Source organism: Bythopirellula polymerisocia (genome assembly GCF_007860015.1).
Taxonomy (GTDB): domain Bacteria; phylum Planctomycetota; class Planctomycetia; order Pirellulales; family Lacipirellulaceae; genus Bythopirellula; species Bythopirellula polymerisocia.
On the sequence record NZ_SJPS01000001.1, the window covers coordinates 173,014 to 230,684 of the forward strand.

Consider the following 57,671-nt stretch of genomic DNA (forward strand, 5'->3'; position numbering starts at 1 on the left):
GCTGTTGGCCGACGATGGCGAGAAGCGGCTCCTGTTTACTGGGGACTTCAAGTTGGGATCCTCAGCAACTTGCGAAGAGGCCGAGTTACCGAAGGCTGACATCCTGGTAATGGAGAGCACGTTTGGCAAGCCGAAGTATCGGCTGCCGCCGCGGGATCAGACTGTAACAGAGTTGGTCGCTCTAGTCCGCGAGATTTTGGAGTCTGGCATGACACCGGTGATCCATGCCTATGCCTTGGGTAAGGCCCAAGAGGTGACGAAGCTGTTGACTCTGAACGGGATCAAAGTGCAGCAGCATCCGACGACGTTTGCCGTGAGCCAAGTGTATCGCCAGTGTGGCATCGATCTGGGGGACGTAACGGAATACAAGGGACGGGTTCGAGCGAATCATGCTGTGGTGACCTTGCCAAGAGGGATGAAGAATTTCCGCATAGCGGGGATCAAGCATCCGGTAAGTATTGCCGTGACAGGATGGGCCGTTGATTCAGGGGCCAAGTATCGTTATCGCGTTGATCATGCGTTGCCCTTGTCGGACCACGCTGATTTCGAACAGTTACTGGAAACAGCTAGGTGCGTGGGAGCGGCCGAAATTTACTGCACGCACGGCTCGGCAGAGTTCGTAGGACATCTGAGTGCAGCGGGGTTTAATGCCCTGCCGGTAACAGGGAGTTATCAAATGCGGATGTTTTGACGTCCCATCGCAATGCCACAAGCGGCCGGTGGTAAGGTTTGCGGGTTGAAGGGGGTGCTAGCGGGAGGAGTGGTCGGGATGTGCGGGCTGTAACGATGGGTGCCTCAGCCATCGGCCCGGTGGTAGCGGTTTTGCTGATTTACCTGCGCTGTGCTAGCCGAATCTCTCTCAGCAGGCCGCGCGCAAGGATTGCGTCGTAGGGTCTTTCCACGAAAGTTCATCCAGGGAAGGTTGAACCTATGCAATTCGGATATCGTTCACAGCTTCGTTGCCATGCATGGCAGGGCTCGCTGGTCATCATGTTTCTGTGGATGACTTGCGCGCTGCTGACGGGATGTGGACAGCAGGAAAATATTCTTAAATTGCTACGCGAGCGAAGCAAGCATTCGTGTGAGCATCGAGCGGACCCGTCCGAAGAAGTGATTCAGCCGATACAGGCTGGAGCTGACACAATCGAATGGGGATTCACGACAGACACTCAGCTCAATCGCTTGCCGATTGTCTGTAGTGGCGAAACTCCGTTTGTGGGTTTGCCAGATCATGTCGAGTACACGGTTGCTCCACAGGAGATGCTTGGCATCTTGTTGACACCACTTGTTATAGAGGAAGCCAACTCTGATATTTCACCTCTTGTCGAAGTTGAAGAAGAAGCAGAAGCACCTCCCGAAATCGCTGTTTGCGAGAGCCATGAGATTGTCGCTCCGGTTCAGGACGACTTCTCGCCCGAGGAACGTCGTCTGTTGGATGTGATTGCGCGGGACACATTGGCAGTTTCGACCGGAGTGCAAACGGATGTGCGCTTGGATCAGCAGTCCCGCGAGAAGATTGGGGCGGCCTATGCCCTGGCCCAACGAGGGGCATCGTATGCTGCGAGGCAGGAACTGATCGAAGTACTGCGAATGATATCGCAGGCGAAAGATAATCGTGACGGGACACGGACTCGCAGCGAAAGTTTGGCCGCAGGGTTAAGGGCCTTGGAAGAAGCGGAGGATTTTGTTCCTCGTGGGACTCAGCTCGAGGCCGAAATGGCATTAGAAGTGATCTGTGCCTCGCATCGCACGCCACTAGCTAAAGAGGCAGACTTTGCGGTTGTATTGCCCTCGCAAATGATGGACCGCTACAACCGTTATGCACAAATCAAGTTGGCATTGGCGGTTGCAGGTGAGCCCGCCGGATCCATGGCACTTTACACACTTGGCAAGCTTAACAGTCAGTTGGCGGAGGTCGAGCCAGAGCAGCATCGAATGGCCAAACGACGGGCCGTGGCGTTTCAACAGGCGGCCTTGCTGGCTCACAACCAGAACTACTTGGCCGCCCACGAGCTAGGGGTTTTGCTGGCCGAGACAGGACATCTACCCGAGGCTCGGCAATTGCTAGATCAAGTAGCCCGTCGCGAACCTAATGCGGTCGTGTTTCGCAATCTGGCTCGAGTGCATGATGAGTTGGGACAACCGGGTTTTGCGCATCACTGTCTTGTTCAAGCCGATTTGCTGGTCAAACAGGGGCGAGGCCCCTCAGGACAGGTCGCGTGGGTTTCACCTCAACAATTCAGTCAGTCTGCTCCAATAATCAGAGAAGCACCGCAGATGGCGGCTCGCCCTGCTGCTCCCATAGCCCGTTATTAATTGCCAAGCTAGGAATTCTACCCGAAATTTCCGCCATGAAAGCTTACTCACCCTTCAATGCCTTCATTTTGCTGACGACAATTGCCGTCGCGATCGGGCTGGACCCGATGTGCCACGCTCAGGTCTCTCCATGCAATGCCCAGTGCGTTGATCCGGCAGCACCTTTTCCCATTTGGGGAGTCGATAGCACCGCCGGTTGTGGCTGTGGCGAAGTGGATTGGAAGGCACGTGGCTACATTAATTGGCAAGCATATGCCCAAGGAGAGTACGTGGGACATGCTCGCACACCCCATGTACCCGAATATCGTATTCGCGTTGACGATCAGATTGCATTCGTGTTTCGTCTCACTCGCGAAGAGACTTCTAATCCGTATGAACTCGAAGTAGGTGACCGGATTCGCGTGGAATCCTTGACTGCCGATAGCGGCGGTGGCACGGCCGACGCAGAAGGGGGGAGTTCCGGAGATCGTATTTCCAGAGAACTGGTAATTCAACCTGATGGCACGATCAGTCTTCCATTGCTAGGGCAAGTGCGGGCGGCGCGGATGACCGTAGATGGTCTGAGACAATATCTGGAGCAGCGCTACCAGAAATACTATAAGGTGCCTGCAATTACCGTGACGCCCATTGAAGTGAATACGCGGCTAAATGACTTGATCGAATCGGTCGACGCACGCTTTGGCGCTGGTGGCTTGCGACTCACATTGACAGTGACTCCTGCCGGAAAACTCTATATGCCGGGTCTCGGTGTGATTTATGCTCAAGGTCTCACGCTCGAGGAGTTGAGGAATGAAATTGATGCCCGCTACGACGCAGCAATTCCCGGTGTGGATGTAACACCAGTCTTACAGCAAAGGGCTCCCCGTTACTGTTACGTGTTGGGAGAAGTCCCCCGCCCGGGGCAGTTTGAGTTAAAAGGTCCCACAACTCTGATGGGTGCAATTGCTATGGCAGGAGGCTGGAATACCGGCGCGAACCTGCGGCAAGTCGTAGTTTTCCGCCGAGGGGATGATTGGCGACTGATGGCCACGATGCTCGATATCAAGGGAGCCTTGTACGCTCGCCGTCCAGGTCCTGCCGATGAGATTTGGCTCAACGATAGTGATATCATCGTGTTGCCAAAGACCTGCATTCAAGCGACAGATGACGTGATCAATCAGTACTTCACACGAGGACTCTATAGTCTGTTCCCCCAATTCGCGTTCGGGCAGTTTGGTTTCAATAACTTTCGAGAGCTCGACGTTCAGTGAGGAAGTAAAGGCCAGAGAATTGAGGGCTAGCTTATTCGGCTTCCTTCAATTCGCTATCCAACCAGGTGAGGTAATCTTGGCTTGCCTCGACGATTGGCAGAGCAATGATTTTTGGGCACTCATAAGAGTGCAGCTCTTGGATTGCGGCTGCGACGTTGCTGAAGAGTGAACTGCGCGTTTTGAACAGGCAGTGCCATTCTGTGCCCTCTTCTACTTGGTCCTTCCAGTGGTAAATGCTATTCACGGGACCGATAATATGGGCACATGCGACCAAGCGACGATTTACTAGCTCGCGCGCAATCTGCAGGGCTTCTTCCTGGGAGGAAGTTGTCGTGTCGATTTGAATGAACGGAGTCATGCCCGCATCATACCACAGCCTTGGCCGAATAGAACTGACGAGCGATCTCAGTGACGTGGAATGGGAGCCACTTACTGCGGGTGTAGGTTCCATGGCCGGCCAGATGGTAGGGCGTGTACCAATGAGAATCGTGGTAATCGACCAAAAGCGTTGTGCCCTCATCAGGAATACGATGTCCGCGTGACCACCGCTGGAGTCGCCACTCGGGTTGCAGGTCGTGCTCCAAAACTTTCTTGAGTCGCAAGTCGGCCAGTAGAGTTCGCACTGCCAAGGGGTTTGGCATCAGGTTGGTCCCTGCGATTCCTAGTTGATGGATGTAGTCGCCGTCGGTAGCCTTCAAGAATCGCGGCAAGTGCAGGGGGTGCCGTGTCTTGTGCGCAGGGACCTCGGCCTTTGGACGATGGTTAACAAAATGCAAGAGATTGTTGTAGCCGGCACCGTGCCAACCATAGCGAATCGGTGTGCCAAAGGTAGCGATATCGAGGGCTAAGTTTCTGAGCGGATGATCCGCGTCTTCAAGCACCTGCTCAGCGTGAACCCAAGTAGGCATGTCCGTCGACTTGCCCCACCACGGAGTAAAGAATATGCGCGCCGCTTCGAAGAATTTCTGGCGAGCCTCACGGTCGGCGGCAAGCAGACTCGTTAATAGGGCCAACACATTGCCGCCGTGGCTGTGTCCCCAGAGCATCACTCGGGCTTGATTAGGTGAAATTAATGTCGCATCCGACAAGCTTTCCGCAAGGCTGGCCAAATTGCAGATCAGACCCACGGCACCATCTGCACGAGCAATATGGTTATTCTGGCCAGACCATTGAAACAGCCGCACGGGGCTCTCGCGGCCAGCGCCCACGGCAATTCCCTGCTGGAACGTTGCAGCAAATTGAGAAGTGTAATTGCCGGTCTCACCAGCCACGCAGTTGACCATCCCTCTGGTGGCCTGTCGCACGCGTTCACTGAGCCAGGGTGAACAGCGTCGCAATTCGGTTAGCAGCCCCAGCACGTCATTTCCAATGAATGTGCCATGAACTAAATACGTCGCGGCCAGATTCACATTTGTCAGAGCTGCGCAAGACGCAGCCAGTCGCTCGGTATAGTCTGCCGACGAAGGGTCGACCTCCTCGGGCTCTGGCACAAGTTGGTAAGGCGCCACAGGGAGCGTCGATCGATAAGGTTGATGCCGGAAATGAATTTCTTGTCGCATAGCTGTTCGAATTGCGGACTAAGTGGAAAACAAAGCAATCGATCTAATTAGCCACGGACGAGCTCAGATGAAACTAGGAAAACCTTAGGCTCGGAAGTCAATCTATGCTTAATCCGTGAAAATCCGTGGCCAAATCCTACCACACTATCAATAATTAATAGCCCCGGCTCGAAGTTCTAGCAGGGATTGATTTTTGTCGGCTTGGGGTACAATGAAGTATTCTGCTTTGCTGATGCCTCACTCAGATTTCTTGACAGTTCTATGATCTTTCTTCTTTCAGCCAGGCAGATTTCTGGATTGGTTCTCGGCTGTTCATTGGCTGGAATGGCTCTGTGGGTCGCTGCGGATTGGTACGTCGCTTACCCAATGAAGGCGAGGCCTATGTATGTCGGGCAGGCTTCCTGCATCCGCTGCCATCAGGATCAACAGCGAAGCTGGCAAGGCTCGGACCACGATCGAGCGATGGAAGTCGCCAGCGAGGAATCGGTGCTCGGCGATTTTAACGATTCCGAGTTTACTCGCCACGGCATCACAACGCGATTTTTCCGCCGAGATGGCAAGTACATGGTAAACACCGAGGGCCATGACGGCGAGATGCATGACTTTGAAATCAAGTACACCTTCGGAGTGAGCCCGCTTCAGCAGTACATGGTCGAATTCCCCGACGGGCGGTTACAAGTGCTCACCATCTCTTGGGATACGCGCAAGAACGAGTGGTTCATGGTCACCCCGCCAGACGTTCCGCACGAACGTATCCTGCCGGGCGATCCGTTACATTGGACCGGGATGGCGCAAAACTGGAATACCATGTGTGCGGAATGCCATTCGACGAATCTAGAGAAAAAATTTGATCTGGCCACAAACACGTACCACACCACCTACACAGATATCGATGTGGGTTGCGAAACGTGCCATGGACCGGGAAGTATGCACGTTGAAATGGCCGAGGGTCATTCCCTGTTTTGGGATCGCCATCATGGTTATGGACTAGAGGACCTCAAAGGGGCCACTGCATCAGCTCAGGTGGAAACTTGCGCTCCCTGCCATTCGCGGCGTTCGCCATTGCACGTCAATCTGCATGATGGCGAAACATTCCTCGATCACTATGACCCTTCGCTAATTGAGCCAGGACTCTATTACCCCGACGGACAGATCCTGGATGAAGTTTATGTCTATGGTTCGTTTCTGCAAAGCAAGATGTACTCCAAGGGGGTCCGCTGCACGGATTGCCACAATCCCCACACTCTCAAGCTGAAGTATGAGGGGAATCGACTTTGTGCCCAATGCCATCAACCGGGAAAGTACGACACCCCCAACCATCACCACCATACCGACACGGCAGCGACCCAGTGCGTCACGTGCCATATGCCCACGAATACCTACATGGTAGTCGACGACCGCCATGATCATAGTCTGCGGATCCCTCGACCCGATTTAAGTGACGAGCTGGGAACACCCAATGCGTGTACCCAGTGTCATACGCGTCCTGAGGAAACCAACGCCTGGGCGGCACAGGCGATTCGCTACTGGTATGGTGACAAGCGACCTGACGATCCGCATTATGGTCCTACTTTATTAGCGGCGCAACTAGGCAGGCCCGAGGGGGTCGATCTCATTCGAGACTTGCTGCGTGATAAACCACCGCGACCTGATATCATTCGCGCTACGGCCGTTCAACTGCTCGGCCAGTACGGTACGCAAGAATCGGACACACTCTGCCGGGAACATCTGGACGATGAGAGCCCCTTGGTCCGAGCGGCAGCGACGGAGGCCTTGTCCGATGCATCACTGACAACTTTTGTCCTGGAGGTAGCTGGCCAGTTGAATGATCCGATCCGCTTGGTGCGATTTGTTGCTGCCCGGCGCCTAGTCGGGGCCGCCGCCCAGTTGCTGAATCCGAAATACAAGGCCGCTCTCGACAAAGCGATCGTGGAGTATCGCGCGGGACAGGATTTGGTTCTCGATCGGGCAGCATCGCACTTGAACCTGGCGGGTCTTAACTTTGCTTTGGGCGAGGAATTAACGGCCAGGGAAGAACTCGCCACGGCCATTCGCTTGGAACCATATCTTACTGGCCCGCGTGACCAGTTGGCGGAATTGCTCCAGCGTGCCGGAGGAGACCCTGCCGAGGTGCAACGACTCCGTGAAGAGGAGGTCGAGAATCTCACTCGAGATTCCAAACTCTTGCCAAGAAATGCACCTATTCATTACCGTCGGGGAATGCTGTTATATCTGCTGGATCGTAAACAGGAAGCCCGCGAGGCTTTTGAATCAGCTTGTGAGTTGAGACCCGATTCCTATGATTACTGGCTCGCCTTGGCTCTGCTGTGCGAAAGCCAAGGGTCTTGGAAGTGTGCCTACGAAGCCCTAGAAAAGATGCACGAACTGCGACCTGAGGACCCAGCGGCTGGAAGTATCATGCAACGCATCCAGCAAACTCGAGCTGCGGAGAAAGAAAAGTCAGAGGAATGATCGTAAGCTGGAATTCTTCGAGCGAGTTCCGGCCGACATGTTCCGTTTAACAGGAAGAATTACTAATGCGACTATTGACTATACTACTGCTAGTTTTTTTGACCAACCTGGGTAGCGTCATGGGTATTGAGAAACTGCGGTTGTTAATAGTTGATGGACAGAACAATCACCAATGGGAAGTGACGACTCCCATTCTCAAAAAAATCTACGCAGACAGCGGTCGCTTTGAAGTGGATGTGGCAACGTCTCCCCCAGCGGGGCACGACATGAGTAGCTTTCAACCAAAGTTTTCCGACTACGACGTGGTAGTCAGCAATTACAATGGCGAACCCTGGTCGGAGGCGACCGAGCAGGCGTTTCAAGCCTATGTCTATGGTGGAGGGGGCTTCGTCTCCGTCCATGCTGCTGACAACGCGTTCCCAGATTGGCCCGAGTACAACGAAATCGTTGGGTTAGGAGGTTGGGGTGGACGAAATGAAAAATCAGGGCCCTATGTCTACTTGATGGCTGGCGAATTGAAGCGCGACGTATCTGCAGGTCGAGGGGGTAACCATGGCAAACAGCATGAGTTTCAAGTAAAAACTTTGCAGAAAGAACATCCCATCATGAAAGGGATTCCAACAGTTTGGCTGCACACGCAGGATGAGCTCTACGAACAACTTCGTGGACCGGCGAACAATCTAGAGGTTCTCGCCACGGCGTATGCCGATCCCAAGTATGGCGGGACGGGGCGTGACGAGCCCATGCTGATGACAATCACCTATGGGGATGGCCGCGTGTTTCATACAGTGCTGGGTCATGCCGACTACTCTATGAATTGCGTCGGCTTTCAGGCAACCTTGCTACGCGGCACAGAGTGGGCGGCGACGGGAGAGGTTACTCTTGCCGTGCCAGAGAAATTCCCGACAGCGGAAAAGACGGAAGCTGTGGAGTGAACGGTGCGTTAGTGGAGTGCGCATAAAGAAACCCCGGGAGCGCTGTCCCGGGGCGTTTTTCGTTTCATGCTTTTAAGGCTATTTCTCTTAGCCGCGGACTTTGACGTCGCCGCGACGTGTGACCACGACCTTAACCTCGTGACCACAGCAGGGCCAGCAGTAGGTGCCGATCTGACGACCCAAGAGTCCGCTTCTCCAGCAGACGGTCGGAGCCTCGGTGCAGCAACCTGGCACGCAAACGCAAACCGTCGTCGAGCAGCAACTGCAAGGTGGATTGACACACAAAGTGGTCTGAATGGGTGCCGGTGGGCAACAACATGGATTACCCGCTTGGGCATTCTCGCTGGAAACCGCCAGCGAGCCAGCGGCCAACAGAGCCACTGCAAGTATGGAATGGAAACGCAACATGACTGAAATCTCCCCTCTGGAACAATCGGGCAAACGCAGGCACCGAGCCAGAACTGGATACCTGAAACTACCTATAATTCTAGGTGCAGGATTTCAGTTCGCAACTGGGGGTCTGGGGGAAAAGCAAAAAACAGGAGGAATGAGGCGAAAATACTTCATTATTGACCCGTAAGCGTTTTTTTTCGGGATTTCGTCGAACAGACGCATAAAACCTGAGGTCGAACGCGTCTAGGTAATAGAGCCATGATCAACAAAAAGGAGCTGAATCGCTGTGCAAGATCGCAATGGTGAGCTGGAAGATCTTTATAGCAAGTGTCGACAGCAGTTGTTTACCTGTGCGTTGGTGATCACAGGTTCGCCTGCGCGCGCCGAAGACGCCATCCATGAAGCATTTTGCCGTGTCATATCGAGTGAGACCGAGCCGCAGAACTTGAAAGCCTATGTGTTTAAGTCGGTACGCAACGCTTCGTTAGATCAAATGCGGCGCCTTGCAGCGGAGCCTGTAGCGTATCCAGAAATGATTTTTGATGTGCGACCGAATCCGGCGCATGCTGCCGAAGAGGCGGATTTTCAACAGAGCATCGTCGAATTGATGAAACACCTGAACACGGACGAGCAGGAAACTATCGTACAACATCTTTATGGGGAGCTTTCATTCCAAGAAATCGCCACGATTCGCGGCGCACCGATAGGTACCATTGCGAGCTGGTATCGACGTGGAATGGAAAAGCTTCGCCGGAGCTTGGAGGTTATTCATGGACCAGTTTGAAAAACGTATGAGATCACTACGCTTGCGCAAGCCGTCCTTGGAGTTCGGTGAGCCGGAAACGCTGAGAAGAATCGAGAATTTGTTTTTTCCTGCGAGTTACCGAGATGATAGAGGAACTGAGATTATCCAAGTACTCTTGCGATCTAAAGTGGCTGCTGTGCTAAGTCTTGTGTCCGCATTGCTGGCGATCTTGGTATTAGCCTTGCCTCTTACAAGCGGTTCGCCAGCCTTTGCACAGGTGCTGGAGAAACTTCGCTCGGCAAAAACTATGGCCTTTACGCTCGTCACTCGACAGGGGAGCAATGGAAAAATTCTAAGCAAAGGCAGAGTCTACTGCATGGCGCCAGGAAAAGTCCGAATTGATTACGATACCATCAAAGAGCAAAGCAGCTATATGGTCTTTGATCAAGCAATTGGCAATCTCTTGCTTGTGGACGAAACTCGCAAGACCGCCCAGTTGATTCCAGTTCAGCAGTCCGACAACAAGCAACGAAAAACTCGGGACCCAGCAATTCAAATGATCAAGGACATGCAGGCACTGACTGATCAGGCAACTAAACTGCTTGGCTATACAAAGATGAATGGTGAGAAGGCAATAATCGTCGCCATTGAGGAAAAAAACAAGCGAACGAAGATCTGGGCTAATGATCGAACTGCTGAGCCTCTCAAAATCGAAGTACTGGAGAAGTCTGAAGCCGGTAAACTTTCGACACAAGTCCTGACCGACATTCAATTGGACATTCAACTAGAAGAAGAAATTTTTAGAGTGGTGCCACCGGTGGGATACGCCGTTGAAGAATCTGAATCCGCTCCCTTAGAGACGACTCGCGCGCATCAGGTTGCTGGTTTTCTCCGGATATATACGAAGTACATGAACGGCGAACTACCCCCCGTGCTTGCAGAAGCAGGTCCCAAGCTTTCGAAGCATCTACAAGCCACCAAGAGCCAGAATCCTCCCATCACCGAGATGATGAAACTAGCATTCTACGGTGCAGGCGTCCATGCGGTCGGTCGAGGTCAACCGGGACGAGACTGGCAATACTTCCCGGAAGCCACGATTGGGGATCCTGAAGTCATGATCTTCTGGTACTTAGATCAGAAGAGCGGTAACTACTGGGCCATCTACGGTGACTTGCGAGTAGAAAAGGTAAATCAGAACCAATTGCCATAGCCGCAGTAGGCCAAGCCATTCGGCTTTTAAGAGAAATCCAAAAGCGGGTGAGGGGAATCGAACCCCCGCCTAAAGCTTGGGAAGCTTTCATTCTACCATTGAACTACACCCGCGCGTCAAACTTCATTTTATCGTGGCGTTGGCAATTCGCAACGGAGGCTTCCTCAACCCGCTCGAAAAAGTGCCTAGTCGAGCCACCAAGCTGTGCCGACCGACGCGGCGGGCATGGCGTCAGGTACCTGAATCTGTTGGTACATCCGCTCCTGAGCTGCTGGGAGTGCCATTCACGCTCGCCGTTCTTGCTCTTTCAACTTCTGGAAAGCGTGTACTCGAATTAGGCGTGACCAGTCTGCGTCTGGCGGTGGCAGATGCTGGCAGTAATTGCTTTGTGTCGCGCTAAGTGGACTGGCATGTCGCTTTCAGTTTTTTCGGGTGATTTTCTTGTCGTTTTCTTGTGTCGTTCTCTAGAAAGTTTACTTCCGTGATTGATTAAACAGCGGACGCTATCACAAAAGGAGGACTAAGCAAATTGGGGGAGCGAAAAAAGCCCCATGGCCATTGGCTTCCAGCCGGTGGCGATGGGGTGAGAGAAAGGAGGGTGATGTTAGGCCCTCGTCCCAAGAGGGTAGAGCGGCCAGGCTTCCAAGGTCAAGCAGGGGTATAATGAAGTGGCTACCGCACTCTGAGACCGTTGCGGTGAAAGGTTTTCATCTTGAAAGGAACGAAATGCATACAGGTTTAGAGAAGTTTGTATTGGCTTATGTCAAAGACCGACCCGAGTTCGTCGAAGCGGTGGTCGAGCGCGTGGTCGCAGAGCATGTTGAGCGGCTTTTGGAGGAGCGACGGGAATTTATCGAAACGGGTATTAGCAAGCGAATGCTCAAGTCCCTGCAGGGTGTCGCCACGCAAGAATACTTGAACCTTTTCGTGGCGAGCCAGGATAAGGGCCGCAGCCTCAAGCCGCTTTCAGACGTGGCACGCGATGAAGCCCGTAAGCGAGTCACCGAAATGATGCGGTTGTGGCACGAAGAACTTGTGGGCATGCACCGGGATCTGAAGCAACTCCGGGAAATCGTTCAGAGCGACGACGCGGACTGGTGGAAGCGAAAGGAAAAGGATTAAAAGCCTCCCAGGCATCGCTACTGCTCTAGGGTGCAACCTGCCGAGAAAGCAAACTCAATGGCCATTTGCTCAGTAGAATGCTGAAAGGAGTCGTACCGCTCGATGAAGTCAAAGATATCGCCTCGAAAGCAGCACCACGGGCAGGCAAGCTACTCTTCGACCGGGTCAATGCGGAGGGCAGGTTCATCATCCCATGCCTAGCAGCCACACCACCCCAGGAGAAAGGAGCCCACTTCTCGATATGGTGTGTATTCGCCGACAGCCCACAGGAAGCTCATCGCGGCTCGGACTGCTTCTTTGTAAAGCAATTCATGAGACGGTGTCGGACTGAGGTTTGGTAAGATCAACAACTCCGTGATGAAACGAAACAGCACTCAGGCTTCTAAAGCTTATCGACGATTCCACACTCTCCTCTCTCTGCTACTGTTTTTGAATAGCTAGGGCCGAGTAGGTAGCGGCGCGGGAAAGGCTTGCTGGATAAGTCTTAAGAAAAAGTGCTCCCCGTTGGAATCGAACCAACAACCTACTGATTAAGAGTCAGTTGCTCTGCCAATTGAGCTAGGGGAGCCGATGGCAAGCACGGCATTGTACTGGATGGCATGGACCCGCATCTACCCCTCGATTTCTCGGGGGATTTTGTTATCCCTGGGCATTGCCGGTCTTCTTGATTCCGCTCACGCCGTGGCACCGCTCAGTATACCGTCGCATCGCAAATGCCTAGTCAAAAGTTGCACCCTGGGAGGCTGTTGAGTGACTAGATCACCGGTTTCGGTTAGCTTTAGAATGAAAAAATATGCATCAGCACCGTTGGCATGAAAAAATGGCGGTAAGACAAAAACTAGTAATAGTCCCATAGATCGATATTCATGAAGCCCCTATTCGCTTCAAGATCACTTTTCCTGCAGAATCATAGTAGCAATACCCATGGCCAATTCATCAGACAAACAGTTTTCCATTGGCGTCGACTACGGCACGAACAGTGTGCGGGCATTAGTGGTGGATATCAGTACCGGAGCAGAGATCGCGACCGCGGTGTTTGACTATCCCAGCGGTGAAGCGGGGATCTTGCTGGACTCCAAAGACCCCAACCTCGCCCGGCAGAACCCGGCGGACTACATCGAGGGTTTTTATCATTCGGTGGCCAGTGCCGTTCGCGACGCTGCAAAGACCGAGGGATTCACACCCGAGCGGGTCGTCGGCATCGGCGTTGATACGACAGGTTCCACGCCGATTCCTGTCAACAAGGAGGGAGTAGCCCTGGGGACGCTCCCCGATTTCAAGGACACACTGGCGGCTCATGCCTGGCTCTGGAAAGATCATACGTCTCATGCTGAGGCACAGGAGATCACCCGCGCTGCATCTGAAGGGGGACTTCCCTATCTGGCCAAGTGTGGCGGGACGTATTCTTCGGAATGGTATTGGTCCAAAATACTCCACTGCCTACGCACCGCACCGGAAGTGGCCAAGGCTACTTACTCCTGGGTAGAACTTGCCGATTTCGTGCCCGCGTTTGTCACAGGTAATACCAATCCCGATTCATTGGAGCGAGGTATTTGCTCCGCAGGTCACAAGGCAATGTATCACACCGATTGGGGAGGGCTGCCGAGTGTTGAGTTTCTTGATTCACTTGAACCAGGCCTATCGCGGTTTCGGTACTCTACTCCCGCGGTGGCATCCAATCATCAGGCGGGGAAGCTCACAGCAGAGGTTGCCGAGAAGGTGGGCTTGAAACCGGGAATCCCCGTGGCAGTCGGCGCGTTTGATGCCCACATGGGTGCCGTCGGCGCCGGTTGCGGTAAAGGAACACTCGTAAAAATCATGGGGACCAGCACCTGCGATTGCATGCCTGCCCCCATGACCGAAAAGCTGCCGGACGTTCCAGGACTTTGTGGCATTGTACCCGAGTCGATCATGCCCGGCATGTACGGCCTGGAAGCAGGCCAGTCGGCCGTGGGCGATATATTTAATTGGTTTGTCAAGCAACTGACCCCAGCCAAGTACGGTACGGAAGCTGAAGCCCATTTCAAGCTCACCGAGGAAGCGGCTCAGCTTAAGCCGGGTGAGTCGGGATTGGTGGCACTCGATTGGAATAACGGTAACCGTACGATTCTGGTTGATCCGCTGCTAACTGGTGTCTTAGTCGGTCAAACCTTGCATTCGACTGCTGCAGAGGTTTATCGCGCGTTGGTCGAAGCGACCGCCTTTGGAGCGCTGACGATTATCAACCGCATGGAGGAATACGGAGTCCAAGTCGAGGATGTCATCAATTGCGGTGGCATCGCCGAAAAGAACCCCATGGTGATGCAGATCTACGCCGACGTCTGTAATCGGCCGATGAAGATTAGCCGGTCTGCTCAGACCTGTGCATTGGGTGCGGCGATTTTCGGGGCAGTTGCGGCGGGAGCCTACCCGAGTGTCGAGGCGGCTCAAGCAAAAATGACCGGTGTGAAAGAGACCGTCTACCAACCAATCGCCGAGAATGTGGCCGTGTATCAGAAACTCTTTAAGATCTACAGTACTTTGCACGATGCTTTTGGCACCGCAGACTACTCCGGTTCGCTGTTCCACGTGATGAAGGACCTGCTTGAAATTCGCCAACGAGCACGAGGTGCAGCTGATGCTTGAAGATCTCAAAGAACAAGTCTGCCAGGCCAATCTCGATTTAGTAAAACATGGTCTCGTGACGCTCACTTGGGGAAACGCCAGTGGCATCAGTGAGGATCGCCAGCATGTGGTCATCAAGGCCAGCGGAGTTGCTTACGATGATATGCAACCTAGACACATGGTGGTCGTCGATCTCGACGGCAATGTTGTCGAAGGCCAATTGCGACCCTCGAGTGATACGCCGACCCATGTGTTGTTGTATAGCAACTTCAAAACCATCGGCGGCATTACGCATACTCATAGCCGCTTTGCGACCGTGTTTGCTCAGGCGCGGTTAGAGATTCCTTGTCTCGGCACGACCCATGCCGACCATTTTTATGGTGCGATTCCCGTCACGCGACCGCTCAGCGAGGAAGAAGTCACTGAGGCCTATGAAGTCAATACGGGACAGGTGATCGTCGAGCGGTTCGCAGAGTTGGCCCCGGTCGCAATGCCGGCGGTATTGGTGGCGGGACACGCCCCGTTTGCGTGGGGGCCCACGGTCGCCAAGTCGGTAGAGAATGCGGTCGCACTCGAAGCTGTCGCCGAAATGGCCCTGGGAGTCAGACAACTCGTAGCCGAGCCCATCCCTTTGGAATCGTACGTCTTAGACAAACATTTCTTACGCAAGCATGGGCCTGACGCCTACTACGGCCAGACACCCGAAAAATAAATGGATATGAATGAAGAGCAAGAAATGGTACGCGGACAAACGCGGATTAGTCGGATTATCGCAGATTCATCATCGATTTCTATCCGTGCAAATCCGCCGAATCTTTTTTCATCTGCGTTCTCTTTCCGGATGCTCTAATTTCAATTCGAATGCTCGCTTGACACACGAAGATATAACTTGCCAGGAACATAAATGATCGATCTCAAGAAATATGAAGTGTGGTTCGTCACCGGCAGCCAGCACCTCTATGGCGCAGATACCCTCCGCGAGGTGTATGAGCATGCCCAACAGGTCGCCCAATTCTTGGCGGAATCGTCCGAGGTGCCAGTTCGAGTGGTCTGCAAGCCGGTGCTCACGACTCCGGATGCAATTCTAGAAATCTGCCAGGCAGCCAATAGCGAACCGAACTGCATTGGTCTGATAACCTGGATGCACACCTTCTCCCCAGCGAAGATGTGGATTGCGGGGCTCAGTGTACTCCGCAAGCCCTTTCTGCATCTCCATACCCAGTTCAATCGTGAGATCCCTTGGTCGACGATCGACATGGATTTCATGAATACGAACCAGTCTGCCCACGGGGGACGTGAGTTCGGATTTATTTGCAGCCGGATGCGGCTGGCCCGCAAAGTGGTTGTGGGGCATTGGCAGGAAGAGCGGGTACAGCGTGAAATTGGTATCTGGACCCGGGTCGCGGCAGCCCGTGCCGACGCCCATTCAGCCAAGTTTGCTCGGATCGGAGACAACATGCGTGAAGTCGCCGTCACCGACGGAGACAAGGTTGCTGCCCAATTGCAACTCGGCTACTCCGTCAACGGCTATGGAGTGGGGGACGTGGTCAAGCATGTCGACGAAGTTGCCGAAAGTTATGTTGATCAGCTGTGCCGTGAATACGACGAGACCTACGAGATGTCAGCCGAACTGCGTGGCGAACGCCGCGAATCACTTCGTGATGCGGCTCGGATTGAACTAGGCCTGCGGGCGTTCCTCACGGAAGGCGATTTCGTGGGTTTCACTGATACCTTTGAAAACCTACACGGCCTCAAGCAACTTCCTGGGTTGCCGGTGCAGCGGTTAATGAACGACGGCTACGGATTCGGAGCCGAAGGGGATTGGAAGGCCGCCGCCATGACTCGCGCCGCCAAGGTGATGGCCGCGGGACTCAAGGGTGGCACCTCGTTTATGGAGGACTATACCTACCATCTTACGGGAGACGATGCGACCTGCCTGGGATCCCACATGCTGGAGATTTGCCCCTCGATTGCCCAGGGAAAACCCTCCTGCGAGATTCACCCCCTCGGGATCGGCGGCAAAGAGGATCCCGTGCGATTGGTGTTCGATACCCCTCCGGGACCTGCGGTGAATGCGACCCTGGTGGATATGGGGAATCGTTTTCGCATGGTCATAAACGAGGTGGAAGTGATTACCCCCCTACAGAAGCTAGAAAAACTGCCGGTAGCACGAGCTTTGTGGAAGCCGCTGCCGGATTTGAATGTTGCCGCTGCCGCGTGGATTCTGGCCGGTGGTTCGCACCACCCTACCTTCAGCCAAGCGCTCACCACCCAGCATTTTGAAGATTTCGCCGAAATGAACGGTGTCGAACTGCTCGTAATCGATGCGGAGACCCGAATTCGAGATTTCAAGAATTCGATTCGATGCAATGATGCATCTGGAGCCTATTCCTAGTATGTTACTGATGATTCGTCACGCGACTTTGGGTTAATTCAAAGACCGTTCAATCGGAAAGCGAGAACTATGGAACTGTTAGATTGGGTCGTTATCGCCTGTTATTTCTTGTTGCTGCTAGGTATTACCTGGTGGGTCGTTTTGAAGAACAAGGATACATCGGCGGATTATTTTCTAGCAGGCCACAGTCTTGGGTGGTTCATCGTGGGGGCATCGATCTTCGCATCAAATATCGGCTCAGAACACTTGGTAGGCCTTGCCGGTTCGGGTGCATCGGATGGCGTGGCGATGGCTCACTATGAACTTCATGCTTGGTGTCTCTTGGTTTTGGGGTGGATAATGGTGCCGTTTTATACCCGCTCCGGGGTCTTTACGATGCCGGAGTTCTTGGAACGACGCTATTCGCCAGCATCACGATATGTATTGTCAATCATCTCCCTCGTTGCCTATGTCGTGACAAAGATCGCCGTCGGAATCTTTGCTGGTGGCATCGTGTTTTCAGTCTTGCTGCCTGAAATGAAATTTGCAGGACTCGACAGCTTTTGGATCGGCTCGATTTTGGTGCTGTTAATCACCGGAATTTACACAACGATTGGCGGATTTCGTGCCGTCGCGTACACCGAAGCCGTTCAAACTGTGATATTGATCGTTGGATCGGCAATGGTAACTTACTACGGCCTCGAAGCGATCGGCGGCTGGAACGAACTGCGTGATACGATCGGCAGCGACAGATTCAATCTTTGGAAGCCACTCGTACCCGAGGGAATTGAGAGCACTTGGGCTCCAGTGGAAGTATTTAATGAGAGTGGTGAAATCGTAAAAAAGGCGTGGTACTTTGATTTCGCCGGCCACTACCCTTGGCTTGGAATGCTGTTTTGTGCTCCGATCATAGGTCTCTGGTACTGGTGTACCGACCAATATATCGTGCAACGTGCGCTCGGTGCTCCTAATGAAACAGAGGCGCGTCGCGGCAGTATCTTTGCCGGATGTTTGAAGCTCTTGCCGGTTTTCATTTTCATCGTGCCTGGCATGATCTGCTGGGGACTTATCGTAAAATCGAATGACGCTGTTGCGCTTGAAAATAATCAAGTTCTAGCGTCTATGGATTTTAGCGAGATGCTCATGGACTCTGACGGGGGCAAGCCCAAGATTGCAGAGAGCGGCAAAGCCTTTCCTATGATGGTCAAGAATGTCTTGCCTACCGGAGTGCGAGGCATCGTCGTGGCCGGTTTGCTGTCTGCTTTGATGAGTTCTTTGGCTGGCGTGTTCAACGCCTGTTCGACTCTCTTTACGATGGACCTCTACAGCAAGTATCGTCCCGGAGCTTCAGAATCGCAATTGGTAAAGATTGGCAGAAACGCCACCGGGGTGATGGTGCTGATTGGTTTGGCTTGGATCCCAGTGATCAAAGGCTCTCGAGGCCTGTACGACTACTTGCAATCGGTACAAGGTTACCTTGCACCACCGATTTTCGTGGTGTTCTTCTTGGGCATATTTTGGAAACGACTTAACGCCAAGGGATGCCTTGCGGCTTTGCTGATTGGTTTTGCAATGGGCATGTTTCGACTGGGAGTAGATACACCTATCAAGTTTAATCCAGAATTTGCTTATACCGAGGGGTCGTTTCTTTGGATTGTCAACAAGATCTACTTTCAGTATTTCAGTCTGTTGATCTTCCTGGTTAGTTCACTCGTCATGGTCGTGGTCAGCTATTTGACGAGCGAGCCGGATTATAACAAGATTGGCGGCTTGACTTTTGGCACGATCACAGATGAACAGAGAGAACAGACTCGCAACAGCTGGCATTCAATCGACATGGCAATGTCAATTGGACTACTAATTGCCATACTCGTGGCCTATACCTACTTCCGCGGATAGCAAGACGAGAATTCATCGATGTCGAATTGGTTGCCAGGGAGGTAGATGTTGCCCCAGCGACGATCAAGCCAATTTGGGACGTCCCGTCGTCTCAATTCATGAATGGCCACCTAGCCTCTAACCACTAACCTCTATCCCTCAATCAATCCGCGACATGCGGCGGTAAAACTCGTCCTCGAGGGCAGCGAAGTCGGTGCCAAAGTGTTTTGCAAAGTCCGCCAGTCGGGTCTGTTTGTCGTCGATGGTGAGCACCGGCTTAGCGGCCAGTGTTTTGAGATAGGCCACATATTCGTCGGTGTGCCAGGTGATCAGGAAATAGTTCCAGGCCCATGCCTCGGCATACGCATCGACAGCCGTGCGGGGATTGCGGAAGCGATCGTCATTCACGATCAGGGCACGTAGCGGGGCTACTCGGTCGGCATTAGCATTGTTCCGATAACGATCCCAGCGATCGTAGTTCACCTTGCCGATGCCGCTCCAACTGCGATTGCTTCCTAAATCAGGGGTCTCGTGAAACATGGCTAACCCCTCCCCCAGCCAGACCGGATTGGATCCAAACCGTTTTTGCATTCCGCAGTTGAAGGCAATCTGGTGTGTCGCTTCGTGAACGATGGTCGCCACCAACGGCGCTGCCTCGGGCTCGGACAGCATTGCCGAAATGTCGTGTGACGAACCTCGCTTGGTGTTTTCACGTCGCAAAGCCTGCATGCCCGTGAGGTCGTACATTGTGATGCGATTTGTCTTGAGGCTGTAGAAACCAATTGCCGAACCGGCTGCTGCCCCCAGTTCTTCCTTGGCATAGCGAACGTAAGAAGCCTTGTCGCCTAGTACAACGACTGCCAGTGGATGTTCTGGTTCCTTGACATCGCAACCCTGCTTTTTCCAATAGGCCAGGAACCCTCTCTGGAGTCGCTCCAACAGCGAACTGCACCATTGGGCGTACTTGAGAGTCGTGTTGTAAACGACGACATAATGTTTAGATTGGTAAACTTGAAAACCGGGACCCATTTCTGCGAGCAACCGCTCAGTGAGTCCATCCTTGTCGAGACGCTCAAGGGGCTGCGAGTCGCTTTGACGACTGCGAATCATGTTAGACATGATCGTATGAAAAGCACCTTCATCGGTTTCTAAAAGGAGACTCCCCTGAGAATCCTCCACAACCACCTGCCCCACCAGCTTTTGGGAACCCTCTTGTTGATTGAGCTGCACCGTCTCGACGGCCAGTGTGAGATGTTGTCCGAAAACAAGACCGAGCAAAATGGCTGCAGAAGTGATTGGGCGTGAGAGCTGCATGAATATCTCAATCATCGGGAATGAGGTAGATAAGTCGTAGAAAGAATTTCCTTTGCCTAGCCGGAGGGCGTGGCCCTGCGGCCAAGGGTGTGACTTCTCTATTGTAACCCCGGATTGGGGGAAGAGTTGCGTTATTTGACGGACCAGGCGAGGCATTGCCTCACGGCTCTTACCAGCGGAGACCAAATTGTTCGCCGCCACTGGGGCCACCAATTCCCCCTTTGAGATTTTTATCCGTTTCTTTTTCCCGACGTTTGAGCGATTCTGCGGCGGGGTGGTCGCTTTCTCGTGGTTCTTGCGGTGCCTTTTCCGGCGACGGCAGGAGCGCCTTGAGGGACAAGCCAATCCGTTGGGCTTCGCGGTCGAAAGACACGACCTTCACTTCGACTTCCTGTCCCTCGCTCACCACATCACTTGAGCGTTGCACGCGGCCGTGACCCATCTCGGAGATATGAATAAGTCCTTCCACTCCAGCATCGAGTCGGACAAACGCCCCGAATTGCATCAGCTTGGTCACGTTCCCCTTGACACGTGCACCAACGGTAAACTTTTGCTCAGCACTGTCCCAAGGGTTGTCCCCCAATTCCCGATAGCCCAACGAAATCTTGCCGCTTTCGGCGTTGATCTTCTCGACGCGGACTTTAACCTGTTGGCCAACCGTAAGCACATCCTTTGGATGGTTCACCCGGTCCCAACTCAGTTGACTCACGTGAATGAGTCCATCGACTCCTCCCAAATCGACGAATGCGCCAAAATCTTGCAAGCTGCGGACGACTCCTTCGCGAAGATCGCCGGGGGAAATCTCTGCCAGTAGTTTTTCTTTCTGCTCTTTCCGTTCGCGTTCCATCAGAGCGCGGTGGCTCAGCACCAGATTGCGACGATTGCGGTTGGCCTCGGTAATGACACATGTAAGTTTCTGGCCGACAAATTCCTCAGCGTTCTCGATTCGATAGATCGAGATTTGGCCCATCGGAATAAAGCCTCGAATACCGGCGAGCGTACATTCGAGTCCCCCCTTGTTCGCACCTGTGATAGAGACATCGACGACTTGGCCTTCGGCCACTTCATCCCAATTGCCGACGTCGACCGCGGCGGTGGGAAGCGACACTTCATACAAACCTTGCTCGGAGTTGAAACGCGAGACTAAAACCTCGACCTGCGTACCAACCTCGGGGGGTGTGGTCTTCTCAAACTGCTTCAGTGGGAGCAGTCCCTGATTGTTGCTTCCCAAGTCAACAAAGATGTCATCGCGATGGATGCTCGTGACAGTGCCCGTGAGTTTTGTCTCGGCTGGCAACTCGGCACCAGTCTCTGCGCTGGCACTTCCTTCAATCAGGGATTCGAGCGACTCTCCTCCTAAGGCGGCGTTGAGTTCGGCTTCCAGTTCGGGGGTCAACGCATCACGAATATTTGGCGGTGGGTAGTTGCTTTTCCTAGGAGTCGCTTCGGTGGCCGAACCAGGGTTCATCGACTTCGCCTTCGGCGGCTCGTCACCTGTCGCACCACGCTGCGTACCAATCTGAATTCGCTCACTCGGACGCGAATGTTCAGGATCGCTCGATTGAGATTGCTCAGCGGGAGGCTCAACGGCAGGACCCGTATCGATATCGGTTGGCTTTGGCTCTCTGATACAATCGCCGATCGCTTGCTCCTTGATGTGCTGCGCGGATTCGTTGGAAGTCTCATTCTCCCGGGGCGTATCCTCACCATTGGAAGTTGGTAGGTTCGCCTCCGACACAGAGCGCGTGGAATCAGTTGAATCGGTATGCGTGGTCATGTTCTCAAAATCCTGGAATTCAGCAGAGCCAAAATCAGTCGCTTGGCGCAAGGTGCAAGTTTAACAGTCAACTCCTCGGCTCTGCAACTATTTTTGACGATTATGCACAAGAAGGGCAATCTCGGTTGTTCTTTGGATAGCGCAGTCCGGTACACGACATTATGGTTCTTCTAGCTTGGCAGCAGGCGCATAGCGTTCAAGTCGCTCACGGACGCCTGGAATAAGGCGTGCCGCGTTCTCAGCATATACCTTCCGCAGAACCTCATTTGGCAGATCGAGACCATAAATGTTCCAGAGTCCCTGAGGTGGGTACTGATCCTCAGCATACGGAAAGTATTCGTCGCTCGTTTCCAGCAGTCGCCAGTGCGGGTTGAGCCTGCTCACAGGGCGTGGACCGTCTGTGCCAAAGAGGATTCGATCAGGATATTTTAGGAAAAAATCCCGGGCCGTGACCGGTTGCCGGCCGATCTCAGCCAAACGGGCGGAGAGATCGACATACAGATTCGGATACTTGTCGAGCCACTCCCCCAGTTCGCCAAGATTCTCAGGAATATTGGCCATGTGTGCCCCGATAAAATTCGTTTGTGGATGCCGCTCCACCACATTCAGGAATTGTTGCATCAGTTCGGCATGGGAAGGAAACTTCTCGCCCGCAAAACTCCAATTAGGATGCCGTTGCAATTCTTCCCACCGTTCGTTGAAACGATCGATCGGCTCGAAGAATGCCACGGGGTCGGCAGTGTGGATCAGCACTGGCAGTCCCAACCTGCCACAGGCCTCCCAGATGGCATCCCAACGTGGATCATCTACCGCAATCAACGAACCATCTGGGTTACGATAGTTGAGCCCCAGCATCTTGAAGACCTTCAGACCTGAGGCCCCCTGCTCTTTCGCCTCGGCAAGCGCCTTCGCCATCCGGCGGGCGAAATCCGGCCGCTGACAATCCCAGGTGGCGGGAGTTTCTTTTTGACCGGTTCCCTGCCAATCAATATTCGCAAAAATTACGAACCGCTCGCGGTACTTGGTCCACAAGAATTTTTTGTGGTCTGCCAATTGCTCGCCAAGTCCACCATCGAGGCTCACACAAACGGCAATGTTCTGATTATCCATGAGTCGCACGAACTCATCGAGTGCCTCGGGTGTCTGGCGCAGTTTGTAGCGGCAATGTACATGGACATCCACCGCCGGAAATTTCGCTTGCTGGGGATGATGTTCTGGCACGACCAGTTGCGACTTGGGCCGGAATTGATCGACTGCGAGCTGTCGGCCATCTTTGCCATCGAGAGGTTCTTCAGCTACAGCATGTCCCAACATCAAAGCCAAAAAAAATATCGGAAAAAATATATATCGCAGAGACACAGAGACGCAGAGGAATCGATGGTATTCCTTCCTCCGTGTCTCTGTGTCTCTGTGTGAGCTATTATTCTCTCGATAAATCATTTAATCTTTGAGCAGTTCGAGCAGATGAAAATGAAACTTGCCGAGTTTGCCGCCGTAGTTGCCTGCGGAGATCGCGAGAACCCCTTCCCCGGCTGCTGCATGGATCGTAGCTGTCATTGCGCGAGCCACTGCTTGCTCGTCGATGCCGTCGATCACGATTTCGTAGCCGCAGTTCGCTCCCTCGAATAATTTAGTTTCTACCCTCCCTCGCAACGTGGGACAAAAGGCATCATTGGTTGAGGCAACCATACCTTTGTATTTCGAGCCAACCTTGCTGCCACTACGGACCACGCCACCTGGGAACGGCGTTATCACCCCCTTAAGAGGTGCGAGGGCTTCGACCGCCCGCCGGGCTGCAGATAATGCAATTTCGCTCGTTATCGCTTGGAGGATGATGTTTCCCCCGGCAACTCCCTTGGCAACTCCAACCTGCTCTTCGACTACGAACTCGCCGTCCATCACGGGAACTCGCCAGTAGCGTCTCTCACCGAGTACTTTACTCTTCTGAAACCCATCGCCGAAAAATCGCAGGAACTTGCCAAGCGGAATCTGCTCCTCCGCTTCGGGAAGCCCGTTGTACACGGCCGTCGTCGGACAGGTCATGAGGCATTGGCCTACGCGATTGGGAATTGCCTTGGCCAACGCGTCCACAGAGAAACCAAACGCCAGCACAGAGGCCCCAGGCCGACCATCGGGAGTCTCGTTGGTATCGAGAAGTTGCTCTACGGCGATCTCAGCATCGCAACCGATCACCGAGGAGCCATAGCCCGTCACCTCTCGCACCGCCGCATCAAGCCAATATTCATCGACGGTTGTGATAATTAGCCGCAAGTAGCGCATCCGAAACGCTTCGGCAAATGTGTCGACGATTTCCGTGGGTCCCAAGAGCATAATATGGCCCATCATCGCACGTTTTGGGGAGCGGACAAGGGAGTTCCGCACTCAATTCGCACTGCCTACTCTCCCTTAATCTCGGTTTTCATCTGCCGTAGCTTCTGCAGCAGAGCTTGAACGTTATCCTGAACCCTTTTACTGTGTGAAATAATTAGCATCCCAGGTTCCATTAGATGGATTTCGCCTTCGCCATGACCGTTGGCCATCCACGAATCAAATTCAATACTATTTGTAATTACCTGAACCAACGAACTGTATGGATTTTCTTGGTTGCCGCCCGGATTTTGAGAATAACCACTTATCAGATCGTCTACTCGATAGACCTCAACAGACAATCTTTGGTTCGCTTTTTCCTGAGTTGTGATCAGTAATACATTCTCCACGACATCGTAAGTGAGATCTTCCAGTCCTGGCTGTCTGAAAATCAGATTGAGAGCCGAACTAAGAGGAATGTTTCTCAGGTTAATTGTAATTTCTGTAACTGGGCTGATAGCAATCTCTTCGAGTGCCTGTTGATCGATAATGATTGGGATATCGTATTCGTCTTGTAACGTATTGATCACTTCATTTAGCGGTTGATCTTCGCATTGAAGCGGTGACTTGAGTGGCTCATCGAGAGCTTGCTCAATTTTTTCTTCAGCTTTCGATTTAGAGATTGTGCTCGTAACTCTATTCTTGCGTTCAGACTTTCGCTTCGGTTGCTCGCCGTAACCTCCGCCAAACTCACCACCGTAGCCACCTCTTCCATAGCCTCCTTCGCCGCCAGACCTCCCACCGCCAAACTGTGCTGCAGCACGTTCCGAGTGCGCCGAAAAAAGAACCACCAACAGTGCCAGACTTGTCACACAATAGACCCGCGACATGACCTGCTCCTCTCTGCGCATGAAGCGCAAGCACGAGAATAGAATTCGGCCAGCGCGGTTCCGGACGCGCCGCCGTCAGATGGCCCTGAATATACTGCCACGAGGGGGGCGAGTCAAATTTTTCTATGAGTGACGTAGCCGGACCAACTCTTTGGTCCGGGACCGGAGGACGTGATCCTCCGGCTGGGGTAATTGTGTGATTGGCTTAAACCCACAAAAAAAGATAGGACGGCCGCCACCACAGCGACCGCCCTATCCGAGGGAGGGAGAAACCGGCCCCGCAGTGCCACGCGCACCACGGGCCCGTATGCTTGCTATGCGGTTCTACCAAGCGGCATGACGAATCGTCCGCCGCTGGTGTAGCGATGCCGCTCGTCAAAGCGACACCAGGTGAGTTCCACTTCCACCGAGTAGGTGCTCATGCCCTGTTTCTCAAAGGTAACAATCGCTTGCTTGGCAGTGAGCGGAACGAAGTGATTAAAGACAATCGTATGTTCGTCGATCGCCGTGACGACTACCGTGAGCGGAGATGCCGGCCGGTTCTGGGCATCGAGTGGCGTGAGTCTGGCACGGAGCAATATTCCGGGGAGGTTTTCGATTTTTGATTCGTTATCGTTCTGGAAATCCGTTTGCAAACAATCCGAAAGATAAGGTGCCATGTCTGTCAGCTCGGAGGAAGCAACATCTGGTTCAGTCATCAATTCGATCCTAAAGTTGTTTGAATAAACCGTTAATGGAAAAGTCGAGAAAACTGCCTGCCGACAAGACCCCCGTCCTGTCGGCAGGCTCGAATTCTGACGCACTGACTTTGAGCAACCGCCGAAGCAATCAGCCCAAAAGCTGAGAATCACAGAGGAGCATAAACAGTGCGTTACGTTGGCCGTCGTGTAATAGCGAACGAAAGAGGAGCCATTCTGATGTTCGCTGGTCGATAGCCACTGTGTTCTGAGCAAATGTACCCGACGCCAGCAGGTGGGGCGGCAGATTTTTGAGAAATGCGCCCGATTATTTCTCAAGAATTGCGAGACAACCGACACTCTCCGCAGGCTTTAACAAAGCCCCGGTCTGATCAGGTGTTGGTGCGCGGAGATGCCGATTGTGCGGTAACGTCTCTAAGCCGCAAGCGGCTCATTCGAGTTCGTTGAGTGCGGCCAGCACCTGTTGGTCATGGCCATCCACTGAGACCCGCTTCCACACCCGCGCCACTTTGCCGGCAGGGTCGATGAGAAACGTACTCCGCTGGATCCCCATGGATTTCTTGCCGTACATGTTTTTTTCGCGCCACGCGCCATACTTCTCGGCAATCTTATGATCAGTGTCAGCCAACAGCGGGAAGTTCAATTTGAATTTATCGCGGAATTTAGTATGACTCGCCGCATCATCTGGGCTGACTCCTAGTACGACGGCACCTGCCTTCTTGATATCCGCCTGGGCATCACGGAATGCACAAGCTTCACGCGTGCAGCCGGGCGTATCGTCCTTGGGATAGAAATACAGCACCACGGCCTTGCCTAAGAAGTCGGATAATTTGACCTTAGTGCCGTCTGCTGTAGCAAGATTAAACGCGGGTGCCTTCTGGCCTGGTTCGACGAAATCGCTCATGGGAGTTCTCCTAGAAAGGATGTGACAATTAATCACGAAGATGGTAATCGCTTTTTCGAAGGGGAATTAACACGTGATGCATTGTGGTACATTGTCGAAGTGGGGCTAGCCCCGCGAGGCAAAATCGGTGTAAAATCCGTGGTCCCACTATTCCTCCAAATCCCGCTACTTGAGAGCCAGATTATTACCGATACTGCCCCCACCGCCGAACGTACTGCTGAACGCAGTCTGCAATTGGCCCTGGCCGCTGCGCGAACCGCCGACGACAACCGCGGGCAAGACATCGTCGTGCTCGACATGCGGCCCATCACACCGGAATTCGACTACTTTGTGATTGCCACTGGTAACAGCCGTCGCCAACTGCATGCCATCAGCGAAGAAATCGACCGCTGCCTGGAACAAGACCTTGATGACAAGCGGATGGGGATCGAAGGGTACAGCGAAAGTCGTTGGATTTTATTAGACTATGGCACCGTGGTGATCCACCTCTTCGACGAGGAGACCCGCGAGTTCTACGCCTTGGAGCAGTTCTGGGGTTCCGCCCCGCATGTGCCGCTCCCCTTCATCAGCAATCAAAGCCCGTCCGACGACTGATGAATATTCTGGCAGAACTCCGCTCTCGCTTTCGTAAAGCGCTCACGACACTCGACCCCTCGGCTGCGGAATTTGCTGAGATGGTCCTGCCAAGCCAGGACGCCAAATTCGGCGATTACCAGGCCAATTGCGCCATGCCCCTGGGTAAGCGACTGGGAAATCCCCCACGCGAAATCGCCAAGCGACTCGTCGAATTACTCAACCTCGGCGACCTGTGCGACCCGCCAGAAATCGCTGGCCCTGGGTTCATCAATCTTCGGCTCAATAACGACTTCCTCGTCTCGCAACTGCAAGCGATGGTCGCGAATGATTCTCTTGGGGTTGCGCCAGTCTCCGAGCCAAAAACCATTGTGCTCGACTATTCTGCTCCCAATGTGGCCAAGCCAATGCACGTCGGTCACATCCGCTCGACTGTCATTGGGGCCGCGCTCTATCGGGTGCTAACGGCTCTGGGCCATCGCGTCATCAGCGACAACCACATTGGCGACTGGGGCACCCAATTTGGCATGATCATCTATGGCTACAAGCATCTTGTGGATGAACCGGCTTTTGCCAAGGAGCCGGTTGCTGAGCTAAGCCGCCTCTATCGAATGGTCAACCAACTGGTCGAATACCACGACATCAAGGAGAACAAACTCCCTGCAGTCGAGAAGCGAATCATCGACGCAGCACATCAAGTCGAACATCTGCACGACGCTACGGAACTCGAAGACCCCAAAGCACGTAAAGCACACAATCGGCAACTTCAACAAGCCGAAAATCAGTTGGCCCAGACGCGTGAGATGCTCGATGACCTCCGCAGGAAACTCGCTGCCGTAGATGATGATGCCCACCTGTCGGCCCTCGCTGCCGAACATGTGGATATTGGTACAGCCGTGCTCGCTGAGACTGCTGCATTGCACGCCGGGGATGCGGAGAATCGCAGTTTGTGGGAGCAGTTTCTGCCCGCATGCCTGGCGAGCATGGACGCGATCTATCAACGCCTGAATGTCACATTTGACAATACTCTTGGCGAAAGCTTTTATCACGATCGCCTGGCGGGGGTGGTCGACGATCTTGACCAGCGTGGCCTGGCAACCGATAGCGAAGGGGCCCGCTGCGTATTCATCGAAGGGATCGATGCCCCCTTCATTGTGCAAAAGCAAGACGGGGCCTTTCTCTATGCCACGACCGATCTGGCCACGATCCAGTACCGCGTGAACGAGTGGACGCCCGACGCTATTGTCTACGTGGTCGATCATCGGCAGTCATTGCACTTCGAGCAACTGTTTGCCACGGCACGATTGTGGGGCTACGATCAGATCGGTCTTGAGCACGTCAGCTTTGGCACGGTGCTCGGCGAAGACGGCAAGCCTTACAAAACCCGCTCCGGCACGGCGGTGGGCCTTGAAGGCCTGCTGGACGAAGCCATCGAGCGAGCGCTAGCCATCGTCAGCGCGAATGACGACGCCCGCGACGAGCCACTTCTGTCCTCAGAGGAACGCAAACAGGTGGGCGAACGAGTCGGAATCGGGGCGATCAAATACGCCGACCTCGCCCACAACCGCACCAGTGACTACGTCTTCAGCTACGACAAAATGCTTGCCATGCAAGGCAACACGGCCGCCTACATGCAATACAGTTACGCCCGGGTGCGCAGTATTTTTGCCAAAGGCAATGTTGATCTCGACCAATTGCGACAGCACGCTTCCCAACTTCAAATCAATGAACCTGCTGAACGGGCTCTCGGTTTGGCACTCTTGCAACTCTCCGAGGCACTGGAACGGGTCGCCGGGGACTATCGCCCCAACCATCTGACGGCCTATCTCTTCGACGTAGCAAGCAAGTATTCAGCCTTTTTCGAGAACTGCCCCGTACTGAAAGCTGAGAACGACAACCTCCGCACTAGCCGCCTCCTCCTCTGCGATCTCACGGCCCGCACCATCGCCTACGGGCTGGAGCTCTTGGGAATCCAAGTCGTCGAGCGGATGTAGACTCATACGGAGGCCCTGGCTTGGAACGAGAGATAGGGGGATTACGAAGACCCTCCTCAGGGCGGTACTGCTCTAATGCCCTGAGTGACCCCGCAATTTGCCCTCATAACCACCCGCTGGCAAGGACTTAACCCGATTGATGGCCTCGGGGAAATTCGCTACAATGGCGGGCTTTCCCTGTGCCGAATTCTTCTTATTGGATTGCCTTGGTTGGCAGTCGAAGATCGGTCAATCCCCTTTAACTTGGGATGCTCGGTTGCAGCGACAATTTCTGGCGCTGGGCGCGACGTCCCCGATTGGTTTTTTATTTCATGGTCAACCGTAACCTTATCCGCGAATATGACATTTCTGATGAAGACTGGGACATCGCTATCGGCGAACTGGCCGAAGATGATATCGGCTGGTTGGATGCCACCGATGTTGATGTCAACCAAATAGTCGAAGGCAAAATTATCCGCATCGACGACGAGTTCGTCCTCGTTGACGTCGGCTACAAGAGTGAGGGCACCATCGCCCGTGACGAGTGGGAAGAGGAGGAACCTCAACCCGAGATCGGCCAAGTAATTCGTGTCCTCGTCGAAGATGTTGAAGACAGTCAAAGCCCGCTTGAAGAGCGCGGCATGATCGTGCTCAGCAAACGCAAAGCTGAGAAGATCGAAAAGTGGATGAAGGTCATGGAGACCGTTCACGAAGGAGATGTCATCTCCGGCGAGGCGGTGCGAAAGATCAAAGGTGGTTTGCTGGTCGATATCGGCGTGAATGTCTTTCTGCCGGCGAGCCAAGTCGACATTCGCCGTCCGCACGACATTGGCGAATACATCGGCAAGACGATCGAGTGCATGGTACTCAAGATCGACGAGGCTCGCCGCAATATCGTGGTGAGCCGCCGCAGCTTGATCGAAGCCCAGCGCGAAGAGAAGAAGTCAGACCTTCTGCGCGAGTTGGAAGTTGGTCAACTTCGCAAAGGTATGGTCAAGAACATCGCCGACTTTGGAGCATTCGTCGATCTAGGTGGCATCGACGGCCTGCTACATATTACCGACATGAGTTGGGGACGAATCAATCATCCTTCAGAGATGGTCAAGATCGACGACGAACTCGAAGTTCAGATTCTCCACATCGACTACGAGAAAGAAAAGATTGCCCTAGGTCTCAAGCAGAAGAGCGCCAGCCCTTGGGAAAATGTCGCGGGCAAGTATCCCGTCAATTCTGTCATCAAGGGAACCGTGGTCAACGTGATGAGCTACGGAGCCTTCGTGAAACTCGAAGATGGCATCGAGGGTCTGGTTCATATCAGCGAAATGTCATGGACCAAGCGAATCAGCCATCCCAACGAATTGGTGAATATCGACGACGTGATCGATGTTGTGGTATTGCGAATTGATGAGCAGAAGCAAGAAATCTCGCTCGGCATGAAGCAAACCCAGGACAACCCCTGGGAGCGCGTTGCCGACCGTTATCCAACGGATCAGTTGGTCAAAGGGAAGGTACGCAACCTTACCAATTACGGTGCCTTTATCGAGATCGAAGAAGGAATCGACGGCTTGCTGCATGTCAGCGATATGTCCTGGACCCGCAAGATCAGCCATCCAAGCGAGGTTGTGGAGAAGGGGCAGGAAGTTGAGTGCAAGGTTCTCTCCGTCGACCAGGAACGTCGCCGGATCGCTTTGGGACTGAAGCAAATGGACGAGGATCCCTGGGCCACGGATATTCCCAACCGCTACCAGCAGGGACAACTCGTTAATGGTAAGGTCACGAAGATCACCAATTTCGGGGTCTTCGTTGGCCTGGAAGATGGCTTGGAAGGCTTGCTGCACATCTCTGAGCTTGCCGACCATAAGGTCGAAAATCCTCAGGAAGTGGTGAACGTAGGCGACGATATCGAAGTCAAGGTGCTACGTGTCGATTCGGAAGAGCGAAAAATCGGTCTCTCGCGGAAACGAGTGGAATGGGCTGCGGAAGATGAAGCCGCTGCCGAGGCTGCTGAGGCAGAAGCCGCCAAAAGCGAGACCCCGATGGAACTTAAGGGTGGTATCGGCTCCGATTCAGGCCCGCTGTTCAAGCCTGCCTCTTCGGAAACGGAAGATGCCGAGTCGGATGACACAGCATCGACTGAGGAGCTCGACGAAGCTGACGAAGAAAACACCGTCAAAGCAGCTGAGCAGGAGAGTTAACCTACTGTACCTTAGCTTGAATGTTCTTTCACATATCGGGCACGGCGGAAACAATTCCGTCGTGCCCTTTTTATTGGTACGGTCGGTAGATTGCTTATAACCGTCCCACTTCAACATCTTCTGTTGGTAGTGCAGGATTCTCCCAGCACTCGTCGATACTGTTAGTGCAACAGGACGTAAACCAGGCGGGTAGAAGGTCGCGGTCAGCAGTGGCTCCGGCAGCAGACTCGAACCGGTTGATAGTGGCGCCAGCACCTACCCACAGGACGGGATTGAGCCACGAGATAAACCCTCGTGTGGTCAACGTGGTATGGCGGTAAACGCCTCTCCCCCAACAACAAACGGTTCAAACTGATGGCCACCTCGACCAAACCCCGTAGATCGTCCGCTGTTCAAACCCCGCTAGAAACGTATCTCCGCGAAATCAACGAGACGGCTTTGCTGACAGCCGCCGAAGAGAAAGAACTTGCAGTGCGGATTGGGCAGGGAGATTCTCCGGCCCGCGATCGCATGGTGCGAGCCAACCTGCGATTAGTAGTAAATATCGCCCGCGGATACTCTGGCAAGGGGCTAAGCCTGCAGGACCTGATTGAAGAGGGAAATCTCGGTCTACTGCGTGCCGTCGAGGGGTTCGATCCCGCAATGGGAACTCGCTTCAGCACGTATGCGAGCTACTGGATCAAGCAGTCGATCAAGCGGGCCTTGATCAATACGGGCAAGACCATTCGCATCCCCGCTTACATGGTCGAACTCTTGTCCAAATGGCGTCGTGCGACAGCACGACTGACAGAGGAGCTGGATCGTAGCCCCACCCCCGAGGAAGTTGCCCGTGTCCTGGGGCTACCGAAGAAGAAGCTCCCAATTATCAAGAAGGCGATCAAGATCTACAACGCCACGCCTCAGACCGATCAGACGGAAGCGGGCTGGTCCTTGGGCGACACTGTGATGGACGAGCGGCAATTGAGCCCCGACGACACGCTTGTTGAAAGCGATAGTCTGCGGCATGTGATGGAAATGCTCACCACGATGGACGAGCGCGAGGCAACCGTCCTCAAGATGCGGTTTGGTCTTGAAAACTATGAGCCAAAGACCCTCAAAGAAATCGGCGAGCAACTCGGGCTTACTCGTGAACGGGTGCGGCAAATCGAAACCGAAGCCCTCAACCGCATGGCGGATAGCCTGGAAGATCCACGGGATCGGGTGTAGTCTCTCGCAGCTTTCACGCCGCTTGAAGTAATCACCATCGGCTCTTTAGGATGCAGAGCTAACACTTCGAGCGGGTAATGGCGGAAGCGAATCTTCCAACACCCCTTTTGCCTTGGGCCAGGCCAGCAAGGCCTCGGCGACCATCCACATCTGCAATAGAATAGTGGCCGTTCCGATGGAAAACAGCAAGAGATTTCCCTGTGGCCACCAACCGCTTTCGGTATTAAACATGTTCCACAGCAAAGCCCAAAGCGGCATGATGATCATAACGATCATCGGCAGCAGCACGAACCAGATTGGCTTATTGCGACGAGCCAGGTAGAATACTGTCACCATGAACGCCAGTCCGGCCAGCAACTGATTGGTTGCCCCAAAGAGGGGCCAGAGGTACTGTCCGCCAGTTCCATAAGGAGCAGGTGGTCCGCCAGGTGCGCTGGGCCCCCGCATGAGTGCAAGTCCGAGTGCCGATCCCACGGCAACCATCGTCGCCACGTACTTATTGGCCAGCGACGGGATCTTGACCACGCCAGCCAACTCTTGGACCACATAGCGTTGCAGACGAGTGCCCGTGTCGAGCGTAGTGGCAGCAAAACAGGCAACCAGCATGGCAATGATCGCGATGGCATAGCGTTGGGCGATTCCTAGTGCGCTGAGGAAATTAGCTCCCCCATCGACGAATGCGCCCACCATCTGACCCAGGCGAAAGTTGCTCCAACTTCCTGCCGAATCGTAGCGAACATGCCAAGCGTCACTACCGAGAATAGGCTTACCTGCCGAGTTTACAGCAACCTGGTAAGTGCCATCTGCCTGCCGATCATATTTTCCCATGCCGACTCCAGCACAGCAGGCCAGAATAACTAGAACAGCTAACGCACCTTCCAGCAACATCGATCCATATCCGACCGAGAGGGCATCGTTTTCTGATGCGACCTGTTTGCTCGTCGTGCCGCTAGAGACTAAGCAGTGAAAACCACTCACAGCTCCGCACGCAATCGTGATGAAGAGGAAGGGCCAGATCGGCGGTGCACCCACAGGGATTTCCTTGGCAATGGCCGGGGCGCTTGCCATGAGCCCCGCATGGCCCGAAAGGCCCGCCGCGAACATGCCACACAACAACAGCAACAGTGCGACTACCAACTGCAGGCTGTTGATGTAGTCACGGGGTTGCAACAGTAGCCACACAGGAAGCACCGAGGCAAAGAAACAATAGACAAACAATATCGCTGTCCACACTACAGTAGGATTTCCCAAAAGCGAGTGAGTAGTGACTTCAGGAAGCCACTGCTGCAAGTTGATGGGGAGTGAATCGGCACCGAACACGACCCCTAAGTAAAGTAGAACTAATGCTCCTAGCGAAGGGATCAGCAAGTTCCCGCCATGCCTACAACACCACAGGCCAATTGCCACGGCCAGCGGCAACGAAAGCCAAACACTCAGTACCGACTGCGGATAGATCGAAAATATTGAGGCAATCACTTGCCCGAAGACGGCCAGCACGACGGTTAATGCGAAAAACAGAATCAGCAGAAAAATCACACTGGCGCGAGGTGAGATCAGGCGGCCAGCAATCTCGCCGACAGTTTGGCCTCGATTACGCAGACTGACCATCAACGCTCCAAAATCGTGGACCGCCCCAATGAAGATCGAGCCGAAGACGACCCACAACAGTGCCGGGAGCCAGCCCCAGAAAACGGCAATCGCGGGTCCCACGATCGGTCCCGTGCCAGCGATGCTAGTGAAATGATGGCCGAAAATCACACTGCGGCGGGTCGGCACGAAATCAACGTCGTCGCGGAGTTCATGACTGGGGACCACCGCCTGGGGATCAACGTTAAACACCTTCCGGGCCAGCCAGCGGCCGTACGTGTTGTAGGCAATGATAAATCCCAGGAAGGAACCGAGGGCAACGAGCAATGTATCCATGGAAAATTCACGGTAATGATGGCGGATTAGGAGTAGTCAAAAGATGCAAGAAAGCGAGTCTTCTTGAAACAATGATACCACTCTCTGCCGGAGGGAGAAACACGAACGCCCGATGAAGATTGGTTTACGGCTCCGAGCGAGAGAACTATAATCGCCGCATTGCTGAGGATTCCGCATTTGGCGGGAAAGCCTGTCATCTCATTAAAGGAGGGCACTCGTGCCAGAAAAAGTAGTCATCGTGGGAAGCGGCCCAGCCGGTTTCACGGCAGCCATCTATGCCTCTCGCGCAAGTTTGGAGCCGCTGCTCTTTGAAGGAGCTATCACCGAAGAGAACCGTCTCGACGGAACGCTCCCCTTGGGACAGTTGGCTCTCACGACAGAAGTGGAAAACTACCCTGGCTTCCCAGCTGGCGACCTCAGTGCCTACTTGAAGTCGTCGTTACCTGAGGAGCATCAGTGGCTGGTCGACATGCATCAAAAGGAAGGCTGCTCCGGCCCCGAGTTGATGCACTTGATGCGCAGGCAGGCAGAAAACTTTGGCACTCGAATTGTCACCGACGACATCACGGAAGTTGACTTCAGCGGCCAACCCTTCCGACTCAAATCGCTTTCGGGCCAGGAAGTCGAGGCCCATGCTGTTATCATGGCTACCGGTGCCAAGGCTAACTATCTGGGATTGCCATCGGAAGAGAAGTTTAAGAACCGCGGCGTGAGTGCTTGTGCTGTGTGCGACGGGGCGCTTCCGCGTTTCCGCAATAAGCCGTTAGTTGTCGTTGGCGGCGGGGATTCGGCTGTGGAAGAGTCCGACTATCTTTCCAAGTTTGCTAGTGTTGTGCACTTGGTCCACCGCCGTGATGAGCTGCGGGCGTCAAAGATCATGGCCGAACGGGCCATGGAGAATCCCAAGATCGATCTCGTGTGGAATAACGAAGTCGAAGAAATCTTGGGTGACGATAAGAATGGTGTCACCGGAGTGCGACTCAAATCAACAGTCGACGGCAGTCAAAGTGAAAAGGAAGTCGGTGGTGTGTTCATGGCGATCGGCCATACGCCCAATACAAAGTTCTTGGAAGGCAAACTCGAAATGACCACCAAGAAATACCTGAAATGGACCGTTCCCTTCCGCACAAACACAAGTGTTGATGGTGTCTTCGCCGCGGGGGACGTGGCCGACGACTACTATCGCCAAGCCGTTACCGCCGCCGGAACCGGTTGCATGTCGGCCTTGGACGCAGAGCGTTGGTTGGCAGCGAAAGGGCTGTGACCTTTTACTTACAAGGAAGTTGCAATGCAAAAACTCTCCGTCCGTAAGGCAAGGCAGGCCAACGTGATTGGCCAACCGGCCCTGCTGCAGGGTTGGATTCGAACTCGCCGAGATAGCAAGGGAGGGTTCAGCTTCCTGGAACTCAACGATGGCAGTTGCTTGGCTAATATCCAGGTGGTGGCGGATGGTGATCTCCCGAATTACGAGTCGGAGATAAAGCATCTTTCTGCGGGTTGCAGTGTTTCAGTGCGTGGTGAGATCAAGGCCTCGGGCGGAAAAGGTCAAGCAACTGAGTTACATGCAGCTGAGGTGACCGTCCACGGGTGGGCCGATCCCGAAGAGTTTCCACTCCAAAAAAAGCGTCACTCAATGGAAAAGCTCCGTGAGTGGGCACATCTGCGTCCCCGCACAAATACTTTCGGTGCCGTGATGCGTGTACGCAATCGTATCTGTCGTTCGATCCACGATTTCTTTCAAGAAGACGGCTTTCTCTATATCCACACCCCCATCATCACGGCGAGCGATTGCGAAGGGGCAGGTGAGATGTTTCGCGTCACCACGATCGACCCGGAGAATGTTCCGCGCAATTCCGAGGGAGCGGTCGACTTCGAGCAGGACTTTTTTGATCGTCCCGCTTACCTGACAGTGTCGGGTCAGCTAGAAGGCGAAATCTACGCCACCGCACTTGGGAAAATTTACACATTCGGCCCCACGTTCCGTGCAGAAAACTCTAACACCTCCCGGCATCTGGCCGAGTTCTGGATGGTGGAACCCGAAGCGGCATTCTTTGAGCTCACTGACAATATGGATCTTGCCGAGCGATTCTTAAAGCGGATCGTCGCTGATGTACTCACTGAATGTGAAGAAGACATGCAGTTTTTTCACGAGCGGATTGATAATACGGTCATGGAGAGTTTGCAGACCATTGCAGAACGTCAATTCGAGCGACTTAGCTACACCGAGGCAATTGAGATACTGATCAATTCCGGCGAGAAGTTTGAATTCCCGATTGCTTGGGGGGCCGACCTTCAGGCCGAACACGAACGGTTTCTCACCGAAAAACATCTCAAAGCACCGGTTATTCTGTACAACTACCCGGCAGCTATCAAACCGTTTTACATGAAAGTCAACGAAGGAGAGGCTGATGATCGTCGCACCGTGCGAGCGATGGATGTTCTGGTGCCACGCGTCGGCGAAATCATTGGAGGGAGCCAACGTGAAGATTCGCTCGACGTACTGACCGCCCGCATGGAAGAGCAGGGGCTTAATCCGGCCGACTACTGGTGGTATTTAGACCTGCGAAAATTCGGCACCGTGCCACACTCCGGCTTCGGCCTAGGCCTGGAGCGTATGGTGCAAGCAGTAACCGGCATGGCTAACATCCGCGACGTGATTCCGTTTCCGCGCACGCCGGGGAATGCGGAGTTTTGAGTTGAAATCGACTTTTCTTGACTTGCACACTATAATTAGACATATTGTCTAAGTGAGAGTCATTAGCCTCAAACTATTGCGAGAGTTTTGGGAACAACATCCTGATGCCGAGATGCCGTTGCGACATTGGTATCGTATTTCGCTCAATGCTCGCTGGCGTGCTTTACACGATGTTCGACAAGATTTTCCTCATGCCGACGGAGTCCGAACACCCTCTGGGGATACAGTGACTGTCTTTAACATCGGAGGAAATAAATATCGCTTGATTGTTCGGATTCGATACGACTTTCAATTGGTAAACGTCCGGGCGGTGTTGACTCACGACCTGTATGATGAAGACAAATGGAAAGAGTAGTTCAATGGCACTGACAAAGAAAAAGTCGCAGAAGAAACTACCCGCTCGGTTTAGCGAGTTGGTGGCTGTCCTTCCTCCACGTGCGGTTCAAGATGAAGAACATCATGACGAGATGATCGAAATGATTGATCGGTTGACGACAATTGGTCGGCTGACCAAAGATCAGAAGCAGTATTTGGAGACGTTAGTTCAATTAGTGCAAGCCTATGAGACGACACACCATCAAATTGATGTTTCCGACATTAGTGGAGTTGATTCTCTCCGACATTTGCTTGAGCAAAACGACATGAATGCTTCAGACTTGGCACGACTACTTGGTGTGCATGTTAGCTTAGGTTCTAAAATTCTCAACGAAGATCGTTCGCTAACGGTTGAGCATCTACGGAAGCTATCAGCCAGGTTCCGCGTAAGTCCTGTACTCTTCATCGACTGAAGACCAACATCCGCGACTGCCCTTGTTTCGCCCTGTATCCCGCCACGCTTGCCGAAAGGTGAAGGTCCTGTATGGCCTAACATGCCAATCAGTTCTCGCGGAGGAGTTTTCGTCGCAGTAACGCGAGGATTGCAAGTCCCCAGGTGGTGAGCAGGCCCGCGTTAGGTTTGGGGAAGGCTTGGAACTCGGAGGTTGCGTAGTCATCGCCATACGCGACCTTCCAGATAGAGAGGTCCGCGGCTTGATTCGGCTCCCGCGCACGGCAGGGAATGCGGAGTTTTGAGAGAAGTTGGAAGAGTCTATTCTTGATGACTCACTTCAAACATTAGCTATTCTTTCTCATGTTGAAGAGAGTTGAGATTACTTCGGTTTACGGAGCGTTTGCGAATATAGGACAAGAAGGCCATACCAACAAATCCAATTGGAATCAAAGGACCTGTTACAATCAATGCTAAAAATGGCACGAAGCCGGGCGAGAATCCTCCAGGGTTACGACCTCCTGGAGGATCCCAAATTATTCCGAGAATGAATAAAGCAATTGGTCCGACTATTAACAATCCGCTAAGAATTGCGACTGCCTTTAATCTCTTGCGATGCGTATCGAATGAGACCGGCTCATTGCAATGATCGTTCTTAAATAGAATACAATGAGTCCAACCCGTCATAGCTAAAAGGGATAAACATATCATCGCAGAGGAGATACGGAGTGGAATGTCAATGTATGAGAAAATTCCAATCAGATTACTGTAGGGCGCTTGATTCAAGGGTAACCAAGCTAGCAGATTAAATGAATTCAAGATGAACAATACATATGCGATATAGAAAGACCAAGCTCTAGAGAAAACGATCCCTGTGCCTATACCGAGTAGTATGGCCTTAAGAAAAAATCCGCTCCAGCTCATGCTTGAAAAAACTGCCGCGTGGATAAATATCAGTCCTATCACAATGGAAAGTGCTATAGCTATTCGATTCTTCATTGAACTCTGCTGTAGATGTGTAAGTTTTTAGCTCACGCTGCCCCGCTCGCTCTACGAGGATTCCGATACAACACCTCCGCAAGCAAATCTGGTGAGCCCCGGAGTCCATTTCGTTCATAGTGCCACTCATCGTGAGTGGGAACCATTTCTTCGTCCAACGGCCAGGGATCGAACGGTTGGTAGCCGATAGTTTTCGCGAGTTGAGTTGAATCCATGGTCACGTTGCCCGCGCGAGGTGGAATCGGTCCAGCCTCTCTCCTTGGGCAGCCTTGCAAGAGTGCAGGATCATAACCACCAACGCGGTTGATCACTTGGGCGATCTGATAGAGCGAGAGACGCCGTGGGCCACCGGCGTGATATAGCCCAGCCACGTCATTGGCAAGAAGCGTTCCATAAACCTCGTTCAGGCAGTCGGTGTAGGTTGGGGTGCGAACCTCATCAAAGTAAAGCGTCGCTGGTCGGTTCTTGGCGAATCGCGATTGAATCCAGTCAATCGCCCCCGCGTGGCCGTTGAAACTGATCCCCATCGGGAGCGATATCCGCAGTGTGCACGCGCTGGGCATCGAGTCGAGTAGCAGTTGCTCGGCTGCTACCATCGTTGTGCCGTAGACCGTCACCGGATCGGTCCGATCTGATTCCGAATAGCCAAGCCAGGAAGGAGACATGTGGTCCCTACCGGCAAACACTAAATCAATCGACGTGTGCACGAGCCGAACTTCTCGCTCGCAGCAAATCGATAGAAGGGTGATCATCCCCTCGACATTCGTCCTCCAGGCAAGGCGTGAATCAAGTTCACAGGCTTTGAGCGCGCAGTTGCCAGCACAGTTGAGTACCGAGCGAAACTGGTACTTGTCAAACAACCGCAATAGCGCGTCGCGATCCTCGGCATTGCAGGCTTCGATTCCGAGACGGGTAAGGGGCCAATTGTCTTCCTGGCGAATACCAATCACCTGACCTGGGTAACGCTCCTGAAAGTAGGCCAGAGCGTTGTAGCCGGCAACCCCGGCGATGCCAGTGATCAGCAAGGGTAGGGGGACAGCAAAATCGTTATGAGAACTGGAGTCAGACATTGTAGTTCGGATTGTATCAGTTGTCGCACTTCTCGTGTACGCGGTAGACGGCTCGTTTTTGACTCTCTCCCTACGAAAGCTAGGCTTGTCGGCCCACTTCCCCACCGCAGTTTTCGCCCTCGAATCCCTTCTGGCCCAAGATGTCTCAATCTATTTCCGAGAGTTTGCCGCAGTCTCCAGCCCAACAGGTTGAGGCAACCGCCGACAGCATTCTGCTGCGTTTGCAGGAAACGGAGCAATCGGTCCGTGAAGCCCTGGCGGTTGACGAGCTGGCAGTCCCTGAAGTTTCGATAGTCATGCCTTGCCTGAACGAGGCAGACACCCTGGCTATCTGCATCGAGAAAGCCCAACGCGCGATGCGCGAGGCCTGCATAGAGGGCGAAGTGATCGTTGCCGACAACGGTAGCACCGATGGCTCGCAAGAGATCGCCCGTCAATTGGGGGCTCGAGTCGTACTAGTTACAGAAAAAGGCTACGGCAACGCACTCATGGGAGGCATACGTGCCACTCGCGGAAAATTCGTCATCATGGGGGATGCCGACGACAGCTACGACTTTTTGGAGATACCCAAGTTTGTCGCCAAACTGCGGGATGGCCACGACTTGGTGCAAGGCTGTCGCCTTCCAAGCGGCGGCGGCAAAGTAATGCCAGGCGCGATGCCGACGCTCCACCGCTGGTGGGGCAACCCGATGTTCTCCTGGCTCGTCCAGCGCATGTTTCGCGCACCGATCCACGACGTGTACTGCGGACTCCGTGGTTTCACCAAACGGCTCTACAATCGACTCGATCTGCGTTGTACTGGAATGGAATTCGCAACGGAGATGATCATCAAAAGCAGTCTCTTCGAGGTCGACATCGCCGAAGTCCCCACGACACTGCACCCCGACGGTCGCAAGGCGCATGCTCCCCATATGCGGACCTTCCGCGATGGCTGGAGGACCCTGCGATTCTTCCTGATGTACAGCCCGCGGTGGTTGTTCTTAGTTCCAGGTATTGGATTAGCACTACTGGGAATCCTGGGTTACGTCCTGGCTATGCCGGGTACTAGTATTTTAGGGGCAACACTCGACGCGCATACATTGTTAGCTGCGAGCTTGTCGATCTTGCTAGGTTTTCAATTAGTACAATTTGCCGTTTTTGCGAAAACGTTCGCCATTACAGAGGGACTGCTTCCTGACGATATTCGGTTCGGTGGGTTATTGAGAATCATGAACTTGGAACGGTGTCTGATTTGTGGCGTCCTAGCATTTTGTACGGGGAGCGGTTTACTGCTGGCGGCCACTGGTACCTGGTGGAATGCTAACTTCGGAGCACTTGATTACTCCTCGACCATGCGTTGGGTCATCCCCGGGGTCACCCTGGCAGCCCTCGGCTGTCAAACAATCTTCGCTAGTTTTTTCGTCAGCATCCTGCGGATGGGTCGTCGCAAATAATCGCTGTTGATTGCAAGGCACAATTCATGATCACGGTCGACGAACTAACAGCAACATCTCCCGTCGTGTCGTCCGCAGATCCATCAATAACGTTCGACGACTATGCCAGTGAGTACGAAGAATCCCTGCAATATGGGCTGACAGTATCTGGCGAAAAGCCGGAGTATTTCGCTCGACGCAGAATCCAATGGACTCGCTCGCTGCTTGACAGCAAAGGCGTTCAAATAAGCACGGTACTAGATTTCGGTTGCGGAGTGGGAATCGCGACACCGTTATTGAACGAAATCTTGTGTCCGAACTGCATTTGGGGCTTCGATCCCTCAAGAGCAGCAATTGAGCGAGCTCGACGCGATCACACCTGCTCAACCAATAATTTTGTTGACTCTGCCAACGTGCTTCCCACATCAATTTGCGATCTGGTCTACACCAATGGAGTATTCCACCACATCCCTCCTGACGAGCGAGCGACGGCACTGGCCACGGTCTGGCGCACCTTACGACCCGGAGGATGGTTTGCCTTTTGGGAAAACAACCCCTGGAATCCAGGCACGCGGCTAGTCATGAGCCGGATTCCCTTCGATCGAGACGCGATTGTGATTTCTCCCTTTGAGGCGAATCATCTCCTGCTGTCTGCCGGTTTCACCACGGTTCGCACAGATGCCTGGTTTCTATTCCCTCATGCCCTGCGTTGGTTAAGGGGTTTCGAATCGTTGTTTCATCGATTCCCTTTAGGGGCCCAGTACCTTGTCTTGGCACAGAAGCCACTGATCAATGAGCGGCAGTGAATTACACAATGAAGGACTCTGGTGGCCAACAAGGGTTGAGACGGTTGACTCGGTTCACAGTCAATAGGCCAGCTGTGTCGGTATCTTTGGTCTGTGCGATCAGCTTAGTGATTAGCTGGGGACTTTCGCACATGAACCCGCCAGTGCCGAGAGTGCATGACGAATTCTCGTACTTGCTTGCTGCAGATACTTTCGCCGAGGGACGCCTCACTAATCCGCCGCATGCTATGTGGAAACACTTCGAGTCGATGCACGTCATCCATCAGCCCACATATGCATCGAAATATCCACCCGGACAAGGCTTGATGCTGGCTCTGGGGCAGGTGATGGTGGGCCAACCTATTGCGGGCGTGTGGATCATGTCTGCGCTCGGGGTGCTCGCCTGCTATTGGATGCTATTGGGAATGGTTCCTGCACGCTGGGCAGCCGTGGGAGCTGGCCTGCTCCTTGTCCTGCCAGGCTATCAGATCATGTGGGGGCAATCATACTGGGGAGGTACCTTGGCATGCATTGGTGGTGCGCTGGTGCTGGGGTCAATTCCACGGCTGCAAAGGACAATTCGCTGCCAAGACTCACTGGCGCTAGCGAGTGGAGCCACGATTCTAGCAGTTACGCGTCCCTTTGAGGGAGTCGTTTTGTGCCTGCTTTCTGGAGGTTGGTTGATACTCGGCTGGATGCGGCTGGGTTGGCCGGCTTGGCGTCCACTCGTCTTGCAAGTCCTGCTACCAATATGTGGAATCCTTGGAGCGGGTGCATGGGCTTTGGCAAGTTACAATTTGGCCGTCACGGGATCGGCTACCACCATGCCTTACCAAGTGCATGAGCAGGCCTATGGAATGTGTCCCCTGTTCCTGTGGCAAGCACCGCAAGAAGACCGCCAGTATCGCCATTTCACCATGGCGAAGTTTCATCGTGAGTGGTCCATGAATTTCTATCGCGAGCAAGATACTTGGAGTGGCATCATCGAGGCAAAGTGGGCAATGCTGCAAGTCCTCGGGGAATTTTGGCTGCCGGTAATTGCAGCAGTTCCGCTGCTTGGGCTTCCGTGGTGGAGAGGAAGGAAGTTGCGCGGACCGTTGATGGTGTTGTGTCTGTTTTGGTTGCTCACACAGGTCACGGTCTGGAACCTTCCCCATTATTTGGCACCGGGATTTCCCCTTCTGTTGCTGGTCGTGGTTTACGGTCTTAGGAACCTCAGCGTAGCGACTCGCGGGTGGGCGTGGCCTGTAAACCCGGTCTCGCTATTGCTAATGGGACAGATGCTGCTATTCGCAGGAGCAGCATGGAAGCATGAAACTTCGCCCCGTACCGAGTGGCAATACGCTCGCCAAGCAATCCAGGTTGAATTGAGTGACCTGCCAGAAAAGCAACTTGTGTTTGTCGACTACGATGCGGACCATGACACCCTCCAAGAATGGGTTTACAACCGTGCCGATATTGATTCTGCCCAGGTGATTTGGGCCCGAGGCATATCCCCAGAGGAAGACCTCAAGCTGCGCGCGTATTACCCCGATCGCCAGGCTTGGCGCTTAGCAGCGGATGCCGACTCGCCGAATTTGCGCCCTTGGGATCATCCGGTCAAGTCGCTCAGTGTCCCATCAAGCCGCCAATGATCGGTCAGATTTCTTGAACTCACTGCAAAACAAACATGCTCGATCATAGTTGTCGAAACTGGCTTTCAAGGCTAATCAAATTTGTGGTCCATAGTCGAGCTGCGGCAATAGGGTTGGTCGGTACGCTGAGCCTGCTTGTCGGCATCTTGTTCGTTCTGGTTCGTATTCCTCAGCCGGGTGTCCACGATGAATTCAGTTATCTGCTAGCTGCCGATACGTTTCTCGAAGGAAGACTTACTAATCCGTCCCACTCTTTCTGGCAGCATTTTGAAACAATCCACGTAATCCACGAGCCGACATATTCCTCGAAATACCAGCCGGGGCAAGGACTTCTTCTGGCATTGGGAACACGCTTGACTGGATATCCAATTGCCGGGTCAGTGCTTGGCACCGCGCTTGCTTCAGCAGCGGTCTGTTGGATGCTCGGAGGTTGGCTACCCAATCGTTGGGCGCTAGTGGGAGGACTTTTCGTTGCCCTCAACCACTCGATCATCCTTCATTGGACACTCAGCTATTGGGGCGGTGCGCTTCCAATGATAGGCGGAGCGTTGATGTTCGGAGCATTGCCACGACTCTTGCGCGATCCAAGAGCATTTGAAGCCGTATTACTCGCAGGTGGCGCAATCATTCTCGCGGCCACGCGACCCTATGAAGGTTTTCTTGTTGGTATCCAGGTCGCGATCACTCTGGCGTGGCAACTATTCTTTTTACAGCGGTTTCCCTTGCGAATAACGCTTTCGAAAACTGTCCTTCCAGCCGCTGCGGTGCTGGCAGTAGGTCTAGCCGGAGTTGCCAATTACAACGACGCCGTGACTGGTTCACCGTTTGTGCTTCCCTATAGCGTTCACGGAGCGACTTACGGATATAGTCCGCTATTTCTTTGGCAATCTATCCCTGCAGTGCCATCCTATCGGCACGAAGCGATCCGCGTGTATCAGACGGTTTGGGAAATTCAAGATTATCTACGACAAAGTACAATGGCCGGTTTCCTAGGGGCGAAAGCTGAAGGCTTTTGGAACTTGGGCGTATTCTACTTAGGCCTACCGCTTGCAGTTTCGCTCTTCACTTTGCCATGGCTCTTGAAAGATCGACGATTGCGGTACGCATGGACAGGAACTATGGTCTTTCTGCTAGCCGAATTGGCCGTTCCTTGGATGTATCCTCATTACTACGCCGCAATTGCGCCACTGTTGTTGTTGCTGGTCGTCGAGGGGCTGCGATATCTGCGGGCTGGCTCACGAAGCTATCCTTGGGCAGATTGGACAGTTCCTATCCTCTTGGGCTGCCAAGCGACTTTGCTCGTTTTTATGTACATACAATACTCGCAGTGGCAGCCCTCAGGCGCGCGATGGGAGCGGGCTCGTCTAGTTGACCAACTCAACGCCACTCCGGCGAAAGACCTTGTCTTTGTGCGTTATAGCAGCGGACACGATCCAAACTCCGAGTGGGTCTACAATCGTGCGGAAATCGATACAGCCGAAATTGTTTGGGCGCGGGAAATGGGTCCCGAAGCTGACCGTCGGCTGGTCGACTACTTCAGCGATCGCAAGGTTTGGCTTTTGGAGGCTGATGCACCAGTGCTGGAGCTTGTGCCTTGTCAGGTACCGTACCCCTATGCCGCGACAGACTGACTGGCTCGGTGGCGGGCGACAAAGGCGGCATAGTCTCCCGGGGTGTCGATGCCCCGAGTGGGATGGTTGATCTGGCAGATCAGAATCGATTCACCCTGTTCGAGAATCCTCAATTGCTCAAGTTTCTCGATTTGCTCGGTTCGCCCCATGGGCAAACTGGCGAATCTTAGCAGCAAATCGCGTCGGTAGGCATAGATGCCTATGTGCAGGAAAAAGGTTGGCGGTTCCGTTGCGAGCAGTGACACATTCCACTCACGAGGATGAGGTATTGGACTGCGGCTGAAATACATCGCGCGACCCTGGTTGTCAAACACGACCTTCACGCAGGCCGGGTCATTCAAAATTGCTCGCTCTCGGATAGGTGCGGCCAGCGTCGCCATTGAAGACTGGGGATGGCACTTAAGTAAACTTGCCAATTCATCAATGGCCTTAGGGTCGGTCTCTGGTTCGTCCCCTTGCAGATTGATAATGATCTGGGCATCGGGAATCGCTCGGGCAACCTCTGCCACCCGGTCCGTGCCGCTAGGGCAATCGGGGCTGGTCATCACGACCTGGGCTCCAAAACGCCGGGCCTCGGCGGCAATCTCCTCGTCGTCCGTGGCAATGAAAACTGCATCGAGATTCTTGGCGGCATTTGCCGCCGAGTAAGTGTGTTCCAGCAAAGTCTTGCCCGTTTCCCTCAGCAACATTTTGTCGGGAAGACGGGTCGAGTTGCGTCGGGCGGGGATCACAAGTATGCACTTTTCGTGGCTGGATGTGTTCTGCATGGAATTCCTCAATGCTGTTTCATATAAAAATGAAGATGGGAAGTAATAGCGATTATTGGAATTCCATTCCATGGCAATCGTGCCTGGGACCTCAGCCCTAGGGCCATCCTGATTCATCGGCTGCCGTGGTTGAATTCCCAGTATCGTGGTAAAATGGAAATGCTATCCCAACGTATCAGGGGAATGCTAGCAATTTGTATAACTCTCTCTCTGATCGAGAAATCTTATGTGTGGAATTGTTGGTTATATCGGACATGTCCCCGCGGCAGAGTTTCTTCTCGACGGACTTCGTCGACTTGAATATCGGGGATACGACAGTTCGGGCATTGCCACGTTGGAAGACGGAGAACTAGACATCGCCAAGACCGCCGGCCGGGTCGAAGACTTGGCCTCGCTCCTTAAGCGGCGTCAGCATCATGGTTCCATCGGCATCGGACATACGCGTTGGGCGACCCACGGACCGGCAAATGACGAAAATGCGCATCCTCATTGCGACAGCGATCAGATTCTCGCCCTGGTTCACAATGGTGTGATCGAAAACTTTCGCGCGATCAAGGATTACCTGATCGAGAAGGGCTACGAGTTTAAGTCAGCAACCGACACCGAGGTCGTTGCACAACTGCTGGCCTATGAATTGGATAAAGTGTCTGACCAAACTTTGGACAGCGAAGATCCGTTGGCTCCACTGATCCTAGTGGTACAGAGGACTCTTGCCAAACTGCGAGGGACTTATGGGCTGGCCATGGTATTTCGTGACTGGCCACATGTGATTGTGGCAGCCCGGTTAGGTAGCCCCTTAGTGATCGGAGTAGGAGAGGGCGAAAACTTCATCGCCAGCGATAGCTCACCCTTGGCTGGACGGACCAATAAGATTGTCTATCTGGCAGACAATGAAATCGCGCTAGTGACTTCTGACACGATTCGTGTCATCCATCGAGATCAGGGGGACATCGCCCACGATGTACAAACTTTCGAGATCGATGCCACCGAGGTCGAGCTCAATGGTTTCCCCCACTTCATGCTCAAGGAGATCTACGAACAACCCGAGACGGTCCGCAATGCAATGCGCGGTCGACTAGACAAGGACTCGGCAACGGCCGTCTTCGGCGGATTGAACATGAGCCCCAATCAGTTGCAGTCCGTAAAACGAATGGTGCTCACTGCCTGCGGCACTAGCTGGCACGCCGCCCTGGTGGGCGAGTACATGATCGAAAACTTGGCGCGGATTCCCGTCGAAGTGGAGTACGCCAGCGAGTTGCGCTACCGCAATCCGCCGCTCGACAATCAAACGCTGCTGTTCGCGCTTACCCAAAGTGGAGAGACAATTGATACCCTGGCTGCCTTGCGCGAAATGAAACGCAAGGGACATCCCACGATGTCGATTTGCAACGTCGTCGGAAGCACGATTGCCCGCGAGGCGGACGGCGGGATCTATTTGCACGCCGGACAGGAGATTGGCGTCGCCAGCACTAAGGCTTTCACTGCTCAGTGTGTAGTGATGTCGTTGCTGTCACTGTATTTTGGCAGATTGCATCACTTGAGTTACGAAGGTGGACTGCGGATCATCGAGGAGCTCGAGCGGCTTCCCGAACAGGTCGAACGGGCCTTGGAGACGAACAGCCACGCTCGTCGGATCGCGGAGAAGTATGCCGACTGCAATAACTTCCTCTATCTTGGCCGGCAATACAATTTTCCGACTGCCCTCGAGGGAGCCCTTAAGCTCAAAGAAATAAGCTACATACACGCCGAAGGGTACCCGGCTGCCGAAATGAAGCACGGTCCGATTGCTCTTGTGGACGAAAACACCCCTAGCGTATTCATCGTTCCGCAAGGTCCTGTTTACGACAAAGTGCTGGCCAATATAGAAGAGATCAAAGCCCGCCGTGGTCCCGTCATCGCCATCGTAGACGACGACGACAGCCGCGTCTGTGACTTGGCCGACGACGTCATTCACATCCCACCCGTCACGGACTTTCTCCAACCGATCGTGGCTTCTGTGCCGCTGCAACTTTTAGCCTACCACATCGCAATCGCCCGCGGATGCGACGTCGACAAACCACGCAATCTGGCGAAAAGCGTGACGGTGGAGTGAGATTGACGGTAGACACCCGAGGTGGCGGTTGGACAATTCTCAGCGAGTTAGCTCCCAATCTAACCTACAGCGGTGCAGTCTCTGCGAGGACACCGCTGCGAGTTAGCGAATATCCTTCGATGATGATAGTGATGCATCCGCAGTCACGAATCCGAGAAGGGAACTGTGAGAGGTGTGCCTAAACTCCCCAATTTTCGTGGTATTTCCCTGACCACAGGATACGCCAGATCCTCCATCGGAGAATTGAATAGCAGGGAGGTCTACACAGACTGGGAATATAGTAATTGGCTCGTCGCCGAGGGAATATTCGATATCCGTCGAGCTGTGTTGTTATTTTAATAAGGGAAAGCAGGCCTAATCATCGCCCAGGTCGTTCAGTTATCTTGGGGAGGATCGTCGGCATACCCAACGAGCAGTCCACCGTCGCAAGGGATGATCGCACCATTGACGAACGTGTTTTTCGGACCTAGCAAGTAGGTGGTAAGCTCAACCACGTCCGACACCTCGGCGAACCGTCCGGCAGGTATCTTTGCCCTTAACCATTCCGCCTGCATCGGATGGCTGCCCCATACTTGCTGACCTAGATCCGTCATCACTGCGGTAGGGCAGATCGTGTTTGCCTTGATGTTGTGCCGTCCCCATTCCAAGGCCATTTCGCGAGTCAGCATATTCAAGCTCGACTTGGCGGGCGCATAGGCACCGTGTCCACGGCAGGCGACGAGCGAAGCTGACGACGAGATGTTGAGGATGTTGCCGCCTCCGCCTTTGATCATCTCAGGCACGAGTGACTGAGCCAGGATAAATGGAGCGACAATGTATGGCGAAAGTTCTGTCCCAGTAGTCGACGTCCATCTCAAGAAGCATCGGTCCTGGCGGATTTCCGGCGCAATTCACCAGGATATTCCAACGTGGAGAGATCGACAGTACCCTCTCAGCTGCTGTTCTTGCCCCATCGGTCGTCGCGAGATCACTGCTGACGGTGTAACAAGTCGCGCCTTTTTGCTCTATCTCTATTATGGTGTCTGCCAGAACATCCTGTGAACAGGCAATGATACAAACTTCAGCACTCTCGGATCCGAGGCGTCTAACTATTCCACGGCCAATGCCACGACTTCCGCCCGTTACAACAGCCCGCTTTCCCGAAAATATGCCGGTTTTCATCAGTATTCCTTTCAACATTTGAATCAGCAGCTTATAGGCTTGGACTTTCTGCTGCGTTCTACTACCACGATGCTTGTTGGTCGGGTAGATTGGGAGGCAAAAGATTCTCAGTTTGCAGCCTACCAAGAGCTTACCATGTTGATGCCGTCGGTACCCCTGTTAGTCGTGGGTGGTCGGACGACGGGATTGATGATGGCTGCGGAGTTGGCCCGCCATGGCGCGACTGTGCGAATTGTCGATAAGTCGCCGGGAATCGATCCCCACTCTCGTGCGACGCTACTTCACTCGCGGACACTGGAGATATTCCACGGCCTTGGTCTTGTCGACCAGATCGTTCCCATCGGACAGCCCATGCGCCGGATTCTTCTCTACGCCGACGGGAAACTTGTCGGAGAGTCGCAGGAGAACGAAGCTGATTCCCCTTTTCCGTACGGCATCGCATTGTCACAGGCCAAGACGGAAGCGATTCTGGAACGGCATCTCAATAACCTGGGTGTGACCGTCGAACGTGACACCGAGTTGACGAGTTTCGTCGAGCACGATTCGGGAGTTCGCGTGGAACTCCGCCACGCATCCGGTGCTCAAGAGACGATCGAGACCCCCTGGCTCATCGGGTGCGACGGCGCGCACAGTACCGTGCGACACTTGTCTGGCGTGGGCTTTCCTGGCGAGGCGGACCTCTTACCGTACTTATTGGCTGACGTGATTGTCGAGGGTCCGCTGCAGCCAGACGACGTACACATCTATCTCCACGACGAGGGTGAGTTGTTCTTCTTCGTGCTGGACGAGGGCCGACGTCTTGTCGTGGCATCGGGGAAGAGCTCCAGCGACCCGCACGAGGCGCCCACACTGGAACAGATGCAAGACCTAGTAATTCGGCGAAGCGGCGGCATTTTTCGTCTTGGAGATCCTCGTTGGCTGGCCTCCTTTCATATTCACTATCGATTGGCACCGCACTATCGACAGGGTCGCGTCTTTCTCGCAGGCGACGCGGCCCATATCCATAGCTTGATTGGCGGCCAAGGAATGAATACGGGCATTCAGGATGCCCACAATCTGGCATGGAAAGTGGCGTTAGTGTTGCAAGGAGTAGTGCCCGAGAAATGGCTCGACACGTACGAATCTGAGCGTCGCAGAGTTGCCGAGGACGTAATCGCCATGACGCGATCGGCGACGGAGCAGACCGAAATGTTCCCGCATCTTTCGCAGTCGGCTCGGAAGAGATTGTGCAAACATATGTTTGTGCCCGAGAGCGAGAAACAGCGAGCGAGACGCCGTTCCGAGGAGCTTGATTTGGACTATAGGTCGAGTCCTCTCTGTATCGAATCTGACGGCGAATTCGATGCAGGGCCGCACGCTGGTTCGCAGGTTGTCGATGCTGGGCCTCTTGTCCTTGATGGCGCAACGTGCAGCTTCTTCGAACTGCTCCGCGGAACACAGCATCGCCTTTTGCTTTTCACTGGATTGCACCAGGACGAGCCGTCCGAGGAGATCACGCAAGTTGCCGGCGAGATAGCAGACAAACACCAGCATTGGATCAATGTCTTCCTTGTGGGCAAGCCGATCCCCAGTGCCATGTTGCCGGCTGGCGTTGTTGCAATCGAGGATCTTCAGTCTTCATTGCACCAGCGATACGGTGCTGTGGGCCCCTGCATGTATCTGATTCGTCCCGATGGTTACATCGCGTATCGCAGCTTCCAACTCGACAGTCTAGATGCTTATCTCGCGAGTGTGATGTAGGTGGGTTCAAAGTCTAGAGGCCAAGGCCGAACGTAAAACTTGCAATCCAGAATTTCAAATCACTGCTAATCGTAATTCTTACTGGAACTGGTATCATTAAAAATCACTTCTCCCACAAATCTACGACATGCACGTTTCACTGCCTGTGAGGGCAGAACTATGAAGGTGAGGTTTTGGACATGTCAGCTGACTGTGACGCGATCGTGATTGGCGGCGGGCATAACGGCTTGGTCTGTGCCTGTTACCTAGCGAAGGCTGGACTCAAAGTGCTCTTGCTGGAGAAGTGCAGCTCCATGGGGGGAATGACGAATACGGAAGAGGTCACGCTTCCCGGTTTCCATTCGGACACCCACGCGCTCTGCATTCAATTCGCGAATTTCTCACCTGTGCCGGATGAGCTTCGGTTAGCTGAGTACGGCTACGAACTGTTGCATCCAGATCCGTGCTGGTCCCATCCGTTCCCGAATGGCCGCGCAATTACGGTCTATCGCGATATCGACAGAACGTGCGAGAGTATCAGTCGGTTTTCTGAACGCGACTCACAAACCTGGCGAAGGCTCTATCAGGAGTTTCTGGAACAAAAAGATGCCATCTGTGCATCAATGAACCGCCCTCCGGCGACTTTCGCCGATCAGGCTGCCGAAGAACAATCGCCAGTCGGTCTAGACCATTATCGGTGCGAAATGCAGAGCCTGCGCTCCTGGTGCAACGAGGTATTTGAGGCCGAAGAAACCAAGTGTCTGGCGACTGCGTGGGGTGCGCACGTGGGAGCTGCGCCTGACGATGTGGGGGGCGGAAGTATTGCTTGTCTGTTTTCAATGGTGATCCAACACTTTGGAAACAATGTGGTAAAGGGGGGCATGCGTCGTCTCCCATTGGCGCTCGCCGGCTTTCTCGAAGCACATGGTGGCAGCATCCTCCTCGACGCGCAGGTAAGCCAGATCCTCATAGAGTGGGGTAAGGCCATTGGCGTAGAACTGGCCGATGGTCGGCAGATTCTATGCAAGAAGCTCATCTCCTCGAGCGCACATCCACGGCACCTGGTGCTCGATCTATTGGGAGAACGAGAGGTAGGACCCCAGGTGGCCAACAAGATGCGGCGATATGAGCTCGGCGAACCCGTGATGGTGATCTATCTTGCGCTCGATCGACCCCCTGAATTTGCAGCAGGGGGCGCAGTTAGCCAGTCTGTTTACGCGCATCCCAGCGAACCGTCAACGGAATACTTTTCTCGCGCCTACTCCGATGCCCGCGGTGGCCTACTGCCAGAACAACCGTTTTTTCTCGTGTGCAATGACACCGCTGGCGATAAGAGTCGCGCACCAAATGGCAAAGCACTGATGAAGCTGGTCGTGCAACCTGTTCCCTATCGAATCAATGGCGATGCGGCTGGTCGCATCAAGGGAACCGAGTGGGACGACGTCAAAGAGCCATTTGCTGATCGTGTCATTGAGCTGATGACTAAAAAGTATAGTCCGAACCTTGCCGGCAGAATCATAAACCGGGTCGTCCACAGCCCTGTGGACATTGAAACGTTGTTGCCGAGCGCCTTGGAGGGGACCAATTCGCATGGTGCCTTCCTACCATATCAAGTAGGCAGGATGCGACCAATACCGGAACTCGGTGGCTATCGGTCGCCAATCAGCAACGTTTACTTGTGCGGATCGGGTAGCCATCCCGGTCCAGGCGTGACGATGGCACCAGGCCGGAATGCGGCTCAGGTGATCTATCAGGACTTAGGGCTCGACTTTCTGGAAATGAGCTGCAATAAGGACATCCAATAACAAGGGCGCGGCTCCCTCAGGGTAAACAACTTCAATTGAGGATTGAACCCAAGCCCCAGTTTCATTGTACGAGTAAGTCACGATTCTACGCTACGGTCTTGATTGCGGATTGACGATGGAGTTGGGTGGCTTGTAGATTTCGAGTAGTTTTCTGAACGGTAAAGTCATAGTGGAATCGAGCTGTACGATGGACTTTCCAGAATGGTCAATCGCCGACTGGCAACGAGCTTTTGACTCTGGAGAATGGACTTCGACCAGCGTTTGCGAACGGATATTGCATCGGATTGGGGAGATCGACGTAGCTGGACCGACCCTGCGTAGTGTGATAGAGGTTAATCCTGACACCCTTGAAATCGCTAGGGGGCTCGACAAGGAAAGGCGAGACGGCAAAGTTAGGGGACCATTGCATGGTGTGCCCGTTGTCGTGAAGGATAGCCTGGATACGGCGGACCGGATGATGACGACTGGCGGTTCGTTCTGGGTCACGAAAGCAGCCGCTCGCAGGCCGCCCAACGTTGCTAGGTGAGATCGATTTGAATGCGCTTTTCACTGACCAGAACTCGCTGACGCGTCTGCCAACGCGAAACACCTCCAGCAGTTTGCCAAAGTTCTAAACCGCCGCGGGTGATGCATCCGATTACAGTTCGCGAATAGCGAAACTTGCAGAGGTCGCTTCATCTCGCTCAATTCTGTCTAAACCGTTGCCAACGAATGCTTATTCGATCTTGACACATTCCCAATGTTGGTGGTGTCAGAAGTCAGGTCCGGAAGCAGATGCAACGATGTCGAAGGGACTGGCGAATTAACTTGAGTATTTCCTTTTGATTCCCATCGACCTAAGTCGAGAGTTGAGCGTCGTAGGTTTGACCCCCAAGAGGTCGGCAGCTCCACCTGGTCCGTACACCTTTCCATCCGCTGCGTCGAGAGCACGGCGCAGATTCGTCCTCTCTATCTCGCGAATCTGAGCGTCGGTGAGCAACTCTGATTCAGTAACTGCTGACGACTTTCCTGGATCGATGGGCTTCTCATCCAGACTCACGCGCAGCGGCCCGCCTTGCGACAGGATTACTCCACGCTCGATCACGTGCTGCAGCTCACGTATGTTGCCGGGCCAGTTGTACTGCTCAAGCTGTCGCACCACGGCCTTGGTCAGTCTTGGAGGATCGACGCCGAACCGGCGCGACGCACTTTGCAAAAAATGATCTGCCAACAGCCCGATGTCTTCCTGCCGCTCACGCAAGGGTGGCAGCGCGACAGGAAACACACTTAGTCGGTAGTACAGATCTTCACGGAATCGGCGATGCTGGGATTCTTCGCGCAAGTCTCGGTTAGTTGCTGCTATCACTCGCACATCAACGCGCCGCGTCTTCTCCTCGCCAACACGCTCGAAATCGCCTTCCTGGAGCACTCGGAGCAGCTTGCTCTGCAGGTCGAGCGGCACCTCGCCAACCTCGTCGAGAAACAGGGTTCCTCCGTCGGCAAGTTCAAATCGTCCCAAACGGTCGCGGAGTGCGCCAGTGAATGCGCCTTTCACATGTCCGAAAAACTCGCTCTCGAATAGCTCGCGCGGAACGGCTGCGCAGTTCACCTTGATAAGAGGGCGGTCGGCCCTGCCGCTACGCCGGTGCAATTCTCGTGCGACAAGTTCCTTTCCGGCACCACTCTCGCCCAGAATGAGCACCGTCGAATCGGTGGGAGCCACAAGATCAATCTGTTGCGCGACATTCCTCAAGGCCGGGCTGGTTCCGAGCATCTCGCCAATTCCCTGCTCCAAAGCGACCTCTTGTTGCAGGTATTCGTTCTCCTCCTCAAGTCGTTTACGAAGCTGCTGAACCTCCTCCCAAGCGTAGGAATGGGCGATCGCGACTGCGGCGTGGTCGGCAATCATCCGCAGCCAGTTGAAGCACTCTTCGCCGATTCGAACTCTGCCGAACACACCCAACACCCCTAGTACCATGCCGTGGTGACTAAGTGGTTGCCCTCCAAACCCCGTGATGCCTTCGGCGCGGACCCAATCAGGGTCTACAATCCACTCTGGCATCTCGGCCAAGTCGGGCGCTTCGATCGCCTCGCCAGTCAGTGCGATCCGCCCGACTTTACGTACGCCTATCGGAAACCGACGAAAGCGACCGTCGAGACGAGTAAGGTCTTTATCCGGCTCGGCGATCGACCGACCTTGGCTCGCCACTAGGTGGAGGCATTGGGAGCGGTCAGGACATTCGTCTCGCAGCGCGCATTTCTGGCAGATGTCGCCCGGCCTAACCAGCCAGAGTCGCACCAACGCGACCGACTCTGAATTGCCGATTCGTGCCACCAGCAGCTTGAGGAGCGATGCCAAGTCACGTTCTTGTGCAAGGTCTAGCAGGAGCTGTTTCGGGTCGTCGAACAGCGGCGTTTTATTCTTGAGAACGGCCATACCTCCAGGATAACGATATCTCGTTGATCTTCAACGGAATTACGTTACGCAACGACATGTCGTTGCCAAGTGCCACCGCTGCAATTGCCCCTAAACGTCACGTTCACAAGCACTTACGAATTTTGAGTAGAGATTGGCACACCCCGTGCAAGGGGTTACGTCAGACGAGCATGTGACTCGTTGAGAGTTTCAACCCTCATTACTACACACAAGGAAAGCAAGCTATGTCCCGACTCTCCCAAATCGCTCCCGAACAGGCCAACCCGCAACAGGCCGAACTGTTTACAGCCGTCAAATCGAAGCTCGGACGAGTTCCGAACCTGCTCCGCGCCTTAGCCAATTCCACCGCTGCTCTACGTGGCTACCTAGAATTCTCCGGTGCGCTGAGCAATGGCAGCGGCCTCGACCCGAAGCAGCGCGAGATTGTTGCGCTCACTGTCGCCCAAGCGAACGGTTGCGAGTACTGCCTCGCGGCCCATTCGACGATCGGCAAGATGGTCGGCCTATCGCCCGAGGCGATCGAGGCCGCCCGCCGTGCAGACGGATTCGACGAATCAAGCCGCGCCGTGGCTCGCTTTGCCGGTGAGGTCGTCAAGTCCCGCGGTCGTGTTGAAGACGAGCAACTTGATGCGTTCCGTGCCGCCGGTTTTAACGACGATGCGGTCACTGAAGTGGTGGCGCACGTCGCGCTTAACGTCTTCACCAATTACTTCAACAACCTCGCGGAGACCGACGTCGACTTTCCAGACGCGGCGCCGCTCGCCACCGAGGAGTCGGAAGCAGCAGCTTGCTCGACTGCCTGTGGCTGCACCGCCTGACTCAATTCCGCCTAGGGCCGTCGCACGCGGCGGTCCGGGTGGATTTCCTTCTACACCAACTTGGAAAGAAATCATGTCCACATCCACTTCCATTCGTCCTCCCTACACACGGGAGACAGCCGCAGCGAAGGTCAGGGCCGCAGAAGATGCTTGGAACTCCAGGGACCCTCACCGCGTATCACTCGCTTACAGCGAGGATTCAACTTGGCGAAACCGCAACCAGTTCCTTCAGGGTCGCGACAAAATTCGCGAGTTCCTCAGCAGTAAATGGGACAAAGAACGAGACTATCGTCTCATGAAGGACCTTTGGGCGTTCGAAGGCAACCGAATTGCAGTTCGCTTCCAGTACGAATACCGCGACGTCGATGGCCAGTGGTGGCGAGCCTACGGGAACGAACTCTGGGAGTTCGACCCCGAGGGGCTGATGCGACGCCGCGAGGCGAGCATCAATGACCTTTCCATCACCGAGTCGGAGCGGAAATTCCATTGGCCGTTAGGTGAACCACGCCCCCCCGAGCCGGCCATGGTGCTCTGCGTTAAGTGACACAGAATCATTGTTGATTCTCACGAACCGTCCCACATTCCCGGGTACCGGCGAGACTTGAAGAATGTTGAGATCCACCTGCTCGACGCGGGCCACTTCGCTTTGGAAGAGGACTGTGTGCTGATTGCTAACCGTATGCTCGCATTTCTTGATAGGCAAGTAGGCGAGTGACTCAGCCTTTTCGCACTCCAGCAACTAGTAAGGAGCACCTGATGACCACGATACCGAGCGACATCGCCTTTACGCCTGCCGTGAAAGCAGTTCAGGCATCTAAGGGCTCTCGCGCCGCTTACCATCGGATGGAGCGTAGCCGGGGATGGCAGACGCAAGTCACTCCCGATTTGGCCGAGTTCCTCTCGAACCTTGATATGTTCTACTTTGGCACCGCGACGGCAGATGGCCAGCCTTACATCCAGTACCGCGGCGGGCCGGCCGGTTTTCTCAAATCGATCGGTCCCGGCACGCTCGCCTTTGCCGACTTCGGCGGCAATCAGCAGTATCTGTCGGTGGGAAACCTTTCGGAGAATTCCAAGGCATTCCTCTTCTTAATGGACTACGAAAACCAACGCCGCGTCAAAGTCTGGGGCCGCGCTCGTGTCGTCGAAGGCGACGACCAGTTGAATTCCGAACTATCCGACCCGAGTTATCCCGCAGCAGTCGAACGCGCAATTGTATTCGCCATTGAGGCGTGGGACGTCAATTGCCCGCAACACATTCATCGCCGCATTCCTGAGTCCAA

Annotated in this window: 45 protein-coding genes, 2 tRNA genes and 1 pseudogene (2 of these 48 only partly in view); 31 read left to right on the plus strand and 17 right to left on the minus strand. The window is 54.0% G+C overall.

Translation table 11 applies throughout. The features are described from left to right. The 3 genes from Pla144_RS00675 to Pla144_RS00685 all read left to right on the plus strand — a co-directional run. Nucleotides 1-691, plus strand: the 3' portion of a protein-coding gene (locus Pla144_RS00675) for an MBL fold metallo-hydrolase (RefSeq protein ID WP_146447403.1). The gene continues 272 nt to the left of window position 1, outside the view; 691 of the gene's 963 nt are visible here — the last part of the coding sequence; the start codon falls outside the window, past its left edge; the stop codon is at nt 689-691. A gap of 239 nt (nt 692-930) precedes the next feature. Further along, entirely contained in the window at nt 931-2,316 is a 1,386-nt protein-coding gene (locus tag Pla144_RS00680; RefSeq protein WP_146447404.1) for a hypothetical protein, read from the plus strand. 35 nt (nt 2,317-2,351) lie between these two features. Beyond that, nucleotides 2,352-3,566, plus strand: a complete 1,215-nt coding sequence (locus Pla144_RS00685) for a polysaccharide biosynthesis/export family protein (RefSeq protein ID WP_146447405.1) — start codon at nt 2,352-2,354, stop codon at nt 3,564-3,566. Nucleotides 3,567-3,597: 31 nt separating this feature from the next. Here Pla144_RS00685 and cutA read toward each other — a convergent pair whose 3' ends face one another. Together cutA and Pla144_RS00695 are read right to left on the minus strand one after the other, a co-directional pair. Beyond that, nucleotides 3,598-3,924 carry a divalent-cation tolerance protein CutA gene (cutA, locus tag Pla144_RS00690; RefSeq protein WP_146447406.1) on the minus strand — a complete coding sequence of 109 codons (327 nt, stop codon included), beginning with the start codon at nt 3,922-3,924 and terminating at the stop codon, nt 3,598-3,600. 7 nt (nt 3,925-3,931) lie between these two features. After that, a complete protein-coding gene (locus tag Pla144_RS00695; RefSeq protein ID WP_146447407.1) occupies nt 3,932-5,125 on the minus strand; it encodes a hypothetical protein in 1,194 nt (397 codons plus the stop codon). 261 nt (nt 5,126-5,386) lie between these two features. Between Pla144_RS00695 and Pla144_RS00700 the strand changes: the two genes are divergently transcribed. Beyond that, nucleotides 5,387-7,597 carry a HEAT repeat domain-containing protein gene (locus tag Pla144_RS00700; RefSeq protein ID WP_146447408.1) on the plus strand — a complete coding sequence of 737 codons (2,211 nt, stop codon included), beginning with the start codon at nt 5,387-5,389 and terminating at the stop codon, nt 7,595-7,597. Between the two features lie 65 nt (nt 7,598-7,662). Further along, the gene (locus tag Pla144_RS00705; protein WP_146447409.1) at nt 7,663-8,532 is read left to right on the plus strand and encodes a ThuA domain-containing protein; all 870 of its coding nucleotides are present in this window, start codon (nt 7,663-7,665) and stop codon (nt 8,530-8,532) included. An 87-nt stretch (nt 8,533-8,619) separates the two neighbouring features. Here the strand turns inward: Pla144_RS00705 and Pla144_RS00710 are convergent, their stop codons facing one another. Beyond that, nucleotides 8,620-8,940 carry a hypothetical protein gene (locus Pla144_RS00710; RefSeq protein ID WP_146447410.1) on the minus strand — a complete coding sequence of 107 codons (321 nt, stop codon included), beginning with the start codon at nt 8,938-8,940 and terminating at the stop codon, nt 8,620-8,622. Between the two features lie 271 nt (nt 8,941-9,211). On the opposite strand from Pla144_RS00710, the gene Pla144_RS00715 reads away from it, so the two are divergent. Further along, nucleotides 9,212-9,709, plus strand: a complete 498-nt coding sequence (locus tag Pla144_RS00715) for an RNA polymerase sigma factor (RefSeq protein ID WP_197530292.1) — start codon at nt 9,212-9,214, stop codon at nt 9,707-9,709. Further along, nucleotides 9,696-10,880 carry a LolA family protein gene (locus Pla144_RS00720; protein ID WP_146447412.1) on the plus strand — a complete coding sequence of 395 codons (1,185 nt, stop codon included), beginning with the start codon at nt 9,696-9,698 and terminating at the stop codon, nt 10,878-10,880. The genes Pla144_RS00715 and Pla144_RS00720 overlap by 14 nt, the downstream gene beginning before the upstream one ends. Nucleotides 10,881-10,922: 42 nt before the next feature. Here Pla144_RS00720 and Pla144_RS00725 read toward each other — a convergent pair. Further along, a tRNA-Gly gene (locus tag Pla144_RS00725) sits at nt 10,923-10,993 on the minus strand. A 613-nt stretch (nt 10,994-11,606) separates the two neighbouring features. Here Pla144_RS00725 and Pla144_RS00730 point away from each other — a divergent pair. Continuing rightward, a complete protein-coding gene (locus tag Pla144_RS00730) occupies nt 11,607-12,002 on the plus strand; it encodes a hypothetical protein (RefSeq protein ID WP_146447413.1) in 396 nt (131 codons plus the stop codon). A 495-nt stretch (nt 12,003-12,497) separates the two neighbouring features. Here the strand turns inward: Pla144_RS00730 and Pla144_RS00735 are convergent. Then, nucleotides 12,498-12,570 (minus strand) — tRNA-Lys (locus tag Pla144_RS00735). 356 nt (nt 12,571-12,926) lie between these two features. Between Pla144_RS00735 and Pla144_RS00740 the strand changes: the two genes are divergently transcribed. The 4 genes from Pla144_RS00740 to Pla144_RS00755 all read left to right on the plus strand — a co-directional run bounded on the left by Pla144_RS00740 (nt 12,927) and on the right by Pla144_RS00755 (nt 18,879). Next, nucleotides 12,927-14,627 (plus strand): ribulokinase, encoded by a 1,701-nt coding sequence (locus Pla144_RS00740; RefSeq protein ID WP_146447414.1) that lies wholly within the window; start codon nt 12,927-12,929, stop codon nt 14,625-14,627. Further along, nucleotides 14,587-15,318, plus strand: coding sequence for an L-ribulose-5-phosphate 4-epimerase AraD (gene araD / locus Pla144_RS00745; RefSeq protein WP_261342305.1), 732 nt, complete (start codon nt 14,587-14,589; stop codon nt 15,316-15,318). The genes Pla144_RS00740 and araD overlap by 41 nt, the downstream gene beginning before the upstream one ends. Nucleotides 15,319-15,510: 192 nt before the next feature. Then, nucleotides 15,511-17,001 (plus strand): L-arabinose isomerase, encoded by a 1,491-nt coding sequence (gene araA, locus Pla144_RS00750; RefSeq protein ID WP_146447416.1) that lies wholly within the window; start codon nt 15,511-15,513, stop codon nt 16,999-17,001. Nucleotides 17,002-17,070: 69 nt separating this feature from the next. Next, the gene (locus Pla144_RS00755) at nt 17,071-18,879 is read left to right on the plus strand and encodes a sodium:solute symporter (RefSeq protein ID WP_146447417.1); all 1,809 of its coding nucleotides are present in this window, start codon (nt 17,071-17,073) and stop codon (nt 18,877-18,879) included. A 138-nt stretch (nt 18,880-19,017) separates the two neighbouring features. Here Pla144_RS00755 and Pla144_RS00760 read toward each other — a convergent pair whose 3' ends face one another. The 7 genes from Pla144_RS00760 to bcp form a co-directional block, all read right to left on the minus strand. Continuing rightward, complete coding sequence (locus Pla144_RS00760; protein WP_197530293.1) at nt 19,018-20,172, minus strand: DUF1570 domain-containing protein; 1,155 nt, start codon at nt 20,170-20,172, stop codon at nt 19,018-19,020. Nucleotides 20,173-20,341: 169 nt separating this feature from the next. Then, nucleotides 20,342-21,949, minus strand: coding sequence for a 30S ribosomal protein S1 (locus tag Pla144_RS00765; RefSeq protein WP_146447419.1), 1,608 nt, complete (start codon nt 21,947-21,949; stop codon nt 20,342-20,344). A gap of 159 nt (nt 21,950-22,108) precedes the next feature. Next, nucleotides 22,109-23,263, minus strand: coding sequence for an amidohydrolase family protein (locus tag Pla144_RS00770; RefSeq protein ID WP_231936202.1), 1,155 nt, complete (start codon nt 23,261-23,263; stop codon nt 22,109-22,111). Between the two features lie 126 nt (nt 23,264-23,389). Then, entirely contained in the window at nt 23,390-24,295 is a 906-nt protein-coding gene (gene fhcD / locus Pla144_RS00775) for a formylmethanofuran--tetrahydromethanopterin N-formyltransferase (RefSeq protein WP_231936109.1), read from the minus strand. A 50-nt stretch (nt 24,296-24,345) separates the two neighbouring features. Then, the gene (locus Pla144_RS00780; protein ID WP_146447421.1) at nt 24,346-25,146 is read right to left on the minus strand and encodes a hypothetical protein; all 801 of its coding nucleotides are present in this window, start codon (nt 25,144-25,146) and stop codon (nt 24,346-24,348) included. 314 nt (nt 25,147-25,460) lie between these two features. Next, nucleotides 25,461-25,844, minus strand: a complete 384-nt coding sequence (locus Pla144_RS00785; protein ID WP_146447422.1) for a hypothetical protein — start codon at nt 25,842-25,844, stop codon at nt 25,461-25,463. 430 nt (nt 25,845-26,274) lie between these two features. Then, complete coding sequence (bcp, locus tag Pla144_RS00790; RefSeq protein ID WP_146447423.1) at nt 26,275-26,748, minus strand: thioredoxin-dependent thiol peroxidase; 474 nt, start codon at nt 26,746-26,748, stop codon at nt 26,275-26,277. A gap of 21 nt (nt 26,749-26,769) precedes the next feature. Between bcp and rsfS the strand changes: the two genes are divergently transcribed. The 4 genes from rsfS (at nt 26,770) to Pla144_RS00810 (ending at nt 32,695) form a co-directional block, all read left to right on the plus strand. Continuing rightward, nucleotides 26,770-27,342: a ribosome silencing factor gene (gene rsfS / locus Pla144_RS00795; RefSeq protein WP_231936110.1), complete on the plus strand. Its 573-nt coding sequence runs from the start codon at nt 26,770-26,772 to the stop codon at nt 27,340-27,342. Continuing rightward, the gene (gene argS, locus Pla144_RS00800; protein WP_146447424.1) at nt 27,342-29,315 is read left to right on the plus strand and encodes an arginine--tRNA ligase; all 1,974 of its coding nucleotides are present in this window, start codon (nt 27,342-27,344) and stop codon (nt 29,313-29,315) included. Before rsfS ends, argS begins: the two co-directional genes overlap by 1 nt. A 311-nt stretch (nt 29,316-29,626) precedes the next feature. After that, complete coding sequence (locus Pla144_RS00805; RefSeq protein ID WP_146447425.1) at nt 29,627-31,489, plus strand: 30S ribosomal protein S1; 1,863 nt, start codon at nt 29,627-29,629, stop codon at nt 31,487-31,489. 354 nt (nt 31,490-31,843) lie between these two features. Continuing rightward, entirely contained in the window at nt 31,844-32,695 is an 852-nt protein-coding gene (locus Pla144_RS00810) for a sigma-70 family RNA polymerase sigma factor (RefSeq protein ID WP_146448925.1), read from the plus strand. A gap of 45 nt (nt 32,696-32,740) precedes the next feature. Here the strand turns inward: Pla144_RS00810 and Pla144_RS00815 are convergent, their stop codons facing one another. Beyond that, nucleotides 32,741-34,618, minus strand: coding sequence for a carbon starvation CstA family protein (locus Pla144_RS00815; RefSeq protein WP_146447426.1), 1,878 nt, complete (start codon nt 34,616-34,618; stop codon nt 32,741-32,743). A gap of 217 nt (nt 34,619-34,835) precedes the next feature. On the opposite strand from Pla144_RS00815, the gene Pla144_RS00820 reads away from it, so the two are divergent. The 4 genes from Pla144_RS00820 to Pla144_RS00835 are packed head-to-tail and all read left to right on the plus strand — an operon-like array spanning nt 34,836 to nt 38,101. Continuing rightward, a complete protein-coding gene (locus Pla144_RS00820) occupies nt 34,836-35,882 on the plus strand; it encodes a thioredoxin-disulfide reductase (protein ID WP_146447427.1) in 1,047 nt (348 codons plus the stop codon). A 24-nt stretch (nt 35,883-35,906) separates the two neighbouring features. Further along, nucleotides 35,907-37,313, plus strand: a complete 1,407-nt coding sequence (gene asnS / locus Pla144_RS00825; protein WP_146447428.1) for an asparagine--tRNA ligase — start codon at nt 35,907-35,909, stop codon at nt 37,311-37,313. Nucleotides 37,314-37,365: 52 nt separating this feature from the next. Beyond that, complete coding sequence (locus Pla144_RS00830; protein WP_146447429.1) at nt 37,366-37,668, plus strand: type II toxin-antitoxin system HigB family toxin; 303 nt, start codon at nt 37,366-37,368, stop codon at nt 37,666-37,668. A gap of 4 nt (nt 37,669-37,672) precedes the next feature. Next, nucleotides 37,673-38,101 (plus strand): helix-turn-helix domain-containing protein, encoded by a 429-nt coding sequence (locus tag Pla144_RS00835; protein ID WP_197530294.1) that lies wholly within the window; start codon nt 37,673-37,675, stop codon nt 38,099-38,101. 1,009 nt (nt 38,102-39,110) lie between these two features. Here Pla144_RS00835 and Pla144_RS00840 read toward each other — a convergent pair. Next, nucleotides 39,111-40,148: an SDR family oxidoreductase gene (locus tag Pla144_RS00840; protein WP_146447431.1), complete on the minus strand. Its 1,038-nt coding sequence runs from the start codon at nt 40,146-40,148 to the stop codon at nt 39,111-39,113. 140 nt (nt 40,149-40,288) lie between these two features. Here Pla144_RS00840 and Pla144_RS00845 point away from each other — a divergent pair, with 140 nt between their 5' ends. From Pla144_RS00845 to Pla144_RS00860, 4 genes are all read left to right on the plus strand, one after another. Beyond that, nucleotides 40,289-41,581, plus strand: a complete 1,293-nt coding sequence (locus tag Pla144_RS00845) for a glycosyltransferase family 2 protein (RefSeq protein WP_146447432.1) — start codon at nt 40,289-40,291, stop codon at nt 41,579-41,581. A gap of 26 nt (nt 41,582-41,607) precedes the next feature. Beyond that, nucleotides 41,608-42,366 (plus strand): class I SAM-dependent methyltransferase, encoded by a 759-nt coding sequence (locus tag Pla144_RS00850; protein WP_146447433.1) that lies wholly within the window; start codon nt 41,608-41,610, stop codon nt 42,364-42,366. A gap of 131 nt (nt 42,367-42,497) precedes the next feature. Next, nucleotides 42,498-43,979 (plus strand): hypothetical protein, encoded by a 1,482-nt coding sequence (locus Pla144_RS00855; protein WP_197530295.1) that lies wholly within the window; start codon nt 42,498-42,500, stop codon nt 43,977-43,979. An 83-nt stretch (nt 43,980-44,062) separates the two neighbouring features. Then, complete coding sequence (locus tag Pla144_RS00860) at nt 44,063-45,610, plus strand: hypothetical protein (RefSeq protein WP_146447435.1); 1,548 nt, start codon at nt 44,063-44,065, stop codon at nt 45,608-45,610. Here the strand turns inward: Pla144_RS00860 and kdsB are convergent. After that, complete coding sequence (gene kdsB, locus Pla144_RS00865; protein WP_146447436.1) at nt 45,592-46,377, minus strand: 3-deoxy-manno-octulosonate cytidylyltransferase; 786 nt, start codon at nt 46,375-46,377, stop codon at nt 45,592-45,594. The two genes, Pla144_RS00860 and kdsB, sit on opposite strands and share 19 nt — an antisense overlap. A 226-nt stretch (nt 46,378-46,603) precedes the next feature. On the opposite strand from kdsB, the gene glmS reads away from it, so the two are divergent. Continuing rightward, nucleotides 46,604-48,469 (plus strand): glutamine--fructose-6-phosphate transaminase (isomerizing), encoded by a 1,866-nt coding sequence (gene glmS, locus Pla144_RS00870; protein WP_146447437.1) that lies wholly within the window; start codon nt 46,604-46,606, stop codon nt 48,467-48,469. A 374-nt stretch (nt 48,470-48,843) separates the two neighbouring features. Here glmS and Pla144_RS25400 read toward each other — a convergent pair. Then, nucleotides 48,844-49,648 (minus strand): annotated as a pseudogene (locus Pla144_RS25400) (SDR family NAD(P)-dependent oxidoreductase). A gap of 21 nt (nt 49,649-49,669) precedes the next feature. On the opposite strand from Pla144_RS25400, the gene Pla144_RS00885 reads away from it, so the two are divergent. From Pla144_RS00885 to Pla144_RS00895, 3 genes are all read left to right on the plus strand, one after another. Continuing rightward, nucleotides 49,670-51,370: an FAD-dependent monooxygenase gene (locus Pla144_RS00885; RefSeq protein WP_146447440.1), complete on the plus strand. Its 1,701-nt coding sequence runs from the start codon at nt 49,670-49,672 to the stop codon at nt 51,368-51,370. Nucleotides 51,371-51,549: 179 nt separating this feature from the next. Next, a complete protein-coding gene (locus Pla144_RS00890; protein WP_146447441.1) occupies nt 51,550-53,154 on the plus strand; it encodes a phytoene desaturase family protein in 1,605 nt (534 codons plus the stop codon). A gap of 187 nt (nt 53,155-53,341) precedes the next feature. Further along, nucleotides 53,342-53,680, plus strand: coding sequence for an amidase family protein (locus Pla144_RS00895; RefSeq protein WP_146447442.1), 339 nt, complete (start codon nt 53,342-53,344; stop codon nt 53,678-53,680). A 276-nt stretch (nt 53,681-53,956) separates the two neighbouring features. Here Pla144_RS00895 and Pla144_RS00900 read toward each other — a convergent pair whose 3' ends face one another. Further along, the gene (locus Pla144_RS00900; RefSeq protein WP_146447443.1) at nt 53,957-55,570 is read right to left on the minus strand and encodes a sigma-54-dependent Fis family transcriptional regulator; all 1,614 of its coding nucleotides are present in this window, start codon (nt 55,568-55,570) and stop codon (nt 53,957-53,959) included. 224 nt (nt 55,571-55,794) lie between these two features. Here Pla144_RS00900 and Pla144_RS00905 point away from each other — a divergent pair, with 224 nt between their 5' ends. The 3 genes from Pla144_RS00905 to Pla144_RS00920 all read left to right on the plus strand — a co-directional run. Further along, the gene (locus Pla144_RS00905) at nt 55,795-56,388 is read left to right on the plus strand and encodes a carboxymuconolactone decarboxylase family protein (RefSeq protein ID WP_146447444.1); all 594 of its coding nucleotides are present in this window, start codon (nt 55,795-55,797) and stop codon (nt 56,386-56,388) included. Nucleotides 56,389-56,461: 73 nt separating this feature from the next. Then, nucleotides 56,462-56,932, plus strand: a complete 471-nt coding sequence (locus tag Pla144_RS00910) for a nuclear transport factor 2 family protein (RefSeq protein ID WP_146447445.1) — start codon at nt 56,462-56,464, stop codon at nt 56,930-56,932. A 212-nt stretch (nt 56,933-57,144) separates the two neighbouring features. Beyond that, on the plus strand, nt 57,145-57,671 hold the 5' portion of the coding sequence (locus Pla144_RS00920) for a pyridoxamine 5'-phosphate oxidase family protein (protein ID WP_146447446.1). It continues 73 nt past the right edge of the window; only the first 527 of its 600 coding nucleotides appear in the window; its start codon is at nt 57,145-57,147; its stop codon lies beyond the right edge, outside the window.

Excerpts from the sequence above, each read along its gene's own strand:
- Pla144_RS00680 (WP_146447404.1), top strand. The coding sequence starts at position 931 with ATGCAATTCGGATATCGTTCACAGCTTCGTTGCCATGCATGGCAGGGC.
- Pla144_RS00685 (WP_146447405.1), top strand. The coding sequence starts at position 2,352 with ATGAAAGCTTACTCACCCTTCAATGCCTTCATTTTGCTGACGACAATT.
- cutA (WP_146447406.1), bottom strand. The coding sequence starts at position 3,924 with ATGACTCCGTTCATTCAAATCGACACGACAACTTCCTCCCAGGAAGAA.
- Pla144_RS00695 (WP_146447407.1), bottom strand. The coding sequence starts at position 5,125 with ATGCGACAAGAAATTCATTTCCGGCATCAACCTTATCGATCGACGCTC.
- Pla144_RS00700 (WP_146447408.1), top strand. The coding sequence starts at position 5,387 with ATGATCTTTCTTCTTTCAGCCAGGCAGATTTCTGGATTGGTTCTCGGC.
- Pla144_RS00705 (WP_146447409.1), top strand. The coding sequence starts at position 7,663 with ATGCGACTATTGACTATACTACTGCTAGTTTTTTTGACCAACCTGGGT.
- Pla144_RS00710 (WP_146447410.1), bottom strand. The coding sequence starts at position 8,940 with ATGTTGCGTTTCCATTCCATACTTGCAGTGGCTCTGTTGGCCGCTGGC.
- Pla144_RS00720 (WP_146447412.1), top strand. The coding sequence starts at position 9,696 with ATGGACCAGTTTGAAAAACGTATGAGATCACTACGCTTGCGCAAGCCG.
- Pla144_RS00730 (WP_146447413.1), top strand. The coding sequence starts at position 11,607 with ATGCATACAGGTTTAGAGAAGTTTGTATTGGCTTATGTCAAAGACCGA.
- Pla144_RS00740 (WP_146447414.1), top strand. The coding sequence starts at position 12,927 with ATGGCCAATTCATCAGACAAACAGTTTTCCATTGGCGTCGACTACGGC.
- araA (WP_146447416.1), top strand. The coding sequence starts at position 15,511 with ATGATCGATCTCAAGAAATATGAAGTGTGGTTCGTCACCGGCAGCCAG.
- Pla144_RS00755 (WP_146447417.1), top strand. The coding sequence starts at position 17,071 with ATGGAACTGTTAGATTGGGTCGTTATCGCCTGTTATTTCTTGTTGCTG.
- Pla144_RS00760 (WP_197530293.1), bottom strand. The coding sequence starts at position 20,172 with ATGCAGCTCTCACGCCCAATCACTTCTGCAGCCATTTTGCTCGGTCTT.
- Pla144_RS00765 (WP_146447419.1), bottom strand. The coding sequence starts at position 21,949 with ATGACCACGCATACCGATTCAACTGATTCCACGCGCTCTGTGTCGGAG.
- Pla144_RS00770 (WP_231936202.1), bottom strand. The coding sequence starts at position 23,263 with ATGTTGGGACATGCTGTAGCTGAAGAACCTCTCGATGGCAAAGATGGC.
- fhcD (WP_231936109.1), bottom strand. The coding sequence starts at position 24,295 with ATGATGGGCCATATTATGCTCTTGGGACCCACGGAAATCGTCGACACA.
- Pla144_RS00780 (WP_146447421.1), bottom strand. The coding sequence starts at position 25,146 with ATGTCGCGGGTCTATTGTGTGACAAGTCTGGCACTGTTGGTGGTTCTT.
- Pla144_RS00785 (WP_146447422.1), bottom strand. The coding sequence starts at position 25,844 with ATGACTGAACCAGATGTTGCTTCCTCCGAGCTGACAGACATGGCACCT.
- bcp (WP_146447423.1), bottom strand. The coding sequence starts at position 26,748 with ATGAGCGATTTCGTCGAACCAGGCCAGAAGGCACCCGCGTTTAATCTT.
- argS (WP_146447424.1), top strand. The coding sequence starts at position 27,342 with ATGAATATTCTGGCAGAACTCCGCTCTCGCTTTCGTAAAGCGCTCACG.
- Pla144_RS00805 (WP_146447425.1), top strand. The coding sequence starts at position 29,627 with ATGGTCAACCGTAACCTTATCCGCGAATATGACATTTCTGATGAAGAC.
- Pla144_RS00810 (WP_146448925.1), top strand. The coding sequence starts at position 31,844 with ATGGCCACCTCGACCAAACCCCGTAGATCGTCCGCTGTTCAAACCCCG.
- Pla144_RS00815 (WP_146447426.1), bottom strand. The coding sequence starts at position 34,618 with ATGGATACATTGCTCGTTGCCCTCGGTTCCTTCCTGGGATTTATCATT.
- asnS (WP_146447428.1), top strand. The coding sequence starts at position 35,907 with ATGCAAAAACTCTCCGTCCGTAAGGCAAGGCAGGCCAACGTGATTGGC.
- Pla144_RS00835 (WP_197530294.1), top strand. The coding sequence starts at position 37,673 with ATGGCACTGACAAAGAAAAAGTCGCAGAAGAAACTACCCGCTCGGTTT.
- Pla144_RS00840 (WP_146447431.1), bottom strand. The coding sequence starts at position 40,148 with ATGTCTGACTCCAGTTCTCATAACGATTTTGCTGTCCCCCTACCCTTG.
- Pla144_RS00845 (WP_146447432.1), top strand. The coding sequence starts at position 40,289 with ATGTCTCAATCTATTTCCGAGAGTTTGCCGCAGTCTCCAGCCCAACAG.
- Pla144_RS00850 (WP_146447433.1), top strand. The coding sequence starts at position 41,608 with ATGATCACGGTCGACGAACTAACAGCAACATCTCCCGTCGTGTCGTCC.
- Pla144_RS00855 (WP_197530295.1), top strand. The coding sequence starts at position 42,498 with ATGAACCCGCCAGTGCCGAGAGTGCATGACGAATTCTCGTACTTGCTT.
- kdsB (WP_146447436.1), bottom strand. The coding sequence starts at position 46,377 with ATGCAGAACACATCCAGCCACGAAAAGTGCATACTTGTGATCCCCGCC.
- glmS (WP_146447437.1), top strand. The coding sequence starts at position 46,604 with ATGTGTGGAATTGTTGGTTATATCGGACATGTCCCCGCGGCAGAGTTT.
- Pla144_RS00890 (WP_146447441.1), top strand. The coding sequence starts at position 51,550 with ATGTCAGCTGACTGTGACGCGATCGTGATTGGCGGCGGGCATAACGGC.
- Pla144_RS00895 (WP_146447442.1), top strand. The coding sequence starts at position 53,342 with ATGGACTTTCCAGAATGGTCAATCGCCGACTGGCAACGAGCTTTTGAC.
- Pla144_RS00900 (WP_146447443.1), bottom strand. The coding sequence starts at position 55,570 with ATGGCCGTTCTCAAGAATAAAACGCCGCTGTTCGACGACCCGAAACAG.
- Pla144_RS00905 (WP_146447444.1), top strand. The coding sequence starts at position 55,795 with ATGTCCCGACTCTCCCAAATCGCTCCCGAACAGGCCAACCCGCAACAG.
- Pla144_RS00910 (WP_146447445.1), top strand. The coding sequence starts at position 56,462 with ATGTCCACATCCACTTCCATTCGTCCTCCCTACACACGGGAGACAGCC.